Annotated in this window: 50 protein-coding genes (1 of these 50 running past the window's edge); 25 read left to right on the forward strand and 25 right to left on the reverse strand. The window is 71.0% G+C overall.

Going from position 1 to position 57671, the window contains the following annotated elements; all coding sequences use genetic code 11:
- Window positions 1–139 precede the first annotated feature (139 nt).
- The 3 genes from ACZ60M_RS19510 to acs form a co-directional block, all read right to left on the reverse strand.
- Window positions 140–1279, reverse strand: coding sequence for an amidohydrolase (locus tag ACZ60M_RS19510; RefSeq protein ID WP_465419985.1), 1140 nt, complete (start codon window positions 1277–1279; stop codon window positions 140–142).
- 68 nt (window positions 1280–1347) lie between these two features.
- Window positions 1348–2268 carry an alpha/beta fold hydrolase gene (locus ACZ60M_RS19515; RefSeq protein WP_465419987.1) on the reverse strand — a complete coding sequence of 307 codons (921 nt, stop codon included), beginning with the start codon at window positions 2266–2268 and terminating at the stop codon, window positions 1348–1350.
- A gap of 352 nt (window positions 2269–2620) precedes the next feature.
- Window positions 2621–4579: an acetate--CoA ligase gene (gene acs, locus ACZ60M_RS19520; protein ID WP_465419989.1), complete on the reverse strand. Its 1959-nt coding sequence runs from the start codon at window positions 4577–4579 to the stop codon at window positions 2621–2623.
- A 327-nt stretch (window positions 4580–4906) separates the two neighbouring features.
- Here acs and ACZ60M_RS19525 point away from each other — a divergent pair, with 327 nt between their 5' ends.
- Window positions 4907–5662, forward strand: coding sequence for an oxidoreductase (locus ACZ60M_RS19525; RefSeq protein ID WP_465419991.1), 756 nt, complete (start codon window positions 4907–4909; stop codon window positions 5660–5662).
- A 16-nt stretch (window positions 5663–5678) separates the two neighbouring features.
- Here the strand turns inward: ACZ60M_RS19525 and ACZ60M_RS19530 are convergent, their stop codons facing one another.
- The 3 genes from ACZ60M_RS19530 to mqnE are packed head-to-tail and all read right to left on the reverse strand — an operon-like array spanning window position 5679 to window position 7512.
- Window positions 5679–5924 carry a DUF4229 domain-containing protein gene (locus ACZ60M_RS19530; RefSeq protein ID WP_465419992.1) on the reverse strand — a complete coding sequence of 82 codons (246 nt, stop codon included), beginning with the start codon at window positions 5922–5924 and terminating at the stop codon, window positions 5679–5681.
- Window positions 5921–6337 carry a hypothetical protein gene (locus tag ACZ60M_RS19535; RefSeq protein ID WP_465419994.1) on the reverse strand — a complete coding sequence of 139 codons (417 nt, stop codon included), beginning with the start codon at window positions 6335–6337 and terminating at the stop codon, window positions 5921–5923. The genes ACZ60M_RS19530 and ACZ60M_RS19535 overlap by 4 nt, the downstream gene beginning before the upstream one ends.
- A complete protein-coding gene (mqnE, locus tag ACZ60M_RS19540) occupies window positions 6337–7512 on the reverse strand; it encodes an aminofutalosine synthase MqnE (protein ID WP_465419996.1) in 1176 nt (391 codons plus the stop codon). The genes ACZ60M_RS19535 and mqnE overlap by 1 nt, the downstream gene beginning before the upstream one ends.
- Window positions 7513–7711: 199 nt before the next feature.
- On the opposite strand from mqnE, the gene ACZ60M_RS19545 reads away from it, so the two are divergent.
- From ACZ60M_RS19545 to mqnC, 6 genes are all read left to right on the forward strand, one after another.
- Complete coding sequence (locus ACZ60M_RS19545; RefSeq protein ID WP_465419998.1) at window positions 7712–9091, forward strand: C40 family peptidase; 1380 nt, start codon at window positions 7712–7714, stop codon at window positions 9089–9091.
- 102 nt (window positions 9092–9193) lie between these two features.
- The gene (locus ACZ60M_RS19550) at window positions 9194–11887 is read left to right on the forward strand and encodes a hypothetical protein (RefSeq protein WP_465420000.1); all 2694 of its coding nucleotides are present in this window, start codon (window positions 9194–9196) and stop codon (window positions 11885–11887) included.
- A gap of 208 nt (window positions 11888–12095) precedes the next feature.
- The gene (locus ACZ60M_RS19555) at window positions 12096–12386 is read left to right on the forward strand and encodes an HPr family phosphocarrier protein (RefSeq protein ID WP_465420001.1); all 291 of its coding nucleotides are present in this window, start codon (window positions 12096–12098) and stop codon (window positions 12384–12386) included.
- Between the two features lie 192 nt (window positions 12387–12578).
- On the forward strand, window positions 12579–13442 hold the full coding sequence (locus ACZ60M_RS19560; protein ID WP_465420003.1) for a menaquinone biosynthetic enzyme MqnA/MqnD family protein: 864 nt from the start codon (window positions 12579–12581) through the stop codon (window positions 13440–13442).
- 32 nt (window positions 13443–13474) lie between these two features.
- On the forward strand, window positions 13475–14248 hold the full coding sequence (locus ACZ60M_RS19565; protein ID WP_465420004.1) for an FAD-binding oxidoreductase: 774 nt from the start codon (window positions 13475–13477) through the stop codon (window positions 14246–14248).
- A gap of 69 nt (window positions 14249–14317) precedes the next feature.
- Window positions 14318–15475: a cyclic dehypoxanthinyl futalosine synthase gene (mqnC, locus tag ACZ60M_RS19570; RefSeq protein ID WP_465420006.1), complete on the forward strand. Its 1158-nt coding sequence runs from the start codon at window positions 14318–14320 to the stop codon at window positions 15473–15475.
- A gap of 8 nt (window positions 15476–15483) precedes the next feature.
- On the opposite strand, the gene ACZ60M_RS19575 is transcribed toward mqnC, so the two are convergent.
- The gene (locus tag ACZ60M_RS19575; protein WP_465420008.1) at window positions 15484–16065 is read right to left on the reverse strand and encodes a TetR/AcrR family transcriptional regulator; all 582 of its coding nucleotides are present in this window, start codon (window positions 16063–16065) and stop codon (window positions 15484–15486) included.
- A 61-nt stretch (window positions 16066–16126) separates the two neighbouring features.
- Between ACZ60M_RS19575 and ACZ60M_RS19580 the strand changes: the two genes are divergently transcribed.
- A complete protein-coding gene (locus tag ACZ60M_RS19580; protein ID WP_465420010.1) occupies window positions 16127–16678 on the forward strand; it encodes an RBBP9/YdeN family alpha/beta hydrolase in 552 nt (183 codons plus the stop codon).
- Between the two features lie 50 nt (window positions 16679–16728).
- Here the strand turns inward: ACZ60M_RS19580 and ACZ60M_RS19585 are convergent, their stop codons facing one another.
- The 4 genes from ACZ60M_RS19585 to ACZ60M_RS19600 all read right to left on the reverse strand — a co-directional run bounded on the left by ACZ60M_RS19585 (window position 16729) and on the right by ACZ60M_RS19600 (window position 22008).
- Window positions 16729–17979, reverse strand: a complete 1251-nt coding sequence (locus ACZ60M_RS19585) for a trypsin-like serine peptidase (protein ID WP_465420012.1) — start codon at window positions 17977–17979, stop codon at window positions 16729–16731.
- Window positions 17980–18116: 137 nt separating this feature from the next.
- Complete coding sequence (locus ACZ60M_RS19590) at window positions 18117–19886, reverse strand: potassium channel family protein (protein ID WP_465420014.1); 1770 nt, start codon at window positions 19884–19886, stop codon at window positions 18117–18119.
- 55 nt (window positions 19887–19941) lie between these two features.
- Window positions 19942–20967 (reverse strand): GNAT family N-acetyltransferase, encoded by a 1026-nt coding sequence (locus ACZ60M_RS19595; RefSeq protein ID WP_465420016.1) that lies wholly within the window; start codon window positions 20965–20967, stop codon window positions 19942–19944.
- 72 nt (window positions 20968–21039) lie between these two features.
- The gene (locus ACZ60M_RS19600) at window positions 21040–22008 is read right to left on the reverse strand and encodes a lytic transglycosylase domain-containing protein (RefSeq protein WP_465420018.1); all 969 of its coding nucleotides are present in this window, start codon (window positions 22006–22008) and stop codon (window positions 21040–21042) included.
- A 609-nt stretch (window positions 22009–22617) separates the two neighbouring features.
- Here ACZ60M_RS19600 and ACZ60M_RS19605 point away from each other — a divergent pair.
- From ACZ60M_RS19605 to ccsB, 8 genes are all read left to right on the forward strand, one after another.
- Window positions 22618–24360, forward strand: coding sequence for an adenylate/guanylate cyclase domain-containing protein (locus ACZ60M_RS19605; RefSeq protein ID WP_465420020.1), 1743 nt, complete (start codon window positions 22618–22620; stop codon window positions 24358–24360).
- Between the two features lie 207 nt (window positions 24361–24567).
- On the forward strand, window positions 24568–25893 hold the full coding sequence (gene hemL, locus ACZ60M_RS19610; RefSeq protein ID WP_465420022.1) for a glutamate-1-semialdehyde 2,1-aminomutase: 1326 nt from the start codon (window positions 24568–24570) through the stop codon (window positions 25891–25893).
- Complete coding sequence (locus tag ACZ60M_RS19615; RefSeq protein WP_465420024.1) at window positions 25890–26543, forward strand: histidine phosphatase family protein; 654 nt, start codon at window positions 25890–25892, stop codon at window positions 26541–26543. The genes hemL and ACZ60M_RS19615 overlap by 4 nt, the downstream gene beginning before the upstream one ends.
- A gap of 2 nt (window positions 26544–26545) precedes the next feature.
- A complete protein-coding gene (locus ACZ60M_RS19620; RefSeq protein WP_465420025.1) occupies window positions 26546–27163 on the forward strand; it encodes a TlpA family protein disulfide reductase in 618 nt (205 codons plus the stop codon).
- Window positions 27160–27315 (forward strand): hypothetical protein, encoded by a 156-nt coding sequence (locus tag ACZ60M_RS19625; protein WP_465420027.1) that lies wholly within the window; start codon window positions 27160–27162, stop codon window positions 27313–27315. Before ACZ60M_RS19620 ends, ACZ60M_RS19625 begins: the two co-directional genes overlap by 4 nt.
- Complete coding sequence (locus tag ACZ60M_RS19630; protein WP_465420029.1) at window positions 27312–28052, forward strand: cytochrome c biogenesis CcdA family protein; 741 nt, start codon at window positions 27312–27314, stop codon at window positions 28050–28052. Before ACZ60M_RS19625 ends, ACZ60M_RS19630 begins: the two co-directional genes overlap by 4 nt.
- Window positions 28049–29641 (forward strand): cytochrome c biogenesis protein ResB, encoded by a 1593-nt coding sequence (gene resB / locus ACZ60M_RS19635; protein ID WP_465420031.1) that lies wholly within the window; start codon window positions 28049–28051, stop codon window positions 29639–29641. The genes ACZ60M_RS19630 and resB overlap by 4 nt, the downstream gene beginning before the upstream one ends.
- Window positions 29638–30609 carry a c-type cytochrome biogenesis protein CcsB gene (ccsB, locus tag ACZ60M_RS19640; RefSeq protein WP_465420032.1) on the forward strand — a complete coding sequence of 324 codons (972 nt, stop codon included), beginning with the start codon at window positions 29638–29640 and terminating at the stop codon, window positions 30607–30609. The genes resB and ccsB overlap by 4 nt, the downstream gene beginning before the upstream one ends.
- A 124-nt stretch (window positions 30610–30733) precedes the next feature.
- Here ccsB and ACZ60M_RS19645 read toward each other — a convergent pair whose 3' ends face one another.
- On the reverse strand, window positions 30734–31819 hold the full coding sequence (locus ACZ60M_RS19645) for an MHYT domain-containing protein (RefSeq protein WP_465420034.1): 1086 nt from the start codon (window positions 31817–31819) through the stop codon (window positions 30734–30736).
- Window positions 31820–31898: 79 nt separating this feature from the next.
- Window positions 31899–32765, reverse strand: coding sequence for an MHYT domain-containing protein (locus ACZ60M_RS19650; RefSeq protein ID WP_465420035.1), 867 nt, complete (start codon window positions 32763–32765; stop codon window positions 31899–31901).
- A 641-nt stretch (window positions 32766–33406) separates the two neighbouring features.
- Here ACZ60M_RS19650 and ACZ60M_RS19655 point away from each other — a divergent pair.
- From ACZ60M_RS19655 to ACZ60M_RS19675, 5 genes are all read left to right on the forward strand, one after another.
- Window positions 33407–36565, forward strand: coding sequence for a sensor histidine kinase (locus ACZ60M_RS19655; protein WP_465420036.1), 3159 nt, complete (start codon window positions 33407–33409; stop codon window positions 36563–36565).
- Window positions 36566–36610: 45 nt separating this feature from the next.
- On the forward strand, window positions 36611–37009 hold the full coding sequence (locus ACZ60M_RS19660; RefSeq protein ID WP_465420038.1) for a roadblock/LC7 domain-containing protein: 399 nt from the start codon (window positions 36611–36613) through the stop codon (window positions 37007–37009).
- A 245-nt stretch (window positions 37010–37254) separates the two neighbouring features.
- Complete coding sequence (locus tag ACZ60M_RS19665) at window positions 37255–37632, forward strand: DUF742 domain-containing protein (RefSeq protein WP_465420040.1); 378 nt, start codon at window positions 37255–37257, stop codon at window positions 37630–37632.
- 6 nt (window positions 37633–37638) lie between these two features.
- On the forward strand, window positions 37639–38226 hold the full coding sequence (locus tag ACZ60M_RS19670; RefSeq protein ID WP_465420042.1) for a GTP-binding protein: 588 nt from the start codon (window positions 37639–37641) through the stop codon (window positions 38224–38226).
- A 171-nt stretch (window positions 38227–38397) separates the two neighbouring features.
- Complete coding sequence (locus ACZ60M_RS19675) at window positions 38398–38739, forward strand: YciI family protein (RefSeq protein WP_465420044.1); 342 nt, start codon at window positions 38398–38400, stop codon at window positions 38737–38739.
- Between the two features lie 26 nt (window positions 38740–38765).
- Here ACZ60M_RS19675 and ACZ60M_RS19680 read toward each other — a convergent pair whose 3' ends face one another.
- The 6 genes from ACZ60M_RS19680 to deoC form a co-directional block, all read right to left on the reverse strand.
- A complete protein-coding gene (locus ACZ60M_RS19680) occupies window positions 38766–39191 on the reverse strand; it encodes a roadblock/LC7 domain-containing protein (protein WP_205328069.1) in 426 nt (141 codons plus the stop codon).
- Window positions 39188–40777, reverse strand: a complete 1590-nt coding sequence (locus ACZ60M_RS19685) for a hypothetical protein (RefSeq protein ID WP_465420046.1) — start codon at window positions 40775–40777, stop codon at window positions 39188–39190. Before ACZ60M_RS19685 ends, ACZ60M_RS19680 begins: the two co-directional genes overlap by 4 nt.
- A gap of 335 nt (window positions 40778–41112) precedes the next feature.
- Window positions 41113–41916, reverse strand: a complete 804-nt coding sequence (locus tag ACZ60M_RS19690) for a DNA primase (RefSeq protein WP_465420047.1) — start codon at window positions 41914–41916, stop codon at window positions 41113–41115.
- Window positions 41917–42042: 126 nt separating this feature from the next.
- Window positions 42043–42918, reverse strand: coding sequence for an aldehyde dehydrogenase family protein (locus ACZ60M_RS19695; RefSeq protein WP_465420049.1), 876 nt, complete (start codon window positions 42916–42918; stop codon window positions 42043–42045).
- A complete protein-coding gene (locus ACZ60M_RS19700; RefSeq protein ID WP_465420051.1) occupies window positions 42911–44335 on the reverse strand; it encodes an aldehyde dehydrogenase family protein in 1425 nt (474 codons plus the stop codon). The genes ACZ60M_RS19695 and ACZ60M_RS19700 overlap by 8 nt, the downstream gene beginning before the upstream one ends.
- Before the next feature lie 3 nt (window positions 44336–44338).
- Entirely contained in the window at window positions 44339–45253 is a 915-nt protein-coding gene (gene deoC, locus ACZ60M_RS19705) for a deoxyribose-phosphate aldolase (protein ID WP_465420052.1), read from the reverse strand.
- A 93-nt stretch (window positions 45254–45346) separates the two neighbouring features.
- On the opposite strand from deoC, the gene upp reads away from it, so the two are divergent.
- Window positions 45347–45979, forward strand: a complete 633-nt coding sequence (gene upp, locus ACZ60M_RS19710) for a uracil phosphoribosyltransferase (protein WP_465420054.1) — start codon at window positions 45347–45349, stop codon at window positions 45977–45979.
- A 51-nt stretch (window positions 45980–46030) separates the two neighbouring features.
- On the opposite strand, the gene ACZ60M_RS19715 is transcribed toward upp, so the two are convergent.
- Together ACZ60M_RS19715 and ACZ60M_RS19720 are read right to left on the reverse strand one after the other, a co-directional pair.
- Complete coding sequence (locus ACZ60M_RS19715; RefSeq protein ID WP_465420055.1) at window positions 46031–47692, reverse strand: phospho-sugar mutase; 1662 nt, start codon at window positions 47690–47692, stop codon at window positions 46031–46033.
- A gap of 56 nt (window positions 47693–47748) precedes the next feature.
- Window positions 47749–49725: a serine/threonine-protein kinase gene (locus ACZ60M_RS19720; protein WP_465420057.1), complete on the reverse strand. Its 1977-nt coding sequence runs from the start codon at window positions 49723–49725 to the stop codon at window positions 47749–47751.
- Window positions 49726–49939: 214 nt separating this feature from the next.
- Between ACZ60M_RS19720 and ACZ60M_RS19725 the strand changes: the two genes are divergently transcribed.
- Both ACZ60M_RS19725 and ACZ60M_RS19730 read left to right on the forward strand, forming a co-directional pair.
- On the forward strand, window positions 49940–51526 hold the full coding sequence (locus ACZ60M_RS19725) for an acyl-CoA mutase large subunit family protein (protein ID WP_465420058.1): 1587 nt from the start codon (window positions 49940–49942) through the stop codon (window positions 51524–51526).
- A 390-nt stretch (window positions 51527–51916) separates the two neighbouring features.
- The gene (locus ACZ60M_RS19730; RefSeq protein WP_465420060.1) at window positions 51917–53230 is read left to right on the forward strand and encodes an amidohydrolase; all 1314 of its coding nucleotides are present in this window, start codon (window positions 51917–51919) and stop codon (window positions 53228–53230) included.
- Window positions 53231–53288: 58 nt separating this feature from the next.
- On the opposite strand, the gene ACZ60M_RS19735 is transcribed toward ACZ60M_RS19730, so the two are convergent.
- On the reverse strand, window positions 53289–53732 hold the full coding sequence (locus ACZ60M_RS19735) for a gamma-glutamylcyclotransferase family protein (RefSeq protein ID WP_465420061.1): 444 nt from the start codon (window positions 53730–53732) through the stop codon (window positions 53289–53291).
- Window positions 53733–53793: 61 nt separating this feature from the next.
- Between ACZ60M_RS19735 and ACZ60M_RS19740 the strand changes: the two genes are divergently transcribed.
- Window positions 53794–55179 carry an NAD(P)H-quinone dehydrogenase gene (locus ACZ60M_RS19740; protein WP_465420062.1) on the forward strand — a complete coding sequence of 462 codons (1386 nt, stop codon included), beginning with the start codon at window positions 53794–53796 and terminating at the stop codon, window positions 55177–55179.
- Between the two features lie 54 nt (window positions 55180–55233).
- Here the strand turns inward: ACZ60M_RS19740 and ACZ60M_RS19745 are convergent, their stop codons facing one another.
- From ACZ60M_RS19745 to ACZ60M_RS19755, 3 genes are all read right to left on the reverse strand, one after another.
- Window positions 55234–56256 (reverse strand): L-type lectin family protein, encoded by a 1023-nt coding sequence (locus ACZ60M_RS19745; protein WP_465420064.1) that lies wholly within the window; start codon window positions 56254–56256, stop codon window positions 55234–55236.
- 197 nt (window positions 56257–56453) lie between these two features.
- Window positions 56454–57209, reverse strand: coding sequence for an ABC transporter permease (locus ACZ60M_RS19750; RefSeq protein ID WP_465420065.1), 756 nt, complete (start codon window positions 57207–57209; stop codon window positions 56454–56456).
- Window positions 57206–57671, reverse strand: the 3' portion of a protein-coding gene (locus ACZ60M_RS19755; RefSeq protein WP_465420068.1) for an ABC transporter ATP-binding protein. Its footprint extends 281 nt past the window's final position; the window shows 466 of its 747 coding nt (coding positions 282–747); its start codon lies off the right edge, out of view — the gene reads right to left on this strand; its stop codon occupies window positions 57206–57208. The genes ACZ60M_RS19750 and ACZ60M_RS19755 overlap by 4 nt, the downstream gene beginning before the upstream one ends.

A 57671-nucleotide genomic window follows, 5' to 3' on the forward strand; every position in this document is an offset into this window, starting at 1 on the left:
CTCCCCAAAGGGGCGCGTGTTGGAGGGGCCCCACAAACAAAAAAGGGGGGGGGGGGGGGGGGCCCCCCCCCCCCCCCCCCCCCCTTGCCCGAGTCGTCCGGGGCGGCGGCACAGCCTCCACAGCACCGCCGCCCCGGGCCTACGCGACCTGCCCGCCGTCGATGTACGCCCGTTCCACTGACGAGTAGATGTCGAGCGGGTCGCCCGACCAGATGCAGAAGTCGGCGTCCTTGCCCGCCTCGAGCGAGCCGAGGCGGTCGTCGACGCCCATGATCTCGGCGGGGTTGATGGTCACCGACCGCAGCGCCGTGTCGCGGTCGAGCCCGGCCTTGACCGCCAGCATCACCTGGATGATCAGGTGTTCGATCGGGACGACCGGGTGGTCGGTGGTGATGGCGAGCTTGACGCCCGCGGCGGCGAGCTTCGCGGCGTTCTCGGGCCAGCGGTTCACCGTCTCCACCTTCGAACGCGAGCACAGCAGCGGCCCGAAGATCACCGGGATGCGCCGCTCGGCGATCACGTCGGCGAGCAGGTGCGCCTCGGTCCCGTGGTCGAGCACCAGGTCGTACCCGAACTCCTCGGCCACGCGCAGCGCCGTCGCGATGTCGTCGGCGCGGTGGCAGTGCTGCCGCCACGGGATGCGCCGGTCGAGGACCTTCGCGAGGACCTCCAGCTTGAGGTCGCGGTCGGGGTCTTCCGCGCTCCGGTAGTTCTCGGCCTCCACGAACGCCTGCCGCAGGACGCCGGCCGTGCCGAGGCGCGTCGACGGCGTCTTCTTCTGCTCGCCGTAGACCCGCTTCGGGTTCTCGCCCAGCGCGGATTTCACGCCTGACGGCGACCGCAGCACCATCTCGTCCACATAGCGGCCCACGGTCTTGATCGCGACGGTCTCGCCGCCGATCACGTTGCCCGAACCGGGGTTCACGTTCACGGCCAGCACGCCGCCCTCGAGCGCTTCGGCGAAGCCCGGCTCGGCGGGGTTGATGCCGTCCAGCGCCCGCACGTACGCGGTGTTCGGGTCGGTCATCTCGTTGGTGTCGTTCCCCGCCCAGCCCTCGGCGACCTCGTGCACGCCCAGGTGCGTGTGCGCGTCGATCAGGCCCGGCACGATCCATTTGCCGGTGACGTCCTCGACCGGGATGCCTTCGGGCACAGGCAGGTCGGCGCCGCCGACGGCGCTGATGCGGCCGTTCTCGACGATGATGACGCCCTGCTCGATCGGGGCTGACGTGATGGGGATGATGTGGGCGCCGCGCAGCGCGAAACTGGCCTCGGTCATGGACCCGCCTTCGGTAGTGGGTGGTTCGGACCCATCCTGCCCTACCGACTAGCCGACCGGCTAGTGACCTAGCCCGCCCAGCGGATGATCTCTTTCGTGACCGTCTCGGGGGCCTCCTGCTGCGGGAAGTGGCCGATGCCGTCGAGGAGCTTCCACTCGTAGCGTCCGTGCACGTACCGGCCCGAGCCCTGCGCGGTGCGGGGGAGGACGCAGGAGTCGAGCGCGCCGTGCAGCTGGAGCGTCGGCACGGGCGTCGGCCGCTGCAGGAGCTTCACGAACCGCCGCCCGGCCAGGCCCATCGCGGTGCGGAACGGCCACCGGAACGCCTCCAGGGCGCAGAACGCCGCCTGCGGGATCTGGATGACGTCCCTGCAGGCCCGCACGTACTCCTGGAAGTCGCGGCTGCCGCGCCAGCCCGGGCCCGACCAGGCGTACATGAGGTCGGCGACTTTCCTTGCGTCCCAATCGGTCAGCTTGTGCTCGTAGCGGGGCATCTGGAACGCGAAGAGGTGCCGGGACGCCGTCATCTGCCCCTTCGGGTCGACCGCGAGGGCGGCCCGCTGGCGCAGCGGGTGGGCCGCGCCGAGGACGATCAGGGACTTGAACTGGCGGGGGTGGAACGCGGCGGCGGCGAAGCCGAGGATGCCGCCGAGGTCGTGGCCGACGACGGTGGCCTCGCGTTCGCCGAGGGCGCGCACGAGCCCGACGACGTCGGCGGCCATCGTGTAGGCGTCGTAGCCGCGCGGGGGCTTGTCGGAGGCGCCGTAGCCGCGCAGGTCGGCGGCGACGACGCGGAAGCCGGCGTCGGCGAGGGCCGGGATCTGGTGGCGCCAGGCCCACCAGAACTCGGGGAAGCCGTGCAGCAGCAGGATGAGCGGGCCCTCGCCTGCCTCCACGACGTGGAAGCGCGAGCCGTTGGCGTCGATGTGCCGGTGGGTCCAGGGGCCTTGCTTGATCGCGGCGCTGTCGGCGAAGGTCTTGCGGGTCACGCGCTCAGCGTACGAGGTCACCGCCCGTCGCCGGGCGGGCGGGCGTAGGGCGTGCCCCTTCCCACCCGCATCCGCCTCCTACCAACCGAGGAAATGAGACGACTCTCCCACACGGGTCCGACATATCGGCGTTTCGGCCGGTCGCGGAGGTAGGGGACGGCCGGGGTGCCGGGGTGCCGGGGTGCCGGGGGGCGGGGGTGCGATGCGGAGGCGGGGATGCCGGGCCGAGGCGCCGGGGGCGAGGGAGCGATGCGGAGGCGGGGCGCGGGAGGGCGGGGGTGCGATGCGGAGGCGGGGACGCCGGAGGGCGCCGGGCGGGACCTGTCGTCCCTCCCGGCGCCCTCCGGGTCGCCTAGTCTTCCTTACCGCTCTGCAGGCCGGTCTTGATGCGGCTCATCACGGCGCCGTCGGCGAGGGTGGTCACGTCGCCGATCTCGCGGTCCTCGGCGATGTCGCGCAGGAGCCGCCGCATGATCTTGCCCGAGCGGGTCTTCGGCAGCTCGGCGACGATGATGACCTGACGCGGCTTCGCGATGGGCCCCAACGTGGTCGCCACGTGCCCCCGCAGCTCCGCCAAGTGCTCCGGGCTCGAGTCCCGGCCGCCGCGCAGGATCACGAACGCGACGATGCCCTGGCCCGTCACCGGGTCCGAGGCCCCGACGACCGCGGCCTCGGCCACGGAATCGTGGCTCACCAGCGCGCTCTCGACCTCGGTGGTCGAGATGTTGTGCCCCGAGACGAGCATGATGTCGTCGACGCGGCCCAGCAGCCACAGGTCGCCGTCCTCGTCCTTCTTCGCGCCGTCCCCGGCGAAGTACAGCCCGCCGAACCGCGACCAGTACGTGTCGATAAACCGCTGGTCGTCGCCCCAGATGGTGCGCAGCATCGACGGCCACGGCTCGCGGATCGCGAGGTACCCGCCCCCGCCGTGCGGCACCGACTCGGCCTGCTCGTCCACGACGTCCACGTCGATCCCCGGCAGCGGCCGCTGGGCCGAGCCGGGCTTGGTCGCGGTGGCGCCCGGCAGCGGCGAGACCATGATCGCGCCGGTCTCGGTCTGCCACCACGTGTCCACGACCGGGCAGTTCCCGCCGCCGATGTGCTCGCGGTACCAGACCCACGCCTCGGGGTTGATCGGCTCGCCCACGCTGCCGAGGAGCCGCAGGCTCGACAGGTCGTAGCGGGCCGGGACGTCGTCGCCCCACTTCATGAACGTGCGGATCGCCGTCGGCGCCGTGTACAGGGTCGTGACCTTGTACTTCTCGACGATCTCCCACAGCCGCCCGGTGTGCGGCGTGTCCGGCGTGCCCTCGTACATGACCTGCGTGGCGCCGTTCGAGAGCGGCCCGTACACGATGTACGAGTGCCCGGTCACCCAGCCGATGTCGGCGGTGCACCAGTACACGTCGGACTCGGCCTTCAGGTCGAACACCGCGTGGTGCGTGAACGACGCCTGCGTCAGGTACCCGCCCGAGGTGTGCAGGATGCCCTTCGGCTTGCCCGTGGTCCCCGACGTGTACAGGATGAACAGCGGGTGCTCGGCGTCGAACGCCTGCGCCGCATGCTCATTCGAGGCCGTCCCCACGGTGTCTTCCCAGCGGACGTCCTTGTCGGTCCACTCGACCTCCTGGCCGGTGCGCGTCACCACCAGGACCTTCTCCACCGACGGGCACCGCTCCAGCGAAGCGTCCACGGTCGGCTTGAGCGCCAGCGGCTTCCCCTTGCGGAACCCGCCGTCGGCGCAGATCACGAGCTTCGCGCCCGCGTCGTCGATGCGGCTCGACAGCGCGTCGACGCTGAACCCGCCGAACACCACCGAGTGCGGGGCGCCGATGCGCGCGCACGCCAGCATCGCCACTGCGGCCTCGGGGATCATCGGCATGTAGATGACGACCCGGTCGCCCGCGCCCACACCGAGGTCCGTGAGGGTGTTCGCGGCGCGCTTGACCTCGTCGAGCAGCTCCGCGTACGTGACGGCGCGGCCGTCGCCCGGCTCGCCCTCGAAGTGGATCGCGACCCGGTCGCCGAGCCCGGCGTCCACGTGCCGGTCGAGGCAGTTCGCCGCGACGTTCAGCTCGCCCCCGGTGAACCACTTCGCGAACGGCGGGTTGTCCCAGTCCAGGACCCGGTCCCAGTCCTTCGACCAGTCGAGCCGCCGCGCCTGCCGCTCCCAGAAGGCCAGCCGGTCGGCCGCGGCCTCCTCGTAAGCGGCCGCGGTGACGTTCGCCTGCGCTGCGAACTCAGGCGAAGGCGGAAAGGTCCGGTCCTCCGAGAGCAGATTGGCAAGCGTCTCTTGCGGGGTTGATGCCACGGGTATTCGCTCCTTACAGATCTACGCGCCACTGCGCGACTGTGAGGCGGGTCTATGTCCGGCAACACTAGCGCGACGAACACGACACGGTTACGCCCGGCCGCTCCGGCACCGGCATCTGGGACCGCTCCTCGCCGAACGGCCCGCGGGCGGTCGGCGGGCGGTCCGCGAAGGGATTAGCGGCCGCAGCGGGGACCTTGCCGCGCCGATTCGGGAGGTATCGTCGGACCGGTGCACGATCCTGGACGCCGACACCATCCTGTGACTGCCGACTAGCCCGCCCAGTGCGCCGTATGCGCGCTCCGCCCAAAAGGTAAGGTTCCGCCCGTGGATCCTCTCGCGCCTCTCCTCGAACTCTCCGAGGTTGCCGACGCCCTTGAGAACGCCAGAGCCAACGTGGACCGGATGCTGTGGCACGAGGCCCTCCGCGGCGGCGACGAGCTCGTAGCGGCCGAGGTGGCCCTGCACAGCGCGTCCGCCACGCTGGCCCTCGACGGGTACGACTGCGACGTGGAGCGCCTGCGCGACGGGGACTTCGACGACCCGGCCGTCAGCGGGGTCCTGCGCGTCATCGAGGCCCTCCCCGGCCTCGCCCCCATGTGGCCGGTCTCCCCCCGCTACGTCCTCGCGAAGCTCCACACCCTCGCCACCAAGGAGTTCCCGGACGCAGGCACGGACTTCGAGCCCGGCCGCATCGAGGTCGACGAGTCCGGCATGAACCGCATCAACGCCCTCTGCGCGCTGGTCACCAACCCCACCAAGGAGATCCCGGCCGCGATGGCCGCCGCCGTCGTCCACGGCGAACTCCTCGCGGTCCGCCCGTTCCCCGTGGCCAACAACGTGGTCGCCCGCGCCGCCGCGCGGCTCGCGCTGGCCAGCAAGGGACTCGACCCGAAGCTGCTCATCACGGTCGACGCCGGGCACCTCGAACGCGCCCCCGAGTACGTTGGCGCGCAGCGCGCCTGGTCGACCGGTACGCCCGACGGCGTCCGGTCCTGGCTCAAGCACTACGGCAAGGCCCTCACCGCGGGTGCGGCCGAGACCCTGCAGATCTGTACCGAGCTGATGAAGGACGCCGACTAGCGCCTACCCAGAGGCCCTAAGTGTCGTCCCCGGCGAGCTCGGCGCGCAGGCGCTGCTTCTCTTCCCTGCGCCGCTTCACACCCGCGTCGATGTGGTCGATCATCGCCTCGCGCTGCCCGCGCAAGAGAACGAACCCGAGCAGCATCGACGCGAGCAGGCCGATCGCGAGCGCCAGCAGCGCGTTGATGAAGAACATCAGCGGCACGGCGACCACGGCGATGAGGGCCACGCGGTACAGGTAGAACTTGACGACCGGGTTCATACTGGCCGCTCCTCTCCGAACGCTTTGATGCCCGCGAACCACAGCGGGCCGTAGACGAGTGCGGCCACCAGGCCGCCCAGGCCGCCGGTGAGCATCGGCGGCCACGCGGTCGGCGCGATGAGCGCGACCGCGAACCCGGCGGCGAGGCCGAGCAGGACGCCCACGAGCATGAGCCCCCAGCGGGCCGCGCCCGCGTACCGCCGGAACTGCTCGGTGTACACCCACACCGTCGGCAGCGCCGCGATCCACCCGGAGGTCTGCCCGAAGCGCCCCCCGGTCGGCAGCACGAACACCAGGTCGATCACGACCAGGACGGCCGCGCCCATCACGAAGTACGCCAGCGCCGTACCCAGGAGCTGCCCGAGGGTCTCGACCTTCGGGCGCTCCCGCTCCGGCGACTTGCCTTCCGCCACTAGAACTTCACCGACTGCGGCTCCGCGCGCCGCTCGCCGATCGACTGCGGCCCTTCGTACTCGCGCACGACCTCGTAGCGGGTGTTGCGCTCGACGGGCTGGAACCCGGCGTCGCGGATGAGCTCGAGGAGGTCCTCGCGGGTCATCTTGTCCGGCGTCCCGTACTCGTCGGCGTCGTGCGTGATCTTGTACTCCACGACCGAGCCGTCCAGGTCGTCGGCGCCGAACGACAGCGACAGCTGCGCGACGTCCAGGCCGTGCATCACCCAGAAGCACTTGACGTGGTCGAAGTTGTCCAGGAGCAGCCGCGAGACCGCGAAGACCTTCAGCGACTCGGCCGGGCTCGCCATCTTCGTGCGCGCCTGCAGCTTGTTGCGGATCTTGCCGTCCTTGGCGTCGTGGAAGTCGTGCTGGTAGCGCAGCGGGATGAACACGGCGAACCCGCCGGTCTCGTCCTGCATCTCGCGCAGGCGCAGCACGTGGTCGACGCGGTGCCGCGGCTCCTCGATGTGCCCGTACAGCATCGTCGCCGGGGTGCGCAGGCCCTTTTCGTGGGCGAGGCGGTGGATGCGCGACCAGTCCTCCCAGTGGCAGGCGTGGTCGACGATGTGCTGGCGGACCTCCCAGTCGAAGATCTCCGCGCCGCCGCCCGTGAGCGACTCCAGGCCCGCCTCGATGAGCTCGTCCAGGATCTCGTCGGCGGTCAGCCCCGAGATCTTCTCGAACCACTGCACTTCCGTCGCGGTGAACGCCTTCAGGTTCACCTCCGGCAGGGTCTCCTTGAGCGCCTTGAGGACCCGCGGGTAGTACCGCCACGGCAGCGTCGGGTGGAGGCCGTTGACGATGTGCAGCTCGGTGGGCGCGTCGCCCTTCATCTGCTCGGCGAGCGCGACGGCCTGCTCCACGCGCATCGTGTACGCGTCGGTCTCGCCGGGCTTGCGCTGGAAGGAGCAGTACGCGCAGGACGCCGAGCACACGTTGGTGAGGTTGAGGTGCCGGTTGACGTTGAACATGGTCCGGTCGCCGTTCTTGGCGGTGCGGACCCCGTGCGCGAGCCGCCCGAGCCAGGCGAGGTCGTCGGTCTCGTAGAGGCCCACGCCGTCCTCGAAGGTCAGCCGCTCGCCGGCCGCGAGCTTCTCCTCGATGCCGGCCTTGAACTTGGCGTTGTCGTCCATGGCGCTCCCAACGTTGTGGCGTTTCCGCCAGGGTAGCCCCGCCGCGACGCGGCGCAGGGGGCGCACGTTGCGCGATGTGAGGCCGTGAACGTGGGTTGTGTTGCCTGCCACGGCACGTGAGCGGCGGGCAACCGGGGATGCGAGCCTTGCGTGTCTTCGGTACAGTATTCGTGGCCTCCCCCACAGAAGGACACCTCACATGCGCGTTACACGGTTCGGTGCCCGAGTGATCGCCGCCGCCGGCGCGGCCGCTGTTGTCTTCAGCGGCGCGCTACCCGGATTCGCCGAGCCCGGCGTCACCGTCCCCGACGACGGCAACCGCCCCGCGGGCAGCGCCACCGACGACACCCCCGTCACCAACCCGGCCACCGCGAACGGCCCCCTCGGCACCCAGATCATCACCGCGCAGGCCGACCTCGCGCAGATCGCCGAGCAGACCACCTCCGCGCAAGAGGAATGGCTCCAGCGCGAGACCCGCCTCACCGACGCGCAGACCGCCTGGGCCGCCACCCTCACCGAGCTCGAGACCGCGCAGGCCGCCCTCGACTACGCCGCCGGAGAGGCCTACGCCGAGACCGCGGGCCAGCCCGACTCCGAGCTCCCCGACCTCACCGGCCTCGCCCCCCTCGGCGGCGAATGGGACCTCCCCGCCCTCAACGCCGACCTCGAGGACGCCGCGACCGCCGAGTCCGTCGCCCGCGCCTCGCTCGACGCCGCGACCCTCTCCGCCGACCGCTCCGAGACCCGCTACATCACGCTCGACGTTGAGTACGACCGCGCCCAGGCCGCCCTCGACCAGCTCATCGCGAACAACCGCGAAGCCGTCGAGAAGCTCGAGGACGAGCGCGAGACCGCCGCCGCCCAGTACTCGAACGACTTCTCGTCCGAAGTCGACGGCTGGGACGCCGCACCTGCCGCGAAGAAGGCCGTCGAGTACGCGCTGGCGCAGCTCGGCGACCCGTACGTGTGGGGCGCCGAGGGCCCGAACTCCTTCGACTGCTCCGGCCTCGTGCAGGCCGCGTACAACCACGCGGGCGTCTCGCTGCCGCGCGTGGCCGCCGACCAGTACAACGCGACCCGCGACAAGCCGGTCGACACCGAGAAGCTCCTCCCCGGCGACCTCCTCTACTGGTGGGACGACCCCGGCAACTGGCAGTCGGTCTACCACACGGGCATGTACCTGGGGAACGGCAAGATGATCCAGGCCCCCCGCACCGGCGACGTGGTGAAGATCAGCTCCATCTGGTTCGAGAACTTCGCGGGCGCGCACCGCGTCGTCGACGCCGTCCAGACCGACCCGGACGCCGAGAACCCGACCCAGACCCCGGACGACGACGACCCGACGACGCCGAGCCCGCGCCCGCCGACGACCCGTCCGACCGACCCGACCACGCGTCCGACCGACCCGGACCCGTCCGGGAGCGAGTCGCCCACGGACCCGCCGACCTCGTCCTCCCCGACCCCGTCGCCGACCCCTTCGGAGTCGCCGTCGGCGGACGAGGAGACGCCGTCCGGCGAGGAGACTCCGGCCACTACAGCAGCGGATTCCGACACGTCGACGAGTGATCCCGCCGAGTAGGGGTACCGCACGGTAGTGGGAAGGCGCGCACGGGACGCGACCGGTTGATGGCACGATGGTTGTTGAGTTGCCCGAACGACGCTCCAGCCCCGAGGAGGCTCCGTGGACGGAAACAGTTGTAGCTCTTGCGGCCAGCGACTGACGTCCGGGCAGCGCCGCTGCCCCCAATGCGGAGCGCCGCTGCCCCCGCCGCTCGGGGGCTTCCCGGCCGAGTCGGGGCCTTACGGCGGATCGGGCTCGTACGCGGCCCCGGCCGCGCCCGCGTACGGCGCGGCGGCCGTCCCGCAGTACGCCCCTCCCGGCGAACCCGGCTACGCCCCGCCCGGTGCCCCGCAGGGCTACGCGCCCCCGCCGAACCAGGCCTACGGCTCGGCAATCGTCGAACCCCAGTACGCGCCGCCCGGCGCCTACCAGCCGACCGACCCGTACGCGAACCAGAACCAGGGCTACGCCGCCGTCCCGCCGCCGCAGTACGGCCAGCCCGGCCAGCCGGGCGCGAACCCGCCGCCCGGGTCGCCGCCCGTCCAGGGCTACGGCGCGCCCGGAGGCTGGGCCCCGCAGGCCGCGCCTCCGGGGATGCCGCCGCAGGGCGCCGCGCCCGTGCAGGGCTCGGCGGCCGTCCCGCAGTACGGCGCCCCCGGCCAGTACCAGGCGCCGCACTCGGGCTCCGCCCAAGTGCCGCCCTACCCGCCGCAGGGCGCGGCCTCCGGTTCGGCCGCGGTGCCGCAGTACCCCTCTCAAAACCCGCAGTACCCGTCCGCCCCGTCGTATCCTTCGGCGCCTTCGCAGGGCTACCAGTCCGCGCCGCCGTTCCAGTCGTCGCAGTCGCTGCCGCCGGTCGCGGCCGCCCCGCCGGCCTCGGCGCCGTTCTCGCCGCCCGTCCCGGAGCCGTACGCGGCCCCGCAGGTGCCCGAACCGCACTTCACGGCCCCGCCCGAACCGCCCGCCGCGAGCGCGCCGTTCGCCGAGCCGCCCGCGTCCTCGCCCGTGACCGGCGCGCCGTTCGCGGTGCCTGCCGCGAGTAGCGGCTTCAGCCTGCCTTCGGCCGAGTCCGGCGCGTTCGCCGCGCCCGGCGCGGAACAGCCGGGCCTGCCCGAGCCCATGCCCGACGGCACCCAGATCCTGCGGATCAGGCCGAACGCGCAGCCGCCCGCCCCGGCCCCGTTCGCCGATCCCGAACCGCCGCTTGACGTCCCGCAGGCTGCCGCGCAGCCCGCCGGTTTCAGCGTCCCGTCGGCCGAGAACGTTCCCGGCGCGGCCTATGCGGCGCCGGTCCCTGCGGCCGAGGTCCCGAGCCAGGCCCCCGCGCCCGACGACGACCAGCCGTTCGAGGAAGCGCATCACAGTACCGACGACGCGCCGTTCGATGCGCCGTCCGACTACACCCCTTCGGAACCGGCCTTGGCGTTCAGCGCCCCCGAGCCCGCCGCCCCGGCTCCCGCCGCCGGGGGACCGACCGTCGTCGAGGCGGTCGAAGAGGACGACGAGGATGCCGCCTGGGACGAGCTGCCCGACCCCGAAGACGACGATGACGACGTCGAACTCTCCGAGGAGGAAGAGGCCTCGCTCGCCGGTCTGGGCGACGACGTGCCCGGCGAGTCCCTGCCGCCCGCCCCGGCCTCGGCCCCGGGCGCCGGGTCCGATGAGGACGATGAGACTCCCGCGATCGAGCCGGTGCTGGACGCGGCCCTCGCCGACGCGGCGGCCGTCGAAGCGCCGAGCCCCGGAGCGGACCTGGCCGAAGCGGCGGGGACCGCCGCCGAGTTCGCCGAAGCGGCCGGTATCGAGGTGCCGGAACCTGAAGCGGCGCAGGACAAGGAGCCGGAGGCAGGAGTCGAGCCGGAGCCGGTCGCGGCGCCCGCGTACGACGCCTATGCGGGGCCTGTCTCCGACGCGTACGCCGAACCCGAGGCAGCCGCGGAGGCCCTTGACGCGCCCGCCGAGGCGCCTGCGCCAGCCGACGTGCCGGAGTTCGACGCGGCGGCCGAGCCCGCTGACGACGTGCCCGAGTACGCGCCGGAACCGGTCGAGGAGGGCGCCTATGCGGACGCTGCCGAGCCCGAGCCGGTCGCCGAATCCTTTGCGGCCGTGTCGGAGCCCGCCGCAGGCGTGGAATCGGGGGCACCGATCCACGAAGCCGCCGAGCCCGCCGGACTGCCTGTCCTGGGCGATTCCGAGCCGACCCCGCCCGGGCCGCTGCCGGACCCGCTGCCCGGCCCGACCCCGCCGCGCCCTGAGCCGGTGCCGAATCCCGAACCGACGCCGCCGGCGCCGCGTCCGGAGCCCGTGCCGGAGCCGACGCCGCCGCGTCCTGAACCGACGCCGCCCCAACCGGAGCCGCTGCCGCCGAACCCCGAGCCCGGCCCGCCGATGCCGCGTCCCGAGCCTTCGCCGGTGCCGCAGCCCGAACCGCTGCCGCCGAACCCGGAACCGGGCCCGCCGATGCCGCCCGTGAACGACAGCCCGTTCTCGGACGCGGCCCCGATCGACTACCCCGAGCCGGAGCCCGAGCCGGTCGCGGTGCCCGAGGACGCTCTCGAGGAGGGCCCGCAGTCAGAGGTCGAGTCGGCGCGCAAGAAGGTCGTGAACGCGCCGGACATCAGCCTGTTCGAGGAGCCTTCGACGAAGACCGGCGCGCACCAGCTCCCGGCCGTGAAGCCCGCCGTGGAAGCCGACGGGTTCCGGCCCGGCCGCGCCCGCGTCAAGAACCTCCTCGACCGCTCAGAGCTGCCCGAGCACATCCCGCTCCCGCGCCCGACGGTCTACGGCGCCAAGCCCGCAGACGACGAGGACTGACCGCCGCGGGCCCGCCCGGTCGGGCGGGCCCGTCGGCTTGGTCCGGCGCGCGCGGAGTGTCCCACTTCCCGTGGCATTCGCCGAAAACGCGTCCGCCGTCCCCGACTCCGGTTCATCCTGGTGCAGACGGGCGCTCGATGCGGCCCGCGAGCTTCGCGGGGAGGGCCGTCCCGGCCCGCCGCCCGCGTCATCGGGGAAGGTGAGCAGCATGGCGGAACGCCGTGTCAAAGTGACCACGGAGGTCGGCATCCAGGCGCGGCCCGCGACGGTCTTCGTCGGGACCGCCGCGGAGTCCCGCACCGACGTGGAGATCGCGAAGCCGGGCGGGGACCCGCACGACGCGAAGTCGATCCTGCAGGTGCTGACCCTCGACGTCAGGTCCGGCGACGAGATCGTCCTGACCGGCGACGACGAGGAGATCCTCGACCGGCTCGCCGCCCTCGTCAGCGGGGACGGCGACACCGGCAGCGCCGACATCGGCGATATCGACGAGAACTGAAGGCCCGCGGCCGGACCGGTGCGAGATCCGGTCCGGCCAGCCGGGTCCGGTCCGGCTATCTAGTCCGGCCCGGTCCGGTTCCGCCATCCAGCCCGTCCCACCATCCGGTCCGTTCCGGCGTCCGCGGTGATGTCGGCGACGCCGCCTCCGCTCGCGTACCTCCTAGCCGCGCGACCGGCTACGGTCGAAACTGTGAACATCGCACGGCGCCCCAGGGTCGGCCACATCGCGTTCCTCAACTGCCTGCCCATCTACTGGGGACTGGCGCGGACGGGCGCGCTCCTCGACCTCGACCTCCACCGCGCCGCACCGGACGAGCTCAGCCGCCGCCTCGTCGCGGGCGACCTCGACATCGGGCCGATCACCCTCGTCGAGTACCTGCGCCACGCCGACGACCTCCTCCTCATCCCCGACCCCGCCGTAGCCGCCGACGGCCCGGTCCTGAGCGTCAACCTCGTCTCGAAGGCCCCGCTCGCCGACCTCCCGGCCGCGCCGCGCGTCGCGCTCGCCTCGACCTCCCGCACCGGCGTCCTCCTCGGCCGCATGCTCCTCGAAGACCGCTACGGCCGCAAGCCGACCTACACGGTCACCGCGCCCGACCTCGACTCCGCGCTGCGGGACGCCGACGCGGCGGTGCTCATCGGCGACGAAGCCCTCCAGGTGTTCCACGACCCGGCCGGGCATCACGTGCTCGACCTCGCCGCCGAGTGGAAGGACTGGACCGGCCTGCCGATGGTCTTCGCCGTCTGGGCTGTGCGCCGGGACTACGCCGAGGCCCACCCGGGCCTCGTCAAGGACGTCCACCTGGCCTTCCGCGACTCCGTGCAGCGCAGCCGCGACGAGATGGACGAGGTCGTGGCCTCCGCGGCCCGCTGGGAGCCGTTCCCGCCCGCCGCGCTCGCCGAGTACTTCGACCGACTCCAGTTCGGCCTCGGTGAGCGGCACCTCGCCGGGTTGCGGGAATTCGCGTCCCGTGCGTCCCGTTATGCGGATATAGCCCCACTGCGGGCAGGCGGCCCGGAGTTCTTCGAGACCGGGCCCGAAGCCCGGCTCTGACCACCCGAGACGGACGACGAAGGGACCCTGCTGTGGCCGTCGAGCTGAAGAAGCCCCGCAAGAACCGCCCCGCCTGGCACAAGCTCACCGTGAGCCGCGTCAGGCCGCTCACCGAGGACGCCGTCGAGGTCACCCTCGCCGTCCCCGAGGAGCTGCGCGCGGCCTTCGACTTCAACCCCGGCCAGCACCTCACGTTCCAGCGCGTCGAACCCGACGGTGCCGAAGTGCGCCGCTCCTACTCCCTCGCCTCGACCCCGCGCGAGCTCGCCGAGCGCGGCACGCTGCGCCTGGGCATCCGCTCGATCCCCAAGGGCACCTTCTCCGGGTACGCGAACCGGCAGCTCACCCCCGGCGACGTGCTCGAAGTCCTTCCGCCCCTCGGCCACTTCTGGACCGAGATCCGCGCCGACCGCCACTACGGCTCGGTCGTCGCGGGCTCCGGGATCACCCCGATCATCGGGATCGCGACGGCCGCGCTCGACGCGGGCGCGACGGTGACCCTCCTGTACTCCAACCGCACCGAGGCGTCCACGATGTTCGCCGCCGAGCTGCGCGACCTCCAGCGCGAGCACGGCCCACGGCTTCGCCTCCACCACGTGCGCACCCGCTCCGAAGGCGACTCCCCGCTGCTCACCGGGCGCCTCACACCCGAACGCCTCGAAGCGCTCGTCGCGGCCGGGGTCGTCGACCCGCACGAGGTCGACGAGTGGTTCCTGTGCGGCCCCTACGAGATGGTCCTCGGCGTCAAGGACGTCCTGGAGGAAGCCGGGGCGCAGCGCGTCCACACCGAGCTGTACACGGTCTGAGGCGAGACCCACGAGTCACCGCGCCCGGGCGCACTGTCCCCAGGGCGGCTCCGGCGATACGCTTCGTGCATGGCCGAGATTGACGATGTCCTCGCCCGCGCCGCCGACGGCGGCGCCATCAGCGCCGAGGAAGCCCTGCTGCTCTACACCGAAGCGCCCTTCCACCCGCTCGCCGAGGCCGCCGACGCGGCCCGACGGCGCGTCATCGGCGACAACATCGTCACCTACCTCATCGACCGCAACATCAACTACACGAACGTGTGCGTCACCGCGTGCAAGTTCTGCGCCTTCTACCGCGCCCCCAAGCACGAAGAGGGCTGGGCGCACCCGATGGAGGAGGTCCTGCGCCGCTGCGGCGAGGCCGTGGGCCTCGGTGCGACGCAGGTGATGCTGCAGGGCGGGCACCACCCCGATTTCGGCGTCGAGTATTACGAGGAGCTGTTCTCCTCGGTGAAGCGCGAATACCCCGAGCTCATGATCCATTCGATCGGGCCGTCGGAGATCGCGCACATGTCGAAGGTCTCGGGTGTCGCGATCGACGAGTCGATCCGCCGCATCAAGGCCGCCGGGCTCGACTCGATCGCGGGGGCCGGGGCCGAGATGCTCCCGGCGCGCCCGCGCACGGCGCTCGCGCCGCTGAAGGAGTCGGGGGAGCGCTGGCTGGAGATCATGGAGGCCGCGCACCGGCAGGGCCTGGAGTCGACGGCGACCATGATGATGGGCACCGGCGAGACCGCGGCCGAGCGGATCGAGCACCTGCGGATGATCCGCGACGTGCAGGACCGCACGGGCGGGTTCCGGTCGTTCATCCCGTGGACGTACCAGCCGGAGAACAACCACCTGAAGGGCCGGACGCAGGCGACGACCCTGGAGTACCTGCGGCTCTTGGCGACCGCGCGTTTGTTCTTCCACAACGTGAAGCACCTGCAGTCGTCGTGGCTGACGACCGGGAAGGCCTCGGGGCAGCTGAGCATGCACCTGGGCGTGGACGACCTCGGTTCGATCATGCTGGAGGAGAACGTGATCTCCTCGGCGGGCGCGCGCCACCAGTCGCGGCTCTCGGAGCTCATCGGCCTGATCCGCACCGCGGACCGGATTCCGGCGCAGCGGAACACGCTCTACGAGCGCATGTCGGTCCACTGGACCCCCGAGGACGACCCCCACGACGATCGCATCCGCTCGCACTTCTCGACGATCGTCAAGGAGCTCCAGCTCAAAGCCGAGTAGCGGCCGGTTCAGGGCCTGAGGGCCTTGAGCACCCGCATCGCGTGCGCCGGGGCGTCGGCGGGGTCGAGCGGGGCGTGCCCGACCAGGAGCCGGTACCAGAACGGCCCGAACACGAGGTCGACCGCGTGGTCGAGGTCGGCCGCGGGATCGATCTCGCCGCGTTCGGCGCCGCGCCGCAGTATCGCGGCCACGACGGCGCGGCGGCTCGCCACCCATTCCTGGAACGGCGGCAGGAACTCCGGGTCGAGCTGGGCCTCGGCCATGAGCCCGCGCAGCGCCTTCGCCTGGAGCGGCCGTTCCGCGATCCGGTACAGCCGCGACAGGAACTCGGCGAGATCGCCTGCGGCGCTGCCGGAGTCGGGTTCGGGCATGCGGCGGGCGACCGCCAGCGTATAGGCCTCCATCACCAGTTCAGGCCGGGACCGCCACCACCGGTAGATGGTGCTCTTGGCGACGCCTGAGCGCGCGGCGACCCCCTCGATGGTCACGCCCTGGTAGCCCAGCTCCTCCAGGAGCGCGGCCGCCGCGGTCAGGACCGCCTGGTGCGCTTCCTCACTGCGGACGCGTCCGCCCTTCCGATCGCTTGCCATGACCGACATCGTAGACTACGCTCAAATCGAAACGCTACGTATCGATTGAATTGGAGTCGTCATGAGTCGCATCGTCATCGGACACGAGCTCGCGAGCTCGCCCGACCAGGCCTGGTACGGCCACCTGGCCAGTGAACTGGCGCCGCACGAGGTGGTCACCCCGCAGCTGCCCGACCCTGAGGCGCCGCAGGCCGAAGCGTGGATCAAGGCCATGGAGTCCGAGGTCGCCGACGCGGCCGACACCGTCCTGGTCGGACACTCCCTCGGCGGCGTCGCGCTGCTGCGCGTCCTGGAGCGCCATGAGGGGGAGCCGTTCGCCGGAGCGGTCCTCGTCGCCTCGATGGCGCACGAGGTCGGCTACGAGCAGCTGGCGCCGTTCTTCGAAAGCGGGTTCGACTGGGACCGCATCCGCGCGAACGCCAAGGGCTTCCGGGCACTGATCGCCGTCGACGACCCTGTGCTGACCCCTTCGCCGCTCGAGCACGTGGACCTGTTCGCCCGCCATCTCGGTGCGAAAGTCCTGGTCACCCCGGACGGCGTCCACTTCAGCCGCCACCAGGACCGTCGCGAACTCGACGAGGCCGCGGCGCTCGTCCGCGAACTCCTGGCCTGAAACGCGACCGGGCCCGGCGCCGCAAGCGCCGGGCCCGGTGGTGAGGACGGTCAGATCAGGTGGCCGATCTCTTTCGCGATGAGGCGCACGTTGACTCCCGAGTTGGGGCAGCCGCCGAAGTGGTGGAGGGCGATCACCTCGTGGGTGTCGCGGGAGAGCACCGGGGAGCCCGAGGACCCGAACTCGGTGTCGCAGTAGTACGAGATGTCGCTGTCGGCGACGTACCCGTCGTACACCTCGTGCTTGACCACGCAGCTACCGCCGTCCACTGAGGACTCGATGGCGATCTCGGTGGGCCGCCCGGCCGGGTGCTGCGGGATGTAGATCGCCTCGCCGCTGCGGGCCGCGCGGTCCGAGAGCTCCAGGAAGCCGAAGCCCTTGACCTTCTCGAAATCATCCACAGTGAACAGCGTGTAGTCCAGGGACTTCGAGGTCGCCAGCACTTCCGAGCCGTTCACCTTCACCGGCGGGTTCGTGATGTCCGTGCCGCACACCGCGCAGTCGTACCCGAACCACACCTCGGTGCCCTGCGCCTCTTTCGTCTCCGTGAAGCAGTGGTGGTTGGTCAGCAGCCGGTTGCTCTCGCCCACCCGGAACGCCGTGCACAGCACGGTCCCGTCGATGAGCAGGCGCGCCACCGGCTCCGCGTGGTCCACCTCGTCCGGATACGACGACCGGTAGCAGGCCGAGGACTGCTTCTCGTCGCCCTCGCAGATCGACTCCTCCGGCCGGGCGCTGTCGGCCCGCTCCTGCGCGAGGCCGTCCACCTCCTCGGTGGTGAACCCGTACGCGGCCTTGTCGATCAGCACGCCCAGCGCCGACGAGCCGCCGCCGGACTCGCGGTGCAGCTCGACGATCGCGGTGTCGCCGGTGATCGAGGTCGCCCACTGGTCGATCAGCGACTCCTCGTACCGGTAGGACTCGGCGCCGTCGGGGCTGGAGACCGTCACGAAGTCGCCCGTGTTCAGCAGCAGCCGCTCGAAGTGGACCTTGACGTAGCCCGCGTCGGGGCCGGAGACCTCAAGGACGTCGGCCTCGTCCGCGTACGTCAGCGACTCGGCGAGCGCCGTCACCTCGCCGACGTCGACCAGGCCGAGCAGGTCGTCGTCGACCGGCATGAGCTCCATGGTGCCGTCCAGGAGCGCGTCGTCAAGGAGCGACGCCGCGGGCTCGTCCTCGGCGAACGCGCTCGGCACCACCGCGGCCGCCCCGCCCAGCGCGATCGACCCGGCCGCCGCCACCAGGATCAGCTTGCGGCGCTTGCGTTCGGCCCCGCTATGCCCGGTTCGTGGATTCCGCACGCTTGCCGCCACGGTCGGCCCCTTTCGTGAGAGATGTGTCGACCGTTCAACGAGCGAGGCGCGCGGAGGTTGCGCCACGTGAGGGTGGGAAGGCGTGGGTCACAGGGAAAACCGACGCCGTCGGGTCCGCCTGGGGCCTATCGGTCCGGCCCTCCAGGGCGGCAGCGGTCCAGGATCTCGCCCAGGCCCCTGCGCGTCGCCACCACCAGGAGCGTGTCGCCGCGCCCGACCCTGAAGGCCGCGTCCGGGTTCCAGCTGATCGTCCCGCCCGCGCGCTTGACCGCGAGCAGCCGGTGGAACCCGACCCGCGTAGCCAGGTGCGCCCCCGCGTCGTCCATCGCCGAGCCCGCGCCGACCTCGAACGCCTCGATGTACGCGATGTGCCCGCGCACCGGGATCGTCACCAGCACCTTGTCGTCCGTGAGCGCCTGCGCGAAACTCGCCGAGGCGACCTCCGGCGCGCTGTAGGACGCGTGCGGCGGCGCGCCCTGCGGCGGCGTCGCCCGGTTCAGGTTCTGGCGGATCAGCGCCGCGAACTCCGGGTTGTAGATCCGCATCACCGTGCGCAGCTTCGGGTTGCACTCCAGGCCCGACAGCGCCGTCTCCAGGTTCGACTCGTCCTGCTTCGCCATCAGGACCAGCGACCGGCAGTGCCAGATGTTCGCCTCCGCCAGCAGCTCCTGGTTCGACCCGTCGCCGAACAGCACCTGCGCGCCCTTCGCGCGCGCGGCCCGCACGCCCATCGCCTCGCGGTTCTTCTCGATCGCGACGACCGGGATCTTCGCCTCCCGCAGCCGCTCGACGACACGGGTCCCCATGTTGCCCAAGCCGACCACGATCACGTGCTCCCGCACCTGCCGGGTCCGGCGGCCCTCCGACAGCGCGTACCGCCGGTCCACGACGGCCTGCACGATCGCACCGGTCGCGAACGGGATCAGGAGCGAACCGGTCAGCACCACCACCGCCTGCGTGACCTTCAGGAGCCGGCTCGCGGTCATGTCCGGGTCGATGCCGCCGCCCGCCATCAGCGCCAGCAGGTAGAACACCTCCCCGTCGCCGTCAGGGGAGTTCGCGCCGCTCGGCCAGAACGACAGCACCACGAACCCGAACGCGAACACCGCGAACAGGACCAGCGCGAGCACCACGAGGCTCTTGGTGAGCATGCCCCGCAGCGTGCTCAGCGCCTCCTTCACCGCCAGCACCGCGTTCTGCAGCCGCGGGCGCAGCTGCCCGCGCCTGCGGTCGGGCGAGAGCCACAGGTACCGCAGCGCCTCGTTCTCGTCCTCGGGGATGAGCTCGATCCCGGCCTGGTTGCCGCCCGCGACCACCCACTGCGCCTCGGCGCGCTCCTCGCGCTGCCGCGACAGGTACAGCCGGCGCCCCCACACGTTGATCTCGCCCGGCGGCAGCTGCTGGAGCGCCGCGAGCGCGTACGTGTCGGCGACCATGTCGGCGTCCGACTGCACGTACACGCCGTCCTCGTCGTCGCCCAGGAGCTTCTGGATGTTCGCGCGCAGCCCGCTGTTGTACATGCGGATGACCAGCCGCGGCAGGGTCTCGTCGCCCAGGTAGTGCGACATCTCGCGGATCTTCAGCGCCAGGTGCAGGTTCCCGACGTCGTTCTGGTCCATGAGCGCGACCGCGTACGCGGCCGTCAGCCCGGCGAGGCGCACGGTCTCGGCGGTGACCTCGGCCTGGGTGAACACCTGGAGGTTGCGGTTGACCTCGGCCTCGCGGCGGATCTCCTCGCGCTGGCCGCCGGGGCCCTCGGCGAAGACGGCGGTGACGTGGAAGGCGTAGCGCTCGATGAGGTGCTTGATGAAGCGGAGGGTCAGTCCGTTGTCGCCCACGACGATGACGCGGCGCTCGGTGCGGGCGTCGCCGTACTGGGGGTGCCGGGGGTGCATGGATGAAGTCTACGGACTGTTCGCAAACGATTGCGGCCCAAGAGAGTCCGGATTGCTACCCTCTGCGGGCCAGGCGGGCGAGGAGCTTGTCGACGTCGGCTTCGTAGTCGTACCAGTCGACGTCGTGCACGAAGCCGAGCTCGCCGTTGATCCAGCGGACGTCGTCGGCGGTCTCGAGGGTCCACGTCTGGACGTCGACGAGCTGCGGTTCGGCGCGGCGCAGCTCGGTGAGGAGCCGGGCCTTCATGGTCATCGCGAGCCCGTACGACCGGTGCTGGGGGGCGACGACGGTGTCGTACTGGTCGGCGCGGGTGGGCCGCTGCGCGGAGACGACGAGCTCGGTGAGGCCGACGACGTTCCCGAACGGTTCGGCGATCGCGACGGCGATGTGCGAGCGCATGCCGCGCCGGGCGAGGGTCTGGAAGGAGTCGCGCAGGGCCGGGGCGTAGGCGGAGCCGCGCCATTCGGGCACGAACGCGACGTTCCCGCCCGCCGAGCGCAGGTTGGCCTTGACGTCCGCGTAGGAGTCCAAGAGCCGTGCGGGGACGCCCCCGGCGTGGTATTCGAGCCGGTACCCGGCGGCGAGGCGCCCGGCGGCGTGCTCGATCTTCTCCCAGTCGATGTCGGCCCAGCGCAGGAGGTGCCGCTGCTCGACGACGTTGCGCGCGAAGCCGTGCCGGTCGTAGAAGCCCACGGCCGGGGTGGTGGCGATGACCTCGACGGACAGGGTCCGGCAGCCGTTGGCCTTCGCGCATTCGGCGACGGCCCGCAGGAGCCGGGAGCCGACGCCCTGGCCGCGTGCAGAGGGCCTGGTCGACATCTCGACGACCCCGGTCCCGCCCTGCTCGCCGCCGAAGAGGATGAGGCTGGCGTGCCCGACGAGGTCGCCGTCGGCGTCGCGGTCCATGAACAGGAACCGGCGGTCGTCCGGGAGCGACCCGGTGAGGTAGTCGCTGAGGCGGTCCGTGCGCCATCGCGGCTCGGCCGGCATGTCCGCTGCGGTCATGTCGTTGAGGACCGAGCACCAGTCGTTGAGGTCGTCGGCCGTCATCTCGCCGGGAGCGAGCTGCTTCAGGGGCATCTCTTATCCTTACCCGAAATCGTCACCGAACGGAACCCCCTCCTCACAGCTTGCAGCGATTCGGGGGGTCTGTCAGGCGGTGCTCTTCCTGCCGTACTCGTCGGCGCGGTCGAAGACCTTCTTGACGTAGTCGTCGCGGGGGTTGTAGCTGTAGAGGGCGGCATACCAGCCGTCGGGCCTGCTCATGTCGCGGTTGTCGTGGCAGAGGTAGTTGGCGGCGGCGGTGACGGCGTCGTCGATGTCGTGCGGGTCGGATTTGCCGTCCCCGTCGCCGTCGGCCTTCCAGTGCTCCCATGTGCTGGGGAGGAACTGCATGGGCCCCCATTCGCCGTGGATGGGGCCGATGATCTGGGTCATCGTGGTGCCGTCGGCCTGGATCTGGTTGCCGTTGATGGTGCCGTGGGTGGTCTCGGTGGCGCCGATGCCCGCGAGGGTGGTCCAGGACAGGTTGCAGCCGGGGTTCTGGGCGGCGGAGACGAGCTCGCCGCGCCCGTACGCGACGAGGGCGCGCTGGGGGATGCCGAGGTCGCTGAGGTTCGCGGCCCACGTCTCGAGCCCGGCCGGGGTGGCGGCGGCGCTCGTGGGCGACTCGGTCGGGCTCTGGGTGGGCGCGAGGATGTCGCCGATCTGCGTCGACTCGGCGGGCAGGCCCGCGGCGGGCGCCTCGCCGAAGGCGCCTTCGGGGGAGAGCGCGAGCGGGGTCTCGGCGGCTTCGGGGGTCGGCTCGGTGCCGAAGGACCAGGCCGGTCCCGCGCCGGGGACGACGAGCCAGCCCGCGGTGAGCGCCCCCGCGAGCGCGAGCACGGTGAAGGCGACCTGGACGCTGAGGCGCCCGGCCGGGGCCCTCAGGCCCCGCCACGCCGCCCGCAGGCCCCTGCCGGTGCCCCTGACGCCGAGCCACAGGACCCGCGGCGTGCGCTTGACGACCAGCCACAGGACCCGCGGCGTGCGCTTGACGGCGCGCCACAGCAGGCCCGGGGCGCGGCGCACGGCCTTGACGGCTTGCTTCGGCAGGGCGGCAACTGCAGTCGTGAACGACACGGGAGGGGGCGTCCTTTCTGGTCGAGCGCTGCTCGGTCGGATCGTCGTGGCGACGGTGCCGCGGGGCGGTATCGGCGGAGGTGCCGGGTGCGGCGGTGCTTGGTCGGCGCGGTGGTGCGGCACCGGTGCCGCGGTGCCGGATCGGGGCCCGGACCCCGGCGGACCGTCGGAGTGACGGCGCGGCGGGGCGCGTTCGCGAGGGACCGGACTGAAAGCGAGTATTCCCTAGTTTCGTCCCCGCGGGCAACGCCTGAGCGCCAATAATTCCGAAATCAACCGCGACCGAGTGGCGCGCGACTCGTTCTCCCAACGGACGGTGGTTGCCACGAGCAAACCCGCGGCGAGAACGCCTCATGTCCGCGTCTGCGCTGCAAGCGGCGTGCAGACCGGGTGCCAGTTCCCATCACGGCAGGTAACCGACTGAGATGGGGGTGACACTGTGAGGCCGCTGGGCATTGTGCCCGCGCACCAGCGCGCCACAGCCCGGCATACGGGGGCTGAACGAAAGTTGATCGACACGTGGATACGACAACGGCATCGCACGCCGCACTGACAGCCTTTGCCCTTCCTCTCGGGGACAACGGACCTGAATATAAGAAAGCGTCCGATGTGGAATACCGCTGCGCGGATGCGGCCATTGCCGAACGGGTCGCCGCACCCGGCAGCGCGAACGACGCGGACCGCGGCAGCGCCGCCCGGCCCGCCCCGCTGCCCTCCGGCGACGTCACGTTCATGTTCACCGACATCGAAGGCTCGACCCGCCTCGCCACCGGGCTCGGCGCCGAGCGCTACCGCGTCGTCCTCCACCGCCACCGCGCGCTCGTCAGAGAAGTCCTGCGCGCCACCGGCGGCACCGAGATCGACACCGAGGGCGACTCGTTCTTCGTCGCCTTCCACCACGCCGCTGACGCCTGCGCCGCCGCCGTCGGCATCCAGACCGCCCTGCGCGGCGCCCACTGGCCCGAGCACGACGGCCGCCCGCTCCGCCCCAAAGTCCGCATAGGACTCCACACGGGCGAGGCCTGGCCCTCCGCGGGCGGGTACGCCACACCCGAGGTCCACCGCACCGCCCGCATCTGCTCCGCCGCGCACGGCGACCAGGTCCTCGCCTCCGCCGACTGCGCCGCCGCCGCCGGACTCCCGCCCGCGGCGGTGCGCCGCCTCGGCGACTTCGAACTCCGCGGCCTGCCCGAACCGACCGAGCTCGTCCAGCTCGCCGCGCCCGGGCTCCCGACCGCGTTCCCGCCGCCGCCCGTGCGGCCCCTCACCCACCACCTGCCCGCCGACCTCAAACCGCCCGTCGAACGCCCGGGGGAGTACCGCGAACTCGACCGCGCCTTCGCCGCCCACCGCCTCGTCAGCCTCACCGGCCTCGGCGGCTGCGGCAAGACCACCGTCGCCAAGGCCTGGGCCCGCCGCCGCCTCGCGTTCTACGAGCACGGCGCCTGGTACTGCCGCGCCGGGGACGACCTCGGCACCGCCCTCCTGGCCTCCCTCGGCAGGCGGCCCGAGCTGTTCCGCCCCGCCATCGAGACCGCCGCCGACCGGCTCCGCGAGGCCACCGCGCTCCTGGTCCTCGACGACCTCGACCGCGCCCACGCGCCCGACGTCGAACGGCTCCTCCACGACTGCCCCGGCGTCCACGTCCTCGCCGTCGGCGCCCGCCCGCTCGAACTCCCCGGCGAGGCCAAACGCGCCCTCGGTCCCGCGCCGGTGGACGTGAGCGCCGCGATCCTCGCCGGGTACTGCGAGGAGCGCGCCGCCCCCTGGACTGCTGCGGACTGCCGGCCGCTCGCCGCCGCCGTCGACGGCTTCGTGCCCGCCCTGACGGCGCTTGCCGAGGTCACGGCGCTCGGCTCTCCCGGTGTGGCCCTGCGGTACCTCAGCGACGACCCGGTCGGCGCCCTCGACGGCGGCGGCCGCTTCAGCGCCGCGATCGACGCTGCGGTCGCCGCGATCTCGGGCCCGGCCCGCGCGGTCCTCCTCGAACTCGCGGCCCGCCCGGCCGGGGCCACCGTGGACGCGGTGCTCGACCTGTGCCGCCAGCGCGACGGGAGCCTCGAGGCGCTCGTCGAGCTCGTGGACGTGGCGCTGGTGGTGATCGAGCGGCCCGCGATGGACCAGGCGGTGTACCGGGTGCCCGCGCCGCTGCGCTGGCTCCTGACCGGTTCGGCCCCGGACGTGGCGCTGAAGGCCTCGGAGGCGGCTTTCGGGGCGGCGCACGCGCCGCAGCCGGAGGCCCCGCCGCTGGCCGACCGCCTGCGCCCGCGCCCGGCGGTCGCCGCCGGTTTCGCCGACCGGCTCGTCCACCCGGTGAGCCTGGAGAGCGCCCGCCTGCGGGCGGTCGCCTAGCGCGCAGCAGGGCCGGCGGCCGGAGACCTCTTTCGGGTGACACTTCGGCCGCCGGGCCCGGTTCCGGGGTGTTTTCTGTCGGACCCGGGCGGCAGGATCGAGCGGAGTGCTGATCTTTCCCCTCAAGTGGTGGGTGGGGGGTGGTGGGTGGGACTTCGCGGACGGGAGCGGCCGAAGCGGTCCTCGCCCGTGTGCGATGCTGAGCCCGTGACTGACAGGCAACCGCAGGCCGCCCGAACCCGTACCGCCTCGGCGGCCGCCATCGCGCGTGCCGCCCGGGTCATCCCCGGCGGCGTGAACTCGCCGGTCCGCGCCTTCCGCGGTGTCGGCGGCGACCCGGTGTTCATCCGCGAGGCCTCCGGCGCGCGCATGACGGATGTCGACGGCAACACCTACATCGACCTGGTCGGCTCGTGGGGCCCGCTCATCCTCGGCCACGCCCACCCCGACGTCGTCGCCGCGCTCACCGAGGCCGCCGCGCGCGGCACCTCCTACGGCGCCCCGACGGTGGGCGAGATCGAGCTCGCCGAGCTCATCGTCGAGCGCACCCCGTGCGAGATGGTCCGCCTCGTGTCCTCCGGCACCGAGGCCACGATGAGCGCCGTGCGCCTCGCGCGCGCCGCCACGGGCCGCGACAAGATCATCAAGTTCGCGGGCTGCTACCACGGCCACGCCGACTACTTCCTCGCCGAAGCCGGGTCCGGGGTCGTCACGCTCGGCCACCCCGACTCGCCGGGCGTCCCGGCGGCCGCCGCCGCCGACACGATCGTCATCCCCTACAACGACATCGGCGCGGTCGAAGCGGCCTTCGCGGCCCACCCGGGGCAGATCGCGGCGGTCATCACCGAGGCCGTGCCCGGCAACATGGGCGCGATCGAACCGCTCGGCGGCTTCAACGAGAAGCTCTACTCGGTCACGCGCGCGCGCGGCGCGCTCCTGATCTCCGACGAGGTCATGACCGGTTTCCGCGTCGCCCCCGGCGGCCTCGCCGCCCCGGCCGACCTCTACACGTACGGCAAGGTCATGGGCGGCGGCCTCCCCGCCGCCGCGTTCGGCGGGCGCGCCGACCTGATGTCCCGCATCAGCCCCGCCGGGCCCGTCTACCAGGCCGGGACGCTCTCAGGGAACCCGCTCGCCGTCGCCGCCGGGCTCGCGACGCTCCGCGCCTGCGACGCAGACGTCTACCGCACCCTCGACGCGACCGCAGCCGAACTCCAGCGCATGGCCTCCGAAGCGCTCACCAAAGCCGGTGTCCCGCACTACGTCTCGGCCCCCTCGAACCTCTTCAGCGTCTTCTTTTTCAATGAGCAGAGTTTCTCGGAGGGACCGGTCCGGAACTTCGCTGACGCGAAGCGTCAGGACACCGAGGCCTACGGCGCGTTCTTCCACGCCATGCTCGAAGGCGGCGTCTACCTGCCGCCGAGCGCCTTCGAATGCTGGTTCACCTCGGCCGCGATCGACGAGGAAGCCCTGTCACACATCGAACAGGCCATGCACACCGCGGCCGAAGCCGCGGCTAAGGTGCGCTCATGAGCGGCTCCACCACCATCGTCCACCTGCTGCGGCACGGCGAGGTCCACAACCCGGACGGCATCCTGTACGGGCGCATCCCCGGTTTCCACCTCTCCGAGCTGGGACGCGAGATGGCGGTCGCCGCCGCCGAGCGCCTCGCCGGACGCGACGTCGTCCACGTCGGCGCCTCCCCGCTCCAGCGCGCGCAGGAGACCGCCGAACCGGTCGCCGCCTCCTACCGCATGGACGTCACGACCTACGACGGCCTCATCGAGGCCGGGAACTCCTTCGAGGGCCTGCGCGTCGGCGTCGGCGACGGCGCCCTCCGCGAGCCCCGCTACTGGTGGCGCCTGCGCGACCCCTTCCGCCCCTCGTGGGGCGAGGCGTACCTCGACATCGCGCGCCGCATGATGGACGCGGTCGAGCAGGCCCGCACGGCCGCCGAAGGCTCCGAGGCCGTCCTCGTCAGCCACCAGCTGCCGATCTGGACCGCCCGCCGCTTCGCCGAGCGCAAGCGCCTGTGGCACGACCCGCGCAAGCGCGAGTGCGCGCTGGCCTCGATCACGAGCTTCGTCTACGAAGGCGCGAAGCTCGCCCGCATCGAGTACTCCGAGCCCGCCGCGCACCTGGTCCTCAAGTCCGAGTCCGCTCGGAAGGCCAAGGGCGCCTGAGGATGGCCCTGCGGCGGAGGACGATGCTGGCGGCCGTGCCGCTGCTGGCCCTCGCCGCCTGCTCGGATACAGGCGGCGAGAACGCGAACCGCGTCAACGAGATCAACCGCGACAGGTTCGTCTCCGGCGACGGCTCGAACTACCGCTGGGAGGAGCCGGGCGACCGCTTCGAGGCGCCCCGCCTCACCGGTGAGGACCTCGACGGGAACCCGGTCGACACCAGCGAATGGGCCGGGAAGGTCATCGTCGTCAACTTCTGGGGCTCCTGGTGCCCGCCGTGCGTCGCCGAAGCCCCCTATCTCGTCGAGGCCGCCGCGTACTTCGCGGAGCAAAGCGAAGGCACGGGCGACGATGAGGTGCAGTTCCTCGGCGTGAACATCCGCGACTCCGCCGACCCCGCGAAGGCCTTCGAGCAGCGCTGGGGCGTCGAGTACCCGTCCCTGTCCGACGAAGCCGGCCGCGTCGCCGACCAGTTCGTCGACTACGGGCTCTCCCCGAACGACATCCCCGCGACCATCGTGATCGACGCCGAGCACCGCGTGTTCTCCATCTGGCGCGGCGAGATCGACGACGCCGAGACCCTGATCGCCGACGTCAGCAAAGCCCTGGAGCCGTCATGAGCACGCCCCCGAAGTCCGCCCTCCGCAAGGCCGCCAAGGGCGCCGTCATGGCCGGGACCGCCGCGCTCGCCGCCGTCGCGGTCGGCACGCTCGTGAAACGCCGCCTCGACGACGCCCCGCAGATTCCCTTGCCGCGCAAGGAATCCGAGTGAACCCCGCAGAGACCGCCGCCTCCGGGCCGCTGCTCCTGGCGTTCGGCGTGGCCGCGCTGGCCGGGCTCGTCTCGTTCGCGTCCCCGTGCACGCTCCCGCTCATGCCCGGGTACGTGTCCTATGTGACCGGTATGAGCGGCCAGGAGCTGTCGAAGGACCGCCGCATCGGCCGCGTCCTCCTCGGCGCCCTCCTGTTCGTCGCCGGGTTCACCGCCGTCTACACCGTCATCGTGTTCGCGCTCCAGAGCGCCGGCCGCGCCCTCCTCACCAACTCATCCACATTGGAGACCGTGGCCGGGGTCGTCATGATCGCCATGGGCCTCATGTTCATCGGCCTCATCCCCACCCGCGGCGGCTTCGCCCCCAAGTGGCGCCCCGCCGTGGGCCTCGCCGGGGCCCCGCTGTTCGGCGCGGTCTTCGCGCTCTCCTGGATTCCCTGCACCTCACCGGTGCTCGCGGCCATCACGAGCCTCGCGGTCATCCAGGACGGCACCGCCCGCGGCATCGGCCTCATGATCGCCTACTGCGCCGGGCTCGGCGCGCCGTTCGTGCTCTTCGCCGTCGGCATGCACCGCCTCGCCGGGGCCCTCGACTTCCTCAAACGCCACGGCCGCGCCATCTCCATCGCCGGGGGCGTCATGCTCACCCTCGTCGGGATCGCCCTCGTCACCGGCGCCTGGACGGAGTTCACGAACTGGCTGCGCGCCACCGTCGGCGCCGGGGTGAGCTTCCTGTGACGACCGTCCTGACCCCGCCTCCCCGCTCCAGACCCGGTGCCGCCAAACGCCTCCGGGGCTTCGCGCGCCGCTGGTGGCACCAGCTCACCGCGATGCGCACCGCGCTCCTGCTGCTCCTGGCGCTCGCGCTCGCCGCGATCCCCGGCTCGACGTTCCCGCAGCGCTCCATCAGCGCCGTCGACGTCGCCGACTACTACACGCAGCATCCCGACCTCGCGCCCTGGCTCGACCGGGTGTGGGCGTTCGACGTCTACACCTCGCCGTGGTTCTCCGCGATCTACCTGCTGCTCATGATCAGCCTCGTCGGCTGCATCCTGCCGCGCCTGGGCGTCCACTGGAAGGCCCTGCGCGCCAGGATCCCCGACGCCCCCAAGCGCATGTCGATCCTGCCCTACCACCGCACGCTCGCCGTCGAAGCGAACCAGTCGATGGCCCGCGCGGTCCTCAAGCAGCGCCGCTGGCGCACCACCGTGCGCGAAGCCGAGGACGGCACCGTCACGATCAGCGCCGAGAAGGGCTACCTGCGCGAGACCGGGAACCTCCTGTTCCACACCAGCGTCATCTTCATGCTCGTCGGCGTCGCCGTCGGCAGCTTCATGAGCTGGTACGGCAACCGCATCCTCTCCGAGGACAAGTCCTACTGCAACAACCTGCAGCAGTACGACGAGTACGGCCTCGGCGCATGGGTCGACGAGACCGACCTGCCCCGGTTCTGCCTCACCCTCGACGAGTTCGACGCCGAGTTCACTAACGGCGGCCCCACCGCCTACGACGCCGCCGTCGCCTACGAGACCGGTGGCGAGACCGGCGACTACGCCCTCGAAGTCAACCACCCCTTGAACATCGACGGCACCAACGTCTTCCTCATCGGCCACGGCTACACCGCCGTCGTCACCTACACCGACCGCTACGGCCAGACCCAGACCCTCCACCAGGAGTTCCTGGCGATGGACGCGTCGATGAACTCCGAGGGCGCGTTCAAGTTCCCCGACGTCAACTACAACCCCGAGACCGGGGCTGTCGACGAGGACGCCGAGGTCGGGTTCGACGCGATCCTCGTGCCCACCTACGACGACACCGGGATGCTCCTGGGCACCGACCCCGAGCTGAACAACCCCGTGCTCGCCCTCACCGCCTACACCGGCGACCTCGGCCTCGCCGACGGCCAGCCCGAATCGGTGTACGCGGTCAACGAGGCCCAGATCGCTTCGGGGAACCTCGAACAGGTCAACGACCAGGTCGAGGTCATCGGCGTCGGCGACGCCATGACCCTCCCCGACGGCTCCACCCTCACCTTCGACGGCGTCGAGCAGTACGCCGTCCTCCAGGTCCGCCACGACCCGGGCGGCCCCGTCGTCCTCGCGGGCGCGATCCTCCTCCTGGGCGGCCTGCTGCCCGCGCTCGCGGTGCGCCGCAGGCGCTTCTGGATCCGGTGGAACCCCGACGGCAGCGTCGAGACCGCCGGGCTCAACCGCAACGACTACGACGGCCTCGACGAGGAGTGCGACGAGCTCACCGCATCGATCGCGCCCGGCCACGAGCCGCCGCAAGCATCCGAATCCGACGACTCGATCGGGAGCCGACAATGACCGGGGCCGAAGCCGCGAACGCGCTGTTCGTCGCCACCATCCTCCTCTACGCGGGCGCCATGTTCGCGTACGCCGTGGAGTACGCCTTCGACAAGCGCGCTCCCAAGCGCGCCGAGCAGCTCGCCGCGGTAGGTGCCGACAGCGCCACCGCCGATCTCGACAGCGCTGCCGTGCAGAACGACTCGCCGATCAGCCCCGCCGCCGCGCGCGGCGCGGGCCGCCTCGGCCTCATCCTCACGTACCTCGGCACGGCGGCGCTCGCGGCCAGCATCGTCACCCGCGTCGTCTACACCGGACGCTGGCCGTGGGGCAACATGTTCGAGTACACCGTCGGCGTCGCGCTGGCGAGCATGGTCACCTGGCTGATCCTCGTCTCCCGGGGGAGCGTCCCGCGCCGCCTCGGGCTGTTCGCGACGTTCGCGGCGACGATGGTCCTCGGCACGTCCGTGCGGGTCTACACCGAGGCCGGGCCGCTCGTCCCGGCCCTGGACTCCTACTGGATCGTCATCCACGTGACGGCCGCGATCGCCTCCGCGGGCATCCTCCTCATCGGCTGCGTCTTCGCGATCCTGCACCTGGTCAAGCGCCGCTACGACCGCCAGGTCTCCGACGGCAGGCCGATCCGCTTCCCGCTCAACATCGCCGAGCGCCTGCCCGACGCGACCGCCCTGGAGCGCTTGACGTTCAAGATCCACGTGTTCGCGTTCCCGCTCCTGACCTTCGGCATCTTCGCGGGCGCCGTGTGGGCCCACTTCGCCTGGGGCCGCTACTGGAACTGGGACCCGAAGGAAGTGTGGGCGTTCATCGCCTGGGTCGTCTACGCCGCCTACCTGCACGCCCGCGTCTCGGGCCGCAGCGCCAAGGCCAACGCGCCGTGGATCGCGATCCTCGGCTACGCCGTGATGCTGTTCAACCTGACCGCCGTGAACCTCGTCTTCGGCGGCCTGCACTCCTACGCGGGCGTCTGACCCGACCGGGTTCCGGGCGCCGCGACTGCGCTGCGTGACGACCCCTATATATAAGGCATAGAACGGGAACGGGCGCCCTCCATAAGGAGGGCGCCCGTTCCCGCTGCTTGACGTGCGGGAGCAGCTAGCGGCGCGGCGTCTGGCGCGGCGCGATGTCGAAGTGCTCGGCGGTGCGCTCCAGGTCCGCCTGCTGGAACGAGCGCTGTCCGCGGGCGCCGGGTCGGTCGGGGACGATGAGCGGGCCGTCGTGGCTGCCCACCGGCGCCTGGATCGGGGCCGTCCGCTGGTCCGGCACGTGCCCCTGCGCCCGCTCGCTCTTGTTGCGGACCCGCCCGGCCCGGTTGCCGCCCTGGCGGTTCTGGTTCGGCTGCGGGCCGCGGAGCTTGTCCACCGGGATCGCGCCGGTCGACGTCGGGAGCACCTCTTCGTCGACGACCTCGATGCCGAGCTGGTCCCGCTTGGTGACCATCTTCGGCTGGGTCCCCATGAGCGCGAACAGGAGCACGATGATGCCGATGGTCGCGACGCCGAGGATCGGCAGGATCAGCATGATCGGGTCGATGCCCGACACCGTGTTCCGGCCCCCGTCGGCCAGGTCCACCCGGACCCCGGCCATACCGGTGAAGTGCATGGAGCAGATCGCGATCGCCATGATGATCGCCGCGCCCGACTGCCAGCGCCACCCGTCGAGGTACATGCCGCAGAACAGGGCCGCCGTCGCCGCCACCACCGCGATCGCCACCGAGGCGATGAAGTAGGTCTGCTCGTGCCAGATCCGGCCCGAGACGTTGATCGCGGCCATGCCCGAGTAGTGCATGATGACGACGCCGATGCCGGTGATCGGCCCGGCCATGAGGATCTTCGCGACCGTGTTGCGCCGCCCCGTCCCGGCCACGAGCAGGCCGAAGAACACGGCGCCGATCGAGGCGACGAGGCTCAGGAACGTCTTGAGCGGGTCGTAGCCGATGTCGGAGTCGATGACTTTGAACCCGATCATGGCGGTGAAGTGCATCATCCAGATCGCGGTGCCGCCCAAGGCGAAGGCCGCCAAGGCGATCCACCGGATGCGCTTGCGCGCCGCCTTCACCGTGGCGTCCTGGCGGCGGGCCTGCGTCATGCACATGAGCGCCAGGATCGAACCCGCGAATGCGAATCCGAAGGCCATGATGGGATTGATCCAGCCGTACGTGAAGTGACTGACGTGTTCCATCCGTGGTCTTCCTCCCCGGGCTCGGCCCGTATCCGGAATATCGCGCTTGAGGTGCGAGCGCGATACGAAACTTATACGACTACTGTCCGGCTGCGTCCGCAAGACGGACAGTTGCACTAGGACGGTCATTTCGGTCAGCGTTATGGTCTTGTGAGCTCGAATCGTCCGCGAGCGAGTCGAGCCCCGGGGACGCCAGGACGCCGAACACCATGCCGACGATCGCGATCATCGCGAGGATGAGGATCGGCAGGAGCAGCACGAGCGGGCTGATGCCCGCGACGTCCTCGCTCGGCGGGCCCTGGACTTCGACCGCCGCCATCCCGGTGTAGTGCATGCCGACCACCGCGACGCTCATGACCGCGGCGGCGAGCGCCATCGTGCCGCGCCGGTCGACGACGGCCGTGAACCGCAGGGCCACCGTCGAGGCGACCACCGCGACGACGGCCGAGGCCGCGACCAGCACCGGGTCGTACGCGACCCGGCCGCCGGTCGCGACCGCGGCCATGCCCGTGTAGTGCATCCCGACTACGCCCGCGCCGCACACCAGTCCGCCGAGGATCAAGCGCGGCCAGCCAGCGCGCTTGCCGCCGGACACGAACAGCCCGATACCGACCGCCGCGACCGCGAGTGCGAACGAGGCGGCGGTGAGCCCGGGGTCGTAGGCGAGGTCGGCGCCGGTGACGGTGAAGCCGACCATCGCGATGAAGTGCATCATCCAGATGCCGACCCCGCCGATGGCCAGTGCGGCCAGCAGGGTCCAGCGGAGGCGCCCGCCAGCGGTGGCGGCGGCGCGGGCGTAGCGGGAGGCCGACAGGCCGAGGAAGGAGCCGGCCGCGGCGAAGGCGAGGCCCATCACGGGGTTGAGCCAGCCGTAGGTGAAGTGGTGGTGCTCGAGCGTCGAGGCGAGCACGTCGTTCAGTGGCAGGGTGTTCAGCGGCATTGTCATGGGGTTGCCTCCTGAGGAAGGTCGTGGGTCAACCGTGCCCAATGGAGGGCGAAGTGTGTCGCACAGGCTGTGCGAGTCGGGTCGCGGCCTGAGGGCGCTATGGGGGATCTGTCCCCCGTACGTGTCCGGGGGAACGCGCTCGGTGAATGGACTAAGGTGGCGAAACGGTCAACACGAACCGTGCTCGCATCACTGCGGTTCGTGTGCGACCGGCCGGTAAGGTCCACGGGACGGGACCCGGCCGACCGGAGCGGGGGTTGTCGGCCAAACGGTTCGTCTTAGCGGCCGAACGGCCGAATACCGCATACGCATGTGTCCGAAAGATCAGTGTATCTTCGGATTCGCCCTGCAACCCGGTGGCATACGCGGGCGTCTTCAGTACTCCAGTACGCCCCTGGATTTCGCCGCCCGCATTCGTCATGATGGAATCTGCTGGGCTTCACATGCCGCCCCCGCCACCCCGGCGGCAGGACGGCAGCCGACTCGACACGTCGGCCCGAGACCGATCCCGCCCGGCCCGGGCCCTTCGGTCTGACACAGAGGACCACCCCAGGAGGCTAGACAAGGTGAGCAAGCGCAGCTCGAACCGTGCGGGTTCAGCGGCTCGACGAGGACCGCTCGGCCTGCCCCGTATCGCCGACATGCGAATCCGGTCCAAGCTGGGACTGATCCTCCTGGTGCCCCTCGTAGTCCTGGTGGCCGTCGCCGGCCTCCGCCTCTACGACCTCTCCGACCGCGTGTTCGAGTCCAACGACATGGTGGACCTCGTCGAGTTCAACACCGACGTGGCCGCCCTCAGGTACGAGCTCCAGCGAGAGCGGTCCCTCCTCGTCACCCACCTCCGCCTCGACGGCGAGCACGTGGCGGGCATCGACAAGACCCTCTACGACGAGTCCAACGTCGCCGCCCAGCAGAGCGACACCGACGCCGCGTACGACCAGTTCAACGAGAAGGCCGGCCAGCTCCCGAACCTCTCCGACGACATCGCCAACCGCATCGACGCCGTCCAGACCCAGTACGAGAGCCTCCTCCAGATCCGCGAACAGGCCGTCAACGACGCCCAGGAAGCCTCGATCGACGCCACCTCCCGCGTCTACCAGCGACTCGTCGCCGAACTGGTGACCATCACCGACATCTCCTCGCGCATCGTCAACGACCCCGACATCGCCCGGAACCTCCAGGCCATCGCCGCCGCCACCACCATCCTCGAGACCCTCGAGGAAGAGCGCGCGATCGCCATCAACGTCGGCAACGGCCGCGAGTTCATCAACAACACGCGCTGGCAGAACTTCATCTCGTACGCGTCGCTGCGCGAGACCGCCGAAGCCGAGTTCAAGACCGTCGCCAACCGCGACGAGCAGCTCGCGTTCTTCTTCAGCAAGGGCGGCCTGAACACCAAGGAGGCCCAGGCGGCCCTGGAGTTCGAGAACGACGCCGTCGCCGCGAACACCACGAACAAGCTGGAGGTCAACTCCGAGGTCATCGCCTCCTACGACGCGATCCTCGAGAACGGCCTCACCTACATCCAGGACCAGTCCGAAGAGGTCCTCGACGAGGCCGGGAACGACCGCGACGCGCTGATCTTCCGACTGCTCCTGGAGTCCGTGCTCATCCTCGCGGCGTTCGTCGTCGCCACCGTGATCGCCCTGCTCATCGCCCGCAACATGGCGACCGGCCTGCGGCGCCTGCGCGAAGGCGCGCTCGACGTCGCCCACGTGTCGCTGCCCCAGGCGGTGGCGCAGATGAGGGACGCCGAGACGATCGGCAACCGGACCCCGGACGAAGTGGCCGCCGAGACCGGCGCGGTCATCGACATCGACCAGCGCGACGAGATCGGCAACGTGGCGCACTCGTTCAACATCGTCCACACCGAGGCCATCCGCATCGCGGCCGAGCAGGCCGCCCTGCGCGCCAACGTCTCCCAGATGTTCATCAACCTCGCCCGCCGCTCCCAGAACCTCGTCGACCGGCTCATCGGCCACCTCGACCACCTGGAGCGCGGCGAGGAGAACCCGGACCGCCTGGCCGAGCTGTTCCAGCTCGACCACCTCGCGACCCGCATGCGCCGCAACGACGAGAACCTCCTGGTGCTCGCCGGCGCGGACTCCACCCGCCAGGAGCGGTACCCCGCCCCGATCGGCGACATCCTGCAGGCCGCCCAGTCCGAGGTCGAGCAGTACACCCGCATCGAGTTCGGCAACCTCGAAGCCGAGCGGGAGATCCGCCCGGCCGCCGTCAACGACCTCGTGCACCTCATCGCCGAGCTCATGGACAACGCGACCGCGTTCTCCCCGCCGGAGTCCCCGGTCCTCGTCGAGGCCGAGCAGATGCGCACCGCCGAGAGCCCCCAGGGCGCGATCCGCGTGCGCATCAACGACATCGGCATCGGCATGCCCCCCGGGCAGATCGAGGACATCAACCGCCAGATCTCGGACTCGGTCGACGCCATCGACCTCGCGTCCTCGCGCATGATGGGCCTGGTCGTGGTCGCCCGCCTCGCCAAGCGGCACGACGTCCGCGTCGAACTGCGCCCCGGCGAGCAGCGCGGCACCGTCGCCGAGGTCATCCTGGGCGAAGCAGTCCTCACCGACCCGAAGCTCCCCGAGCGCGGCCTGCGCTCCGGGGTGCCGCTCGCTGGGCTCGACACCGGGGACACGTTCTCCCTCGAAGGCCGCGACAACACCCCGCGCGGCGCGCTCGGCATGAACTCCGGCGCGCTCCCGCAGGTCCCCGAGAGCCCCGCCGGCCTGTTCGACACCGTCGCCCAGCCCGGCCCGCAGTCGCCGCCCCCCGCGCAGCCGCAGCCGATGTGGCAGCCCAGCGCCCCGCAGGTGCCCTCGCGCCCGCCGGTGCCGCAGCCCGCCGAGCCCATGACCGGCGAGCACACGCTGCACCGCAACCAGACCGGCGCGATCCCCACCCACTTCCCGCCCGCCGCAGAGGAAGAGCCGGGCTTCATGTTCCGGCCCGGCGGCCTCGCCGAAGAACGCCGCTCCGGCGGCAAGGTCATGGAAGTGACCGGCGAGATCGTCTCCTCCGAGCACGTCGCACTCCCGAAGATCCAGCTCGAGGCGTTCACCCCCGAGCCGGAGCCGGTCCCGCCCTCGTGGCCCGACGCGGCCGCCGCGCCCTCGGGCACGGAGGCCCCCCGCGCCGCCAAGAAGGACCGCGTGTCCGCCCTGGACGCGACCACCGAGCTCCCGATCTTCCGCGAGGTCGAGTCGGCCTGGTTCAAGGCCGTCACGCCCGCCCCCAAGAAGGTCGAGGAGGACGCGCCCGCGCTCGGTGCCGCAGCGGCGACCGCCGACACCTCGTCCTTCCGTACGGCGGAGGCGGCACCCGCAGAGGTGGCGCAGGCATCCCCGCCGCGCTACGCTGACCAGTCAGAAGCGGTCGAGTCCCCCGCCCCGGCTTGGGAGGCGGCGCCGCCCACCCCTCCGCAGCCCACGGAAGGCTCGACGCCCATGCAGAGCAAGCCCGCCGACGAGCACTCGTCCGCTCCGGGCCCCGAACGTCGCCGCCTCACCTCCCCTGAAACCGAGTCGGGCTCCTACGCCTGGCGCACGGCCGCCGACGACGGCTGGTCGCGGGTGGACAACGCCTTCGCCGAGACCGTCCCCGCGGAGACGACCTCGGCGGGACTTCCCATGCGCCGCCCCATGGAACGCCTGCTTCCCGGGGCCGTGGAGGAATCTCAGGAGACCGTCAGCGCGCAGAAGCGCAACCCCGAGGGCATTCGGGGCCTGCTGTCGGCCTATCACCGTGGGGTGCAGCGAGGACGTGGCAATGACGGTAACTGAGTCGCTGAACCGCAACACGGAAGACGCTACTAAGGAGCGCAAACGATGAGCACTGGTGGAACCTCGGTCCAGGACCTGGGCTGGCTGCTGGCCGGCTTCGCCGAACGCGTGCCGGGCGTGGCCCACGCCGTCGCGGTCAGCGCCGACGGTCTGCTGCTGGCCTCCTCGCGGGACCTGCCGCGGGACCGGGCCGACCAGCTGTCGGCCGTGACCTCGGGCATGGTGAGCCTCACCCAGGGCGCTTCCCGGGTCTTCGAGGGCGGCTCCGTCCTCCAGACGGTGGTCGAGATGGACCGCGGCTTCCTCTTCGTCATGTCCATCAGCGACGGCTCCTCGTTCGCGGTGCTGGCCTCGAAGAACTGCGACGTGGGCCAGGTCGGCTACGAGATGGCCCTCCTGGTCGACCGGGTCGGCCAGGCCCTGACCCCTTCGGCCCGAAGCTGATCCGGCCGCCCTCGCCGCCGCGATTGGCGGATGCGGGTACGGCACGGTAGGCTCCACTCGAGCGGGACAGCCACGGCCCGGAGCCGTGAATGCGCATTGCACGAGTGGGACGAACTGAACACCAAACCCCTCCGTCGCGTCCCCAGGCGACGGGCCGGTGCCTCCCCTGGCACCCGGTACATGGATAACTGACATGACTGCGGCACAAGGATTGTGGGATCTGCGAGCCGCGGTTGGAGGTAGTAATGGTCCTCGGTGGTGATGAGCCGACCGGCTCACTCGTCAGACCGTATGCGGTCACTCGCGGCCGCACGCGGCCCCAATTGGAGATCGCCCTGGAGGCGCTGGTGGAGACCACCGCCCGCGGCCGGTCCGGGCAGTTCCTCGGCGGCCGGGAGCAGAAGGTGATCGTCAACCTGTGCGGCGGGCGCCTCCAGTCCCTCGCCGAGATCGCCGCACGCATGGAGGTGCCGCTCGGCGTCGCCCGCGTGCTGGTCGCCGACATGGCGGCCGACGGTCTGCTGGCAGTGCACGAACCCACCGGTATCGACGCGGACGGCGGCGACGGATCGGTCGGAACCGAGCTCCTTGAGCGTGTCCTCAGTGGACTCAGGAGGCTATAGAACCCAATGAACGCACCCGCAGACACCTCTCGTGTGACCTCTGCCAAGATCGTCATCGCCGGCGGCTTCGGCGTCGGCAAGACGACCTTGGTCGGATCGGTCTCCGAGATCACTCCGTTGACGACCGAGGCGATCATGACCTCCGCCTCGGAGGGCGTCGACGACAACAACCTGGTGCCCGACAAGCAGACGACCACGGTGGCGATGGACTTCGGTCGTATCACCATCGACCAGGACCTCATCCTGTACCTGTTCGGCACCCCCGGCCAGACCCGTTTCTGGTTCATGTGGGACGAGCTCGTGCGCGGCGCGATCGGCGCGATCGTCATGGTCGACACCCGGCGTCTCGCCGACTGCTTCTCGGTCATCGACTTCTTCGAGCACCGCAAGCTGCCCTACCTGGTGGCCGTGAACTGCTTCGACGGCAAGCAGCTCCACGACCTCAACGACATCCGCGACGCCCTGCAGATCTCGCACGACGTCCCCGTGATGTACACGGACGCCCGCAACCGGGAGTCCACCAAGCAGGTGCTCATCAAGCTCGTCGAGTACGTGCTCTCGATGCGCCGCACGCGCACCGTCGGCGTCCACTAGCTGCCCACAAGCGGACGCACGACCGTCTAGGCTGACCCATCTCCCTGGACCATACGCCGAAGGGGCCCAAGGCATCCAAGCCTTGGGCCCCTTCGGCGTCCCCGGATGTGCAGGTCGGTGTCGTACCCGTATGGGAGAGTCGTCTCAGCCCAGAGCAAAGGGAGGCCCGTCATGACCAAGTTCCTGATCTCGTTCCCCAGCGACGCCATGGTGTTCCCCGAGGAGGAGTTCCAGGCGGTGTCCGACGACTCGCACGCCGTCATCGAAGAGGCCAAGGCCGCCGGCGTGTACGTCTTCGGCGGAGGGCTCAACGAGGCCGTCGCGCCGGTGCTCGTCGCCGCTGACGGCACCGTCACCGAGGGCATGCACCCCGGCCATGAGGTGCCCTACGGCGGCTACTGCGTCCTCGAGCTGCCCACGCGCGAAGCGGCGTTCGCGTGGGCCGCGAAGATCGCCGCCGCCTGCCGCTGCGCGCAGGAGGTCCGCGAGTTCGGGTACGACCCCGCCAGCTGAACCCCGAAGGGCCCTTTCCCGTTGCCTCAGATGACCTTCGGGATCGAACCCGTGTTCGTCAGGGCCTCGTTCAGCAACGGGCCCACCTGCATCGTGAACTGGCCGAGCTCATAGCCCAGCTGCTCGCGGTCGCACTGGGAGACGGCCAGCAGCGTCAGGCAGATCTGCGGCCCGACCGGGGCCGCCAGGAGCACGCCCTCGGCCATCTCGACGATGACCTGCTGCGTGGGGCCGTGGTCCATGGACCGGCCCGCGCCCTCGCCCATCGACAAGAGCCCGGACCCGATGCCCGCCAACTGGTCCGCGCGCTCCTTAGGAAGCCCGGCGGACACGGCGAGCGGCAGGCCGTCGACGCTGACGAGGACGGCGTGCGAGAGCCCGGGGGTGCGGGCCACGAGCGAACCCAGCAGCATGCTCAGGGAACGCTCGTAGACACCGAGGTTGGCGCTCATCGGGTCGCCATCCGCTCATTGCGGGCGGGGGCACCGGGACGGCCGCCCCGGGCGCGGCCCCAGCCCTTGAAGTAACCGGCCGTGTTCTGGGCGAGCAGCTCCGGGTCGCGGTCGATCGGCTCGTCGAAACGCGGGTGCTCGTCGGCGACCACCGCGCCCGGCACCAGGTTCGCCTGCGGCTTGCGCCGCGGCAGCCCCGTGGGTGTGGTCGGCTCCTCGGTCTCCGGCGCCTCGGTGACGTGGCGGGCCGTGCGCCAACCGTCGTCGCCCGGGAGGTTCCACGACTCCGGTTCGGACTCTTCGCCTTCGGGCCGCTTGAACCAGGCACTGCGGGCCTCGCCGAGGATCATGAGCCCGTCGTCGTCGGCCATGAGGCTCGCGACATCGACGATGTGCACATCGTCCTTCGGCTGCCACGGGTGCTTGCGCGGTTCCGGATCCGGCTGGCGCATGCCCTCGGACTGGAACGCGTCGGCCAGCGCCGGCCGCGGCCCCGGCGAGGGCCGCTCGGGCAGGTCCGACTGCGGCAGCTCGGCGGGCTGGGCCCGCCGGCGCCTGCGGATCGAGCGGGTGTGGCTCTCGCCGTCCACGGGCATCTGCGACTGCACCATCGACTCCGGGATCACCTGCGTCGCTTCGAGATCGACGACGGAGTGCAGCTGCGAGGCCGGGTCCAGTGCGCGCAGGCTCTGCCGGTCGGGGAGGTCGCCGGGGAGGCGCACGGTGGTGTGCGTGTCGTGGCCGTGGCGGCTCGGGCCGCGGTCCTCGTCGTCGTCCTCGTACTGCGCGCGCGGGGGCGGGCCGTCGAGGCGGGGGCGCTTGGCCTGCAGGAGGCCGATGAGGCCCTCCAGCGAGCGGTCCCACGCGGAGATCGCGGCGGCGGTCGCGGAGACCGAGGGCGCGACGGACGGGTCGTCGCCGCCGCCGAGTTCGCGGATCGCCTCGGTGAGGGCTCCGGCCATGGCCGCGACCTGGCCGGGGTCGGCGACGGTGGCGAGGTCGGCGGCGAGCTCTTCGGTCGAGATCGACTGGAGCGCACCGGGCTGGGGGAGGCGGGTGAGGATGGCGACGGCGCTGGCCTCGCTCGGGTCGTCCCAGGCGGCGAGGGCGGCGGGGAACACGGCCCGCAGGAGGCATGTGAGGGCCTCTGCCGCGTCGTGGCGGGCCCTGGCGGCCGAGGCCACGGTGTCGAGGATGGGGCGCAGAGCGTTCATCTCAGGGCGCGCGGCGTAGGGCTGGCCGGAGACCTCGCCGGTGGCCATGCCGCGGGCCATGGCGATGGCGTCGTCGAGGGCGTCTTTGGAGCGCGAGGCGGGGCTGGTGGAGCGGATGACGAGCTGCCCTGCGGCGGCGGCGAACTCGGCGAGCTGGACGACGTCGCCGTCGACGGCTACGGAGACCGACTGGCCGGGCGCGGAGCGCGCGAGGAGGCTGTTGAGGCGGACCCAGCCGCGGGGGTCGTCGCCGAACGTGTCGGTGGCGATGAGGCTGCCGCCGGCGGCGACGAGCGCGACGGCGCAGGCGGTGTCGCCTTGTCCGGCTCCTGCTACCTGCTGGTCGATGGTGATGCCGCAGAACACTTGCACCCGCGGGGCTCCTCTCGTAGGGCGCGCCCGGACGGGCGCCGGCCCCTGTCGGCGGGGCCGCAGCCCAGCCTGTATTTACCAGTCCGTTATCAGTTTTCCGCAGAATACTCGGTTCTGCAAGCGGACAGTCAGTGCGGGTTCATGAAGGGATGGAAGGTCATAGCACGCATTTCCGTCAATTCCTTGACGTTGCCCACCAGGGGATTCCCTTGTGGAATAACGCGGTGGCACGCCGCGGCGCCGCTGCGCGAGAGCGCTGCGGCGCCGGGGCTGAGTCGCGGAAATGGACTCCGAGTATGAGTCCGGATGGGCTGTTCGGACGATTGCGGAAGCCGCTAGCCGCGCCATTCGACGTGGTCGTTGATCTTGGCGATGACGCCGCGCCAGGCGATGGCCGCCTGCTGGGAGTCGTTCTTCTTCAAGCGTCGCTTGGCGAGTTTGCCGCGCAGGCCGCCGTCGACGACGACGCGGAAGGTCTCGTCGAGGTCGTCGAGGGGCGAGCCGGGGGCGAGCGAGGCGACGACGGAGTCGTTCTTGAGCGCGTAGCCGAGGTCGCGGCCGATTTCGGCGGCCTTGATGAGCAGCTCGGGCTCCCAGGACTCCTGGCCGCCGCGGAGGTTGGCCACGACCAGGTCGAGCTCGTAGGTGTCGTCTTCGTCACACACGATGTCGTCGACGCTGAGGCGCTTCTGGAGCTCGGCGTACTCCTCGATCGCGGCGAGGTCGTGGTCGTCGTTGCCCTTGACGTACGCGACGAGCGCGTCGGCCTCGCGGAAGACGAGCAGCTTCCCCTTGCGGGTCAGGAAGACCGGGACCTCTTCGGGCTCGGCGTCGAGGGCGTCCTCCTCTTCCTCAGCGGCCTCGTCCCCGTCCTCGAAGTCGGCGGCGTCGGGCTCGGGGGCGTCCTCATCTTCGGCCTCGGCGTCCTCGTCGGCGGCGTGCTTGCCGACCGGGGCTTCCTCTTCCTCAACCGCTTCGGGTGCTTCGGTCTTCGCGCCGGGGAGGGTGTCCGACATCCGGTAGGCGCGCAGGGTGAAACCGGAGTCCTTGCCCAGGTGGAGCTCCACCGGGTCGATACTCGTCTCGTTCCAGAGCTTGTCGGTCTCGGCGCTGCGCACCGCGTCAGATTCGGCCGCCATGTCGCGTCCCTCCCGTAGTGATCTAGCTGGGGAACAGCGTACGACGACGCGACACGCCCGGTCGTACCCGGTAGGACCGAAAAGAAAAAGGCCCCGCTCGTATCGAGCGGGGCCTTCCATAAGCGACTAGTACGCGCCTCCGGCGGCGGCGGCCATCCCGGCCGGGTGCCACACGGTCTTGTACTCGGTCCACTGCCGCAGCAGGTCGAGCGAGGTCCCGCCCTTCCCGGGGCGGCGCACCACCTTCAGCGTCTCGGCGGCCGCCGCTTCCAGCGAGGCGGCGAGCCCGGCGTCGGCGACGCCGCCCAGGTCGAGCCCGTTGACGTCGGCGTGGGACGCGAGGTGCGGCGCGACCTCGGCGGCCTTGCCGCTCAAGATGTTGACGACCCCGCCGGGCAGGTCGGAGGTGGCGAGCACTTCACCGAAGCTCAACGCGGGCAGCGGCTTCGACTCGCTGGCGAGCACCACCACGGTGTTGCCGGTGGCGATCGCCGGAGCGATGGCCTCGATGAACCCGAGGAACGGGTCGTCCTGCGGCGCGACCACGGCGATGACGCCGAGCGGTTCGGGCGTCGTGTGGTTGAAGTACGGGCCCGCGACGGGGTTGGCCCCGCCGAGCACCGACGTGTACTTGTCGGTCCAGCCCGCGTAGTGCACGAGCCGGTCGATCGCGGCCTCCACGGTGCCAAGGGCCGCATGGGGATCGGCGCCGGTCGCGTCGGCGACCTCCTCGGCGAACTGCCCGGCGCGGCCTTCGAGCATCTCGGCGGCCCGGTACAGGATCTGCCCGCGCAGGTACGCGGTCTGGCCCGCCCACGGCCGCTGCGCCTTGCGGGCGGCGGCGACGGCGTCGCGGCCGTCCTTGCGGCTGGCGAGCGCGGCGTTCGCCAGCTCGGCCCCGTCCGGGCTGCTCACGGCGTAGCTCCTTCCGGACTCCGAGCGCGGGAACTTCCCGCCCACGTACAGCTTGTAGGTCTTCTTGACCCGCAGACGATCAGACATCGAGGTACGCCTCCAAGCCCTGGCGGCCGCCTTCGCGGCCGTAACCGGACTCCTTCAGGCCGCCGAAGGGGCTGGCGGCGTCGAACTGGTTGAACGTGTTGGCCCACACCACGCCTGCGCGCAGCCGCTCGGCCGCCCACAGGATCTTGGAGCCCTTCTCGGTCCAGACCCCGGCCGAGAGGCCGTACGGGGTGTTGTTGGCCTTGGCGATCGCCTCGTCGGGGGTGCGGAACGTGAGCACGCTCAGCACCGGGCCGAAGATCTCCTCCTTGGCGATCCGCATGGACTGCTGGACGCCGGTGAACACGGTGGGGCGGAACCAGAACCCGCGCTCGGGCAGGTCGCACGCGGGCTGCCACACGTCGGCGCCCTCGCCCGCCCCGGTCTCGGTGAGGTCCCGGATGCGCTCGAGCTGCTCGGCGGAGTTGATCGCGCCGATGTCGGTGTTCTTGTCGAGCGGGTCGCCCACGCGCAGGGTCTCGACGCGGGCCTTCAAGCGTTCCAGTACGTCGTCGGCCACGGACTCCTGGACGAGCAGTCGCGAACCGGCGCAGCACACGTGCCCCTGGTTGAAGAAGATGCCGTTGACGATGCCCTCGACGGCCTGGTCGATCGGGGCGTCGTCGAACACGATGTTCGCGGCCTTCCCGCCCAGCTCCAGGGTCAGCTTCTTCTTCGAGCCCGCGATCGATTTGGCGATCGCGCGCCCTACCGCGGTGGAGCCGGTGAACGCGACCTTGTCCACGGCGCTGTCCACGAGCGCCGCGCCGGTGGCGCCGGCGCCCGGGAGGATGTTGACGACGCCCGCCGGGAGGTCGGCCTCCTGGCACAGCTCGGCGAACATGAGCGCGGTCAGCGGCGTGGTCTCGGCGGGCTTGAGCACCACCGTGTTCCCGCACGCCAGCGCCGGGGCGATCTTCCACGCGAGCATGAGCAGCGGGAAGTTCCAGGGGATGACCTGGCCGATGACGCCGAGCGGCTTCGGGTCCGAGCCGAGGCCCGCGAAGGCGAGCTTGTCGGCCCATCCGGCGTGGTAGAAGAAGTGCTGTGCGGCGGTCGGGACGTCGAAGTCGCGGGTCTCCTTGATGGGCTTGCCGTTGTCGAGGGATTCGGCGACGGCGAACTCGCGTGCCTTCTCCTGCAGGAGCCGGGCGATGCGGAACAGGTACTTGCCGCGCTCAGAGCCGCTCATGGGCCCCCACACGGTCTCCTGTGCGCGGCGGGCGGCGGCGACGGCTCGCTGGACGTCGGCGGCTCCGGCCTCGGCGACGGTGAACAGGGCCTCTTCGGTGGAGGGGTTCACGGACTTGAAGACGGCGCCGTCGGCGGCGTCGGCGAACTCGCCGTCGATGAAGAGCCCGTAGTGCTCTTTGATCTGGGGCCGCACCGACTCGGGTGCGGGCGCGTACTCGAACATCGCTTAGTCCACCGTCACGTAGTCGGGGCCGGAGTAGTGGCCGGTTGTGAGCTTCTGGCGCTGCATGAGCAGGTCGTTGAGGAGGCTGGAGGCGCCGAAGCGGAACCACTCGTTGGAGAGCCAGTCGTCGCCGAGGACCTCGTTGACGCACACCAGGTATTTGATGGCGTCCTTGGTGTTGCGGATGCCGCCCGCGGGCTTGACGCCGACCTGGACGCCCGTGAGGGCCCGGTAGTCGCGCACGGCCTGCATCATCAGGAGGGTCACGGGCAGTGTGGCGTTGACGCCGACCTTGCCGGTGGAGGTCTTGATGAAGTCGGCCCCGGCGTACATGGCGAGCCAGGAGGCGCGGCGCACGTCGTCGTAGGTGACGAGTTCGCCGGTCTCGAGGATGACCTTGAGGCGGGCGTCGCCGGACGCGGCTTTGACGGCCTTGATCTCGTGGAACACCCGTTCCAGATCGCCCGACAGGTAGGCGCCGCGGCTGATGACCATGTCGATCTCGTCGGCTCCGGCGCGCACGGCGGCCTCGGTGTCGGCGAGCCGCACGTCGAGGGGCACCTGCCCGGCCGGGAAGCCGGTCGCGACCGAGGCGACCTTCACCGGGGAGCCCTTGACGGCCTCAGCGGCGATGGCGACCATCGACGGGTAGACGCAGACCGCCGCGGTGGGGGGCGCGTCGCCGTCGGGCCGTACGGCCTTGGCCGCGAGCGACCGGACCTTGCCGGGCGTATCGGCGCCTTCCAGCGTGGTGAGGTCGATCATGCTGATGGCGAGGTCGATGGCCTTCGCCTTCGCGTCCGCTTTGACGGAGCGGGTGGCGAGCCCCGCCGCGCGCGCTTCGAGGCCTACCGCGTCGACGCCGGGGAGGGCGCGGACGAGGGACGCGGCCTCGACGCCGCTCAAAATTGATCCCATGACCCGATGGTATCCGTTCGCTGTGACGTGAAGTTCAGAGTGTGGCGACTGGCTCACATTAGCGCGGCGAACAGGGCGTTAAGGTTGGGAACCGTGGATGTCAAGATCGTCGAACACCCGCTCGCCGCAGAACGGCTTACCGCCATGCGGGACGAGCGCTCGGACTCTCCTAGGTTCCGGGCTGCCCTGCACGAGCTCACAACAATGCTCGTCTACGAGGCCACGCGCGACGTGGCCGTGACCGAATACGAGATCCGGACGCCCGTGGCCCCGGCCAAGGGCTACCGGCTCGGGAACCCGCCGCTGCTCGTCCCGGTGCTGCGCGCCGGGCTCGGCATGGCCGACGCGGCGCAGGCGATGATCCCGGACGCGTCGATGGGGTTCGTGGGCCTGGCCCGCGACGAGGAGACGCACGAGCCGTACGCGTACATGGAGTCGCTGCCGGACGACCTGACGGGGCGGCACGTGATCGTGCTGGACCCGATGGTCGCCACCGGCGGGTCGCTGCTGCGCTGCTGCGAGATGATCGCCGCCCGCGGCTGCACCGACATCGACCTGATCAGCGTGCTGTGCGCGCCGGACGGCATCGAGAAGCTCGCCGCGTCGGGCATCGGGATGAAGATGACGACCGCCGCCGTGGACCCGATCCTCAACGACAAGGCCTACATCGTCCCCGGCCTCGGGGACGCGGGCGACCGCCAGTTCGGCGCCTACCGCCGCTTCTAGAGCACCAAAAAAAGGGGGCCCCCGAAAGGGCCCCCTTTTCCGTGCTCGCTGCTAGTGCGGGACGCCGAGGACGGCCGCGATCTCGGCCTTCAGGGCCTCGACGGAGGCGCGGGCCCGCTCGCGGGCCGCGGGCAGGTCGCCGCCGACGTCCTCGCGGACTTCGAGGTACGCCTTGAGCTTCGGCTCGGTGCCGGAGGGGCGGCACACGACCCGGGCGTTCGCGGTCGTCACGGTGACGACGTCGGCGTCGGGGAGCCGGTCGAGGTACTCGGTGACGGGCTCGTCGAGCAGCGACGTCGGCTGGTGGGCGCGCAGGCGCTTCATGCACGCGTCGATCTCGCTGAGGTCCTCGACGCGGACGGAGAGCTGCCCGGTCTCGTAGACGCCGAACTCCTCGGCGAGCTCGTCGAGCCGGTCCTGCAGGGTCGCCATGCGGGCGGCCTGCCCGGCGGCGATCTCGGCGACGACGAGGGACGCGGAGATGCCGTCCTTGTCGCGCAGGAACTCGGGGGCGACGCAGTAGCCGAGGGCCTCTTCGAACGCGAACGCGAGGTCGGCGCTGGTGCGGGCGAGCCATTTGAAGCCGGTGAGGGTCTCCATGTAGCCGAAGCCGCGCTTCTCGCACATCGCCTTGAGCTGCGTGGTGGACACGATCGTGGTGGCGTAGGTGCCCTTGCGGCCCTTGCGCATCCAGTGGTCGGCCAGGAGCACGCCCACTTCGTTGCCCGAGAGCTGGCGCCATTCGCCGTCGCCTGCGGGGACGGCCACGGAGCAGCGGTCGGCGTCGGGGTCGAGGGCGAGCGCGACGTCGGCGCCCTCCTCGACCGCGAGGGCCTTGAGCCGGTCGATCGCGCCGGGCTCCTCCGGGTTGGGGAAGGCGACGGTGGGGAAGTCGGCGTCGGGTTCGGCCTGGTCGGCGACGAGCGTCGGGGCCGGGAAACCGGCCCGCTCCATCGCTTTGACGAGGGTGGCGCCGCCGACGCCGTGCATCGGGGTGGCGACCGAGGCGAGGCGCTTGGGGTCGTCGGGGTCGACGACGGAGGCGATCGCGGTCAGGTACTGCTCCACGATGGACTCGTCGAGGGTCTCGCCCTCGTCGCCCAGCGGGACCTCCGAGAGCGGGCCGAGCGCTTCGATCGCGGCCTCGATCTCGGTGTCGGCGGGCGGGACGATCTGGGCGCCGGCGCCGAGGTCCCCGCCGAGCTCGCGGCCGAGGTAGACCTTGTAGCCGTTGTCCTGCGGCGGGTTGTGGCTGGCGGTGACCTGGACGGCGGCCGCGGCCTCGAGTTTGGTGACGGCGTAGGCGGTCACGGGCGTCGGGAGCGTCCCGGGCATGACGAGGGCGCGGCGCCCCGACCCGGTGACGACGCGGGCGGTCTCGGCGGCGAACTCGCGGCTGCCGTGGCGGGCGTCGTAGCCGATGACCACGGGGCCTTCGGCGTCCTTGGCGTCGAGCCAGTTGACGAGCCCGGCGGCGGCGGCGCGCACGACGGCGAGGTTCATGCCGTTCGGTCCGGCCCGCAGGGGCCCGCGCAGCCCGGCGGTGCCGAACTTCAGCCGCCCGGCGAAGCGGTCGGCGAGCTCGGGGGCCGTCGCGGGGAGGCCGTCGAGCAGCCGGTACAGCTCGTCCCGGGAGGTCTTGTCAGGGTCGTCGGTGATCCACTGCAGCACGTCGGCGCGCAGCGCATCCAGGTTGGTCGTCTCCTCGGTCATGCGGAAATCGTCGCATATCCGCATGACGGGAGGCACCTGTTGTGGACGGTGTGGCCTCAGCCGGTCTGGAACGACGCCGCAGCCTCGTCATACACCTGCTGTGATAGGTCCCATGTATCGGCGTCGCCGGAGACGAACACGCCGAACGAGGCGGCGTCGCCGTCGTAGACGAGCGACCAGATCGAGTGCCGCTCGGCCCCGTTGTCGTTGTTCGTGCCGGTGTACTCCAGGACCGCGCCGTCCATCCCTGCGATCGTCGTGTCGGCGAGCTGGATCTGGTCGAGCTCCTCCATGGACTCCGGGAGGCCGTCCCAGTAGTCCTCGAGGTAGGCCTCGTCGGTGTCGAAGTCGTGGCTGAACCCGGAGTAGAACCGCACCCACTGGGTGTCGTCCTCGGGGTTGTAGAACAGCACGTACCCTTCGCCGCCTTGGCCTTCGACCCAGTCGGCGGGGTAGTTCGCGGTGAACCCGTCCCCTTCGTACGTCTTGGTCTCGAACGCGGGGCCTGCTTCGCCCTCGGTCCCTTCGGACTCGGCGCCCTCACTGGACGGCTCTTCGGCGGCGCTCTCCGATGCGCTCGGCTCCTCGCCGCCCGAGCCGCTGCCGGTGTCGCCGAGGAGGAACTTGTAGGCGCCCCAGCCGAGGACGAGCACGAGCAGCACGCACACGGCGATGACCGAAGCGGACTTCCAGACGTTCCCGCCCTGTTCTGGCTCAGGTTCGGGTTCCCGCACCTGCGGCCTGGCGCCGGTGCGCGGCGGCGGGGCGTCCTCGTAGGCCGCCTGCCGCTGGAACGGCGGGGACTGCTGCGGGATGCCGCCGGTGCCGAGCGGCCCGGCCAGCAGCACCTGGAGTTCCTGGCGGACCTGCGGCAGCGGCGCGCGCTGCTGCGGGTCCTTCGCGAGCATCCCGCCGATGAGCGGCGTCAGCGGCCCGGCGTGGCGGGGGCTCTCGGGCGGTTCCTGGACGACCGCGCGCATCGTCGAGACCGCGTCGCCGCGGTCGAACGGCGGGCGGCCCTCGACGGCCGCGTACAAGGTCACGCCGAGGCTGAACACGTCAGAAGCGGGCTCGGCCGGGTGGCCCACGGCCCGCTCGGGCGCGATGTAGTGCGCCGACCCGAGCACCTTGCCCGGCGTGGTCCCGCCCGACACCTGGTGCTGCTGCGCCGCACCGAAATCGGAGAGGACGCACCGCCCGTCCGTCGAGATGAGCACGTTCCCCGGTTTGATGTCCCGGTGGATGATCCCCGCGTCGTGCGCGGCCTGCAGCGCGCCGACGAGCGCGAGCCCGATCTTCGCCGCGACACGCGGCGCGAGCGGCCCGTCCTGCGTCAGGATCTCCGCGAGGCTGCGGGCCTGCAGGAGCTCCATGACGATCCAAGGCAGCCCGGCGTGCTCGACCACGTCGAAGATCCGGATGATCGACGGGTGCGACAGCGCCGCTGCGATCTGCGCCTCCCGCCGCGACCGGTCGATGAGCTGCGCGCGCTCAGGCGCGGGCAGGTCCGGCGGCAGGAACACCTCTTTGAGCGCCACCTCGCGGCGCAGCACCGTGTCCTGGGCGCGCCACACCGACCCGTTGCCGCCCTTGCCGACCAGGTCCACGAGCCGGTACCGGTCGGCGACGAGGTCCCCGGGCCCGGCCCGGTTGCCCGTACCCGCAGGGCCGCCGGGGCGGTCGCCCTGCCCGCCGACCGCGAAACTCTGGCCCAGGTTCCCGTAGTTGCCGTACGACGACGAATGCCGGTACGAGGAGTCCCCGTACGAGTCCCCGCCGTACGCGTCCCGGTTGAAACCCGGGTTCGAACGCGGGTCGGGGCGCTCCGAACGATAGGGATCAGACCCCGTGCTGTGCCTCTGAAAACCAGCCGCCCCGAAAGACGGATGCGGATCGGCGCCGCCGAGCTCCGAACCGTAGTTCGACTGGGGCCCTTGGGGTTCCTGTGAGTACCGAGGGGTCGGCACCGCGCCGGGGCGGGGGTCCTCATATGCGCCGGGACCACCGCGACCGTAGTCAGATGAGTACGTCATTCGGCCACTCCTCGCGAGGGATCCCCACTAGTTTGCCGTGTCCGGGCCACCCGGTCGGTACCGGGCCCAATTACGGCTCGCAAGCTTCGCCGAGGCTGTTTGGATAACCGCTAGTCAACCGTCACGTTAGGGGCAGGCAGCACGGGCACGACAGCGCCGCCGGGAACGGGTCGGACCTTCCCGGAGACACGGTTCGACCCCTAGGATGGCAGCCATGCAGTCCACACCGCAAGGCCGCGACGGGATCGAGATCCGGCCCGTATACCGACCCCAAGACGCCGCGGCGGACCTCCCGGAACGACTCGGCGAACCCGGGTCCTTCCCCTACACGCGCGGCGTCCACCCCACCATGTACACCTCCAAACCCTGGACCATGCGCCAGTACGCCGGCTTCGCCACCGCCGCCGAATCCAACCGCCGATACCGCGACCTCCTCGAAGCCGGCACCACCGGCCTCTCCGTCGCCTTCGACCTCCCCACCCAGATGGGCTACGACTCCGACGCACCCGAAGCCGCAGGCGAAGTCGGCAAAGTCGGCGTCGCCATCGACTCCCTCGCCGACATGCGCGTCCTCTTCGGAGGCATCCCCCTCGACGAAGTCTCCACCTCCATGACCATCAACGCCCCCGCCGCCGTCCTCCTCCTGCTCTACCAGCTCGTCGCCGAAGAACAAGGCGCCGACCCCGCCAAACTCCGCGGCACCATCCAGAACGACATCCTCAAGGAATACATCGCCCGCGGCACCTACATATTCCCGCCCGCCCCCAGCCTCCGCCTCGTCGCCGACACCTTCGCCTACTGCGCCGCCGAACTCCCGCAATGGAACACGATCTCCATCTCCGGCTACCACATGGCCGAAGCCGGAGCCACCCCCGCGCAAGAACTCGCCTTCACCCTCGCCGACGGCATCGAATACGTCGACTGCGCCCTCAACGCCGGACTCCACGTCGACGCCATCGCCCCCCGCCTCTCCTTCTTCTTCGTCGCCCGCTCCCGCATCCTCACCGAAGTCGCCAAATTCCGCGCCGCCCGCCGCATCTGGGCCCACATCATGCGCGACCGCTTCGGCGCCGAAGACCCACGCTCCATGAAACTCCGCTTCCACACCCAGACCGCCGGCGTCGAACTCACCGCACAGCAACCCGAAGTCAACCTCGCCCGCGTCACCGTCCAAGCCCTCGCCGCCGTCCTCGGCGGCACCCAATCCCTCCACACCAACGCCTACGACGAAGCCATCGCCCTCCCCACCGACACCTCCGCCCGCCTCGCCCTCCGCACCCAGCAGGTCATCGCAGCCGAAACCGACCTCACCGACACCGTCGACCCCTTCGCCGGCTCCTACGCCGTCGAAGCCCTCACCGACGAAATCGAAGCCGAAACCCTCCGCCTCATCGACGCCGTCTTCGCCCACGGCTCCGCCGTCGCCGCCATCGAAGCCGGATTCCAGAAGAGCGAAATCGAACGCAGCGCCTACGAGACCGCCAAACGCATCGACTCCGGCGAGCAGACCGTCGTCGGCGTCAACGCCTACACCCTCAAAGACGCCGAAGCCCCCTACCAGCCCCTCAAAGTCGACCCCGCCATCGAAGCCGCCCAAACCGCCCGCCTCGCCCACCACCGCGCCGCCCGCGACCCCCAAGCCCTCAGCGCCGCACTCGCCGCCGTCACCGCCGCCGCCGCAGGCACCGCCAACGTCCTCTACCCCCTCAAAGACGCCCTCGCACTGGGCGCCACCGTCGGCGAAGTCTGCACCGCACTCGCCGCCGAATGGGGACGGTACGTACCCACCGACAATTGGTGACCGCACCGTCACCCACAGGCGAAGCGCACAATGCGTCTGTCGCCGAAAACCCGATCCCGGGAAACACTGGTCCGCGGACGCGTCATGCCCGACATGCGCGTCCGTGTTCTGTATGAAAACCGGATCGCGGCCGTAACTTATCGGCTCGGCAAGCGTTATGCCTCATGACGGCGGGTACGGCTCCAATACCGTGACCGCACGTCGCAGAGCCGTCACCACTGGCGCGGGGACCAGCAGGACGGCAGGCGGGCGTCGCAAATCACGGCGCTGGCCGCAACGGAGCGCGATCGGATTAAGCTTGCCGGATCGCCCTCCATTGGCTTTGATCCTCGAACGCGAATAGCGAGGCGCGAAGGAATGTTTACGCTCACTGCGGAGAAAGTCGTCGAGATGGGTACCGCCACAAAGTCCAATGAGCCGCTGCCGAGCGCGATCGCGCCCGAATCGTGTCTCGTGGTACCCGGCGCCCTCCCCTCGTTCGACCATTCCGGCGATCCCGCTGAGGAGCAGCCCATGTCCACGTCGCTGCCCGAGTTCCTGGACGGCTGGCTGGCCGCCCACGCGGGCGAGGTCATCGCGGCCCGCCGCCACATCCACGCGAACCCGCGCCTCTCCCGCCAGGAGCACGACACCGCGAACTACGTCGCCGCGCGCCTCGCCGAAGCCGGGCTCGACCCGCAGCTCATCCCCGACGGCACCGGTCTCACCTGCGACATCGGCACCGGCGACCGCGTCATCGCCATCCGCGCCGACATGGACGCCCTGCCGATCCACGACCCCAAGCAGGTCCCGTACCGCTCCACCGTCGACGGCGTCACCCACGCCTGCGGCCACGACGCCCACACGGCCATGCTCATCGGGCTCGGCCGCGTCCTCGCCGAACTCGAACGCGTCGAAGGCCTCCCCGGCCGCTTCCGGCTGATCTTCCAGCCCTCCGAGGAGCAGTTCCCGTCCGGCGCGCCCACCATGATCAAGTACGGGGCGCTCACCGACGTCGCCGCGATCTTCGCGTTCCACTGCGACCCCCAGTTCCCGGCCGGGAAGATCGCCGTCCGCAACGGGCCCTTGACGGCCGCGTGCGACGTCATGGAGGTCCGCATGACCGGCCGCGGCGGGCACACCTCCCGCCCGCACCTCACCTCCGACCTCGTCAACGCCATCGGCCGCGTCGTCGTCGACGTGCCCGCGCTCGTGAACCGCCGCCTCGACCCGCGCCAGTCCGTCGCCATCGTCTTCGGCGCCGTCCAGGCCGGCGAAGCCGCCAACGCGATCCCGCAGGAGGCGCTCGCGCGCGCCACCGTCCGCGTCCACGGCCGCGAGACCTGGGACATGATCCCCGACCTCGTCCAGGAGGTCACCCGCTCCGTGGCCCGCGCCTCCGGCGTCGAATGCGAGATCGACTACCGCCGCGGCGTCCCGCCCGTCGTCAACGACCGCCTCGCCTCCGCCATGTTCGCCGGGGCCACCGCTGCCGCGCTCGGCGACGAAGCCGTCGCCGAAGCGCCCATGTCCATGGGCGGCGAGGACTTCGCGTACTACCTCGAGCAGGTCCCCGGCGCCATGGCCCGCCTCGGCGTCGGCCGCCCCGGCGAACGCCTCGACATCCACCAGGGCAACTTCGACATCGACGAGGCCGCCCTCGGCCACGGCATCCGCGTCATGACCCACACGGTCCTCGCCGCGGCCGCCAGCCCGGCCTTCTAAGACCCGCGAACCGAAAGGGGGAGCCGCGAAGCGGCTCCCCCTTTCGGTCTACGAGAAGTCACTCTGCAGTGGGGCGCTTCCGCAGCGTCTCGACATAGTCCTGGGGGGCGCCGGCCGCCTCGGCCGCGCGCATGATCTCGTCCAGGTACCACTGGCTCGGCAGGCCGCCCTCGAAACCCTCGAACACGTACAGCCACACCTGGCGGTTCGCCTCCAGCGTCGCCGCCTGGGTGTGCATCTTCCGGTACAGCCCCGAGTTCAGGCCCTCGAGCTCGTCCAGGACCTGCCGGTCGGCCGGGTCCAGGTCGTAGAGCGCCACGAACACCCGCTCGCCCGGCGACTCCACCACGGTGGCGACCGCCGACTCCGAACCCAGATCAGCGTTGCCGAACGTCAGGCGCCAGCCTTCCAACCACCCCGTGCCCACCAGCGGCGACCGCGGGCACGTGGCGCGCATTCGGGCAGGGTCGAGATTCGAGCCATACGCGGCATAGAGATGCACGACTCGAAGATACCCTTAAACCAGCCCGCACTGAAGCATCCCGCACACCGAAAGGCGCACCGTGGCACGAGTAGCGATCATCGGCGGAGGCCCCGCCGGGTACGAAGCCGCCCTCGTAGCGGCCCAACTCGGCGCCGACGTCACCCTCATCGAGAACACCGGTGCAGGCGGCGCCTGCGTCCTCTCCGACTGCGTCCCCTCCAAGACCTTCATCGCCGCCTCCGCCGTCCTCACCGAGATCCACGAGTCCTCGGAACTCGGCGTCGGCACCAAAGAAGCCACCGCCGACCCCGCCGCCGTCAACGGCCGCGTCCGCCGCCTCGCCACCCAGCAGTCCGCCGACATCGCCCAGAAACTCGTCAACGCCGGCGTCGACATCGTCTACGGCCGCGGGGCGCTCCGCGTCGACAAGGGCTACAACTACCTCCACGAACTCCACGTCGTCCCCCTCGAAGGCGACCCCTACGACACCGACGCCGACATCGTCCTCATCGCCACCGGCGCCACCCCCCGCACCCTCACCTCCGCCCCCGTCGACGGCGAACGCATCCTCACCTGGCGCCAGCTCTACGACCTCAAGGAACTCCCCGAGCACCTCATCGTCGTCGGCTCCGGCGTCACCGGCGCCGAGTTCGCCTCCGCGTACCTCGCCATGGGCTCCAACGTCACCCTCATCTCCTCCCGCGACCGCGTCATGCCCCACGAAGACGCCGAAGCCGCCGAGACCGTCGGGCGAGTCTTCGTCCGCCGCGGCATGGACGTCCGCAACCACTCCCGCGCCGCCGCCGCCCGCCGCACCGAGACCGGCGTCGAAGTCGAACTCGACGACGGCACCGTCATCGAAGGCACCCACGCCCTCATCTGCGTCGGCTCCATCCCCAACTCCGACAACCTCGGCCTCCACAACTACGGCATCCAGATCGATGAGCGCGGGTTCATCCCCGTCGACAAGGTCTCCCGCACCAACGTCCCCGGCGTCTACGCCGCGGGCGACGTGACCGGCGTCCACGCCCTCGCCTCCGTCGCCGCCATGCAGGGCCGCATCGCCATCTGGCACGCCCTCGGCGAAGCCGTCCGCCCCATCAAACTCGCCCACGTCGCCGCCAACGTGTTCACCGACCCCGAGCTCGCCTCCGTCGGCGTGACCCAGGCCGACGTCGACTCCGGCAAGGTCGACTGCCGCGGCGTCCTCCTCCCGTTCGCCTCCAACCCCCGCGCCAAGATGGTCGACCGCACCGAGGGCTTCGTGAAGCTCTTCGCCTGGAACTCCTCCGGCATCGTCGCTGGCGGCGTCGTCGTCGGCTCCCGCGCCTCCGAGCTCATCACCCCGATCGCACTGGCCGTGGAGCAGCGCCTCACGGTCGAGCAGGTCGCGCGGACGTTCACGATCTACCCGTCGCTGTCGGGCTCGGTAGCCGAGGCCGCCCGCCAGCTCATGGAGTTCTGACACAGCCAAAAAAGGGCCCGCGGCGGATGCCGCGGGCCCCTTTTCGTTCCTGTGCTACTTGAAGGATTCGACCCGCAGGTGGCGGACGAGGTGCACGTCGGTGGCGCCGCCGGTGGAGGAGGCGAACCCGAACTTGAACGTCTCGGGCAGGGTCTCGGGCACTTCAGCATCGAGGATCCGGACCCAGCCGTTGCCGTCCTGGAAGTCGATGTCGACGGTGACGTCCGCGTGCCCGTTCTCGGGCAGGACCTTGAGCTTCACGAGGCGCTTGGCGTCGTCGAGCGACGTGCCGCGGAGGCTCGCGGGGAAGTCCGTGCCGTAGATGTCGCCCGCGGAGTAGGTGCCGATCTTCTCGTCGGTGGCGGTGGTGGCGAGCAGGCAGTAGCCCTCGTGGCCCTGGCCGGGGCCGCGCAGCGCGACGTTGTCGGGCGCCTTGTTGGTCTCGATCTGCAGGTACGGGGGCGCCTGCTCGCCTTCGGGGCAGCCGTTGCCGCGGCCTTCGGTGTCGGCCGAGAAGTTCCCCCAGGCGTCGAGGCCGAGGCCGAGGTAGCCGCCGTCGATGCCTTCGAGGACGTTGCCGTTGGCGTTGAACTGGGCGTAGCCGAGGCTGCCGCCGAACGCGCCGGTCTCGGTGAGGTCCGTGCCGCCGTCGACGAGGAAGAACGCGATGCCGTCGGCGCCGGTCCCGCCGTACTGGTACTGCGAGAAGGTCACCTCGATGCCGTTCCCGGAAGGCAGGGCCTCGTTGTAGATGGCGGCGCCGGTGTCGTAGTGGCCGGTGTCGGTGAGCTGGAGGTAGCCGGGGGCCTTGCCGGACTCGGGCACGGGCCCGGTGGCCTGGTCGGAGCAGGAGTCGAACTCGTCCTCGCCGCCGACGACGGTGGCCGCCGTCAGGCACGCGTTGAGCGAGTTGAGGTCCGGGTCGGTCACCTCGTCGCCGGTGAAGTCCTCCGAGAGGAGCAGCTGCTTCGCCTCCTCCTTCGCTTCGGCGGCTTCGGCGCCGGCGGTCGCGGGCAGGGCCGCGAGGGCCGCCGCGAGCATCATCGAACCTGCCCCGAACTTGGCAATGCGTTTCACTGGAGCTCCTTCGTTCTGCGCTGCGCGGCACCCCGCGCGAAGTCCGCGGCCCGGCGAACCCGAGCCGATTACAGCATGAAGCTATATGAACACGAAGAGCGATGAACTCTGTTCGGGTAAGTGTGCACTGTCTACAAGCAAGTGTTCACCGTGGGCCGCCGCGGCACGCGGGCCGCGGCGGCCCCCAGGCTCCCGGCTCAGGCATCCCGCCGCCGCATCGCCAACCAGCCGCCCGCCAGCGCCGCCACCGTCCAGAGCACCAGGATCGCTATCCCCTCCCAGGGGCCGTAGTCCCGCCCGAACTGCGGATCGCCCGGCCGCGTCATGTGCATGATCACCATGCCCACCTGGTCGGGGAAGTACTGCACCACCGGCTTGATCGCCTCCAGGTTCCCCAGGCCCTGCCCTGACAGGAACAGCACCGGCAGCAGGATCGACAGCGTCACCACGGTGCTGCGCAGCATCACTGCGACCGATGCCGTGAACACGCTCAGCAGCGTCAGGTGAATCCAGCCGCCCAGCAGCGACTCCACGGTCCACCACTCGCCGATGGGCGCCGCCGCGTCACCGATCAGGAGCCGCACCAGCCCGAACACCGCCAGTTCCACGACCAGCGCCGCAACGGCCACCGTGAGCCCGAGCGACGTCATCTTCGCCGCGAACAGCCTCCCGCGCGAGGGCACCGCCGCCAGCGACGCCCGGATCGTGCCCGTCGAGAACTCCGACCCCACGGTCGCGACAGCGAATGTCACGAGCACCAGCTGCGCCGTCAGCAGAGCGAAGAACACCGGCAGCAGCGCATCCGCCGCCGGGCCGCCCGGGCTGAACCCGTTCGCGATCACCCAGCTGAGCCCGAGCGCGATGAACGCGAACAGACCCAAAGTCACCACTGTGGACCTGACCGAGCGGATCTTCACCCACTCGGCCGAGACCGCCTGCGCGAACGCCCTCACAGCGCACCTCCCGACTTGAACTCGACCGACGCGCCCGTCAACCGTATGAACGCCTCCTCCAGGCTCGCCCCGCCGCCGTCCGCCGACGCATGGGCCGCGATGAACGCCTCCGTAGCGGTATCGGCCAGCAGCCGGCCCCGCCCGATCACGATCAGATGCTCGGCCGTCAACGCCATCTCCGACATGAGATGGCTCGACACGAGCACCGTGCGGCCCTCCGCCGCGAGTCCCTTCATGAGGTTCCTGATCCACACCACCCCTTCGGGGTCGAGCCCGTTCACCGGCTCGTCGAAGATCAGCACCTGCGGGTCCCCGAGGAGCGCCGCAGCGACGCCGAGGCGCTGCTTCATCCCCAGAGACAGCGTCTTCGCGCGCTTGCGCGCCGCGCCGGCCATCCCGGTCGCCTCCAGGACCTCCACGATCCGCCGCTCGCCGATGCCGTTCGTCCGTGCGATCCAGCGC

Source organism: Glycomyces sp. NPDC050141, from assembly GCF_055586545.1.

Coding starts and splice junctions, on each gene's coding strand:
- ACZ60M_RS19700 (WP_465420051.1), bottom strand. CDS start 44,335: ATGTTCGAGTACGCGCCCGCACCCGAGTCGGTGCGGCCCCAGATCAAA.
- ACZ60M_RS19545 (WP_465419998.1), top strand. CDS start 7,712: ATGCGCGTTACACGGTTCGGTGCCCGAGTGATCGCCGCCGCCGGCGCG.
- ACZ60M_RS19725 (WP_465420058.1), top strand. CDS start 49,940: ATGCAGTCCACACCGCAAGGCCGCGACGGGATCGAGATCCGGCCCGTA.
- ACZ60M_RS19530 (WP_465419992.1), bottom strand. CDS start 5,924: ATGAACCCGGTCGTCAAGTTCTACCTGTACCGCGTGGCCCTCATCGCC.
- ACZ60M_RS19620 (WP_465420025.1), top strand. CDS start 26,546: ATGGCCCTGCGGCGGAGGACGATGCTGGCGGCCGTGCCGCTGCTGGCC.
- ACZ60M_RS19510 (WP_465419985.1), bottom strand. CDS start 1,279: ATGACCGAGGCCAGTTTCGCGCTGCGCGGCGCCCACATCATCCCCATC.
- deoC (WP_465420052.1), bottom strand. CDS start 45,253: ATGGGATCAATTTTGAGCGGCGTCGAGGCCGCGTCCCTCGTCCGCGCC.
- ACZ60M_RS19645 (WP_465420034.1), bottom strand. CDS start 31,819: ATGGAACACGTCAGTCACTTCACGTACGGCTGGATCAATCCCATCATG.
- ACZ60M_RS19615 (WP_465420024.1), top strand. CDS start 25,890: ATGAGCGGCTCCACCACCATCGTCCACCTGCTGCGGCACGGCGAGGTC.
- ACZ60M_RS19680 (WP_205328069.1), bottom strand. CDS start 39,191: ATGAGCGCCAACCTCGGTGTCTACGAGCGTTCCCTGAGCATGCTGCTG.
- ACZ60M_RS19555 (WP_465420001.1), top strand. CDS start 12,096: ATGGCGGAACGCCGTGTCAAAGTGACCACGGAGGTCGGCATCCAGGCG.
- ACZ60M_RS19580 (WP_465420010.1), top strand. CDS start 16,127: ATGAGTCGCATCGTCATCGGACACGAGCTCGCGAGCTCGCCCGACCAG.
- ACZ60M_RS19660 (WP_465420038.1), top strand. CDS start 36,611: ATGAGCACTGGTGGAACCTCGGTCCAGGACCTGGGCTGGCTGCTGGCC.
- ACZ60M_RS19715 (WP_465420055.1), bottom strand. CDS start 47,692: ATGACCGAGGAGACGACCAACCTGGATGCGCTGCGCGCCGACGTGCTG.
- ccsB (WP_465420032.1), top strand. CDS start 29,638: ATGACCGGGGCCGAAGCCGCGAACGCGCTGTTCGTCGCCACCATCCTC.
- mqnC (WP_465420006.1), top strand. CDS start 14,318: ATGGCCGAGATTGACGATGTCCTCGCCCGCGCCGCCGACGGCGGCGCC.
- ACZ60M_RS19590 (WP_465420014.1), bottom strand. CDS start 19,886: ATGCACCCCCGGCACCCCCAGTACGGCGACGCCCGCACCGAGCGCCGC.
- mqnE (WP_465419996.1), bottom strand. CDS start 7,512: ATGGACGACAACGCCAAGTTCAAGGCCGGCATCGAGGAGAAGCTCGCG.
- ACZ60M_RS19655 (WP_465420036.1), top strand. CDS start 33,407: ATGCGAATCCGGTCCAAGCTGGGACTGATCCTCCTGGTGCCCCTCGTA.
- ACZ60M_RS19650 (WP_465420035.1), bottom strand. CDS start 32,765: ATGACAATGCCGCTGAACACCCTGCCACTGAACGACGTGCTCGCCTCG.
- ACZ60M_RS19675 (WP_465420044.1), top strand. CDS start 38,398: ATGACCAAGTTCCTGATCTCGTTCCCCAGCGACGCCATGGTGTTCCCC.
- ACZ60M_RS19695 (WP_465420049.1), bottom strand. CDS start 42,918: ATGTCTGATCGTCTGCGGGTCAAGAAGACCTACAAGCTGTACGTGGGC.
- ACZ60M_RS19720 (WP_465420057.1), bottom strand. CDS start 49,725: ATGACGTACTCATCTGACTACGGTCGCGGTGGTCCCGGCGCATATGAG.
- ACZ60M_RS19690 (WP_465420047.1), bottom strand. CDS start 41,916: ATGGCGGCCGAATCTGACGCGGTGCGCAGCGCCGAGACCGACAAGCTC.
- ACZ60M_RS19665 (WP_465420040.1), top strand. CDS start 37,255: ATGGTCCTCGGTGGTGATGAGCCGACCGGCTCACTCGTCAGACCGTAT.
- ACZ60M_RS19670 (WP_465420042.1), top strand. CDS start 37,639: ATGAACGCACCCGCAGACACCTCTCGTGTGACCTCTGCCAAGATCGTC.
- ACZ60M_RS19625 (WP_465420027.1), top strand. CDS start 27,160: ATGAGCACGCCCCCGAAGTCCGCCCTCCGCAAGGCCGCCAAGGGCGCC.
- ACZ60M_RS19730 (WP_465420060.1), top strand. CDS start 51,917: ATGGGTACCGCCACAAAGTCCAATGAGCCGCTGCCGAGCGCGATCGCG.
- ACZ60M_RS19575 (WP_465420008.1), bottom strand. CDS start 16,065: ATGGCAAGCGATCGGAAGGGCGGACGCGTCCGCAGTGAGGAAGCGCAC.
- ACZ60M_RS19595 (WP_465420016.1), bottom strand. CDS start 20,967: ATGCCCCTGAAGCAGCTCGCTCCCGGCGAGATGACGGCCGACGACCTC.